Genomic DNA, 57,671 nt, shown 5'->3' on the forward strand with positions numbered 1-57,671 from the left:
CGGCATGTCGGCAGCGTCCGAACGTGCGCCGACCAAGAAGGCCGCCGCGCGCGACTTCAAGCTGAAGACCGATGCATCGCGCGACGCGTTGCTGACCGATTTCGGCAAGGAAACGCTCAACGACCGCTACCTGCTGCCGGGTGAGAGCTACCAGGACCTGTTCGCGCGCGTCGCCGCCGCTTATGCCGATGACGAGGCGCACGCGCAGCGTATTTACGACTACATCTCGCAACTTTGGTTCATGCCCGCGACGCCGGTGTTGTCGAACGGCGGCACCGGTCGCGGCCTGCCGATCTCCTGCTACCTGAACTCGGTGCCCGACAGCCTGAACGGCATCGTTGACACCTGGAACGAGAACGTCTGGCTCGCCAGCCGCGGCGGCGGCATCGGCACCTACTGGGGTAACGTACGCGGCATCGGTGAGCCGGTCGGGCTGAACGGCAAGACCAGCGGCATTATCCCGTTCGTGCGCGTGATGGATTCGCTGACGCTCGCGATCAGCCAGGGCTCGCTCCGCCGTGGGTCGGCCGCCTGCTACCTCGACGTCAGCCATCCCGAGATCGAGGAGTTCCTCGAGATCCGCAAGCCGTCGGGCGACTTCAACCGCAAGGCGCTCAACCTCCACCACGGCGTGCTGATCCCCGACGCCTTCATGGAAGCCGTCCGCGACGGCGCCGAGTGGGAGCTGAAGAGCCCCAAGGACGGCGCGGTGCGCGGCAAGGTCGACGCCCGTGCGCTGTTCCAGAAGCTGGTCGAGACTCGGCTCGCGACCGGTGAGCCGTACATCGTGTTCGCCGACCACGTGAACTCGAACATGCCCAAGCATCACCGCGAGCTTGGCCTCAAGGTATCGACCTCGAACCTGTGCAGCGAGATCACGCTGCCGACGGGTCGCGATCACCTGGGTAACGATCGCACCGCGGTGTGCTGCCTGTCCTCATTGAACCTCGAAACGTGGGATCAGTGGAAGGATAACAAGACCTTCGTCGAGGACGTGATGCGCTTCCTCGACAACGTTTTGCAGGATTACATCGACCGCCACGAACCCGGCATGGAACGCGCCGCCTATTCCGCCGCGCGCGAGCGGTCAGTGGGTCTGGGCGTCATGGGTTTCCACTCGTTCCTCCAGGCGCGTGGCCTTCCGTTCGAGGGCGCGATGGCGAAGTCGTGGAACCTCAAAATCTTCCGCCACATCCACACGCAGGTCAGTCAGGCGTCGATGCAGCTGGCGGTCGAGCGCGGCCCCTGCCCCGACGCCGCCGACGTGGGCGTGATGGAGCGGTTCAGCTGCAAGATGGCGATCGCGCCGACCGCGTCGATCTCGATCATCTGCGGCGGCACCAGCGCGTGCATCGAGCCGATCCCGGCGAACATCTACACGCATAAGACTCTGTCGGGCAGTTTCTCGGTCAAGAACCCGTATCTGAAAAAGCTGCTTGCGGAAAAGTCGAAGGATTCCGAGGCCGTGTGGAGCTCGATCCTCGAACACGGCGGGTCGGTCCAGCACCTCGACTTCCTGGGTCAGGACGAGAAGGACTGCTACAAGACCAGCTTCGAGATCGATCAGCGCTGGCTGCTCGAGCTCGCCGGCGACCGCACGCCGTACATCGATCAGGCGCAGTCGCTGAACCTGTTCATCCCGGCCGATGTTGAGAAGTGGGACCTGCTGATGCTGCACTTCCGCGCATGGGAGTTGGGCATCAAGTCGCTCTACTATCTGCGTTCCAAGTCGGTGCAGCGCGCGGGCTTCGCCGGGGGCGTCGAGAACGATAACACGATCGAGAAGCCGAAGTACGAATTCGGCGAGACGACCGATTACGACGAGTGCCTCGCCTGTCAGTAAGCACGCTGCTCGTTTGAGCGGTTCAAGTGAAGAACCCCGGTGCTCGAGCACCGGGGTTTTCCATGTCACGAAAGCCCAACGGACCGGGTCATCCGCCCTGGCGATGCCCGCTCATGTCCGCGCCCGCGTCCTCAGCGAAGCGGCGGTTCCACACCAGTGCGGCAAACGAGATGCCCGCCACGGTCAGGAAGGCGACGGAGAAGGTGTCGAGCGTCGGCCCGCCCCGACCGGCCGCTACGGTGCCGAGCTCGAGGATCGTCGCCGCGGTGCAGATGCCGAGCGACAGCGTCAGCTGTTGGAACGTCGCGTAGAAGCTCGTCGCCGCGCTCATCCGCGTGGCATCGACGTCCGCATAGGCGATCGCATTGTAGCCGGTGAACTGGAACGAGGTGAAGAAGCCCGACAGCCCCAGCATCGCGACGATCACGGCGATCGGCCAGTCGGGGCGGAAGAAGGCGCAGATCGCGTAGCCGAGACTGCTCGCGATCCCCGATACGATCAGACTGTCGCGAAAACCCCAGCGCCGAAGCACGCGCGGCGCCAGCGCCTTCATCGCCAGCGCACCGATTGCCCCCGCCATCGTGATCAACCCAGTCTTCGCCGCCGACAGGCCGAAGCCGAGCTGGAACATGAGCGGCAGCAGGAACGGCTGCGCGCCCTGCGTAATCCGCGTCAGCGAGCCCGCGATCACCGACAGGCGGAACGTCGGCACGCGCATCAGCGTCGGGTCGAGGATCGGGTCGGCGACACGCTTGGCGTGGCGGACGTAGCCCGCCCCAAGCAGAACGCCCGCAACCAGCAGCGCGACCGCGACCCTGCCCGTCCCCGGCCGGCTCGACAATTCGAACCCGAACAGCAGGCAGCCGAGCGCCACCCCCGACAGCACGAAGCCCAATCGGTCGAACCGAATGCGCGCGTCGCCGCGCACGTCAGGCACCAGCAGCCATGCCCCCACCACACCCAGAATGCCGATCGGCAGATTGAGGTAGAAGATCCAGCGCCAGTCGAGCGTGGTGACGATCAATCCGCCGAGTGGCGGACCCAGGATCGGTCCCGCGAGCGCGGGCATGACCAGCCACGACAGCGCCTGCACCATGTCTTCCTTGGCAACGCTGCGCAGCAGCACCAGCCGCCCGACCGGGACCATCATCGCGCCGCCGATCCCCTGCACGAACCGAGCGGCGACCAGCGTCGCGAGGCTGTCGGCCTGCGCGCACGCGATCGATCCGATCAAGAACACGCCAATTGCGCCGCAGAAGATCGTACGAGAGCCGAACCGGTCGGCGAGCGTACCGCTTGCCGGAATGAACAAGGCCAGCGCCAGCAGGTAACTGGTGAGCGCCAAGCTGAGGCTGGTGGCGGGGGTGCCGAGATCGCGCGCCATCGTCGGCAGCGCCACGGTCAGCACCGTGCCGTCGAGTTGCTGCATGAACAGTGCGGAGGCGACCACCAGCGCGGTGACGCGGTAACCTCGCGCCGGCGCTGGTGCGCTCGCCGATGTCTGCCCGGAGGACGCGGCTGGCATGGCTGAAGGCGCGGTGATCGCCTCGACGCCGGGCGCCAGACCGTCGCCCACGTCCGCGCTCATCGACGCCAGATTACGCCGTCGCCATCGCATACACCGTCTACCTACTCGATTTCACAGCCCCGACTGAACGCGGGCACGTCCATGCGAAACACTTCTCGCCACCGATCGATGCCATTAGCGCCGACAACCAGTCTGGCATGTGCAACGCCAGACACGATCGACACCGGCGGCTGCAACCCGCGCTGGTCGTACCCGACGGTAGGTTTCCGATGGCGCCTTCGCTCGTGCGATGCGGCGAACGCTGATACCCTCTTGGGCGGCGTCAGGTTTCGCCTGCAACCAAACGCGGACGCCCGACGCGCCTAGCCTTCTACCTCGCCCATCCGCTCGATCAGGACCAGCACGTCGTCGATCAGCGCCTGCATCGCGACCTTCGCGCGTGCCGGATCGCGGGCCAGGATCGCCTCGCACACCACGGCGTGGTCGTTGATGCTGGCGGTGCGACCCGCGATCCGATTGGTCACGCGGATCGATACCCTGAGCGCGGTTGCCACCATGTCGCGGAACTGGACAAAGAAGGGATTGTTCGTCGCGCGCAGGATGGCGACATGAAACGCCAGATCGGCATCGAGCGAATCGTCCTCGCCGCGATCGGCCGCCTTCATCCGCTCCAGTCCCTGAACGATCGCCGCGCGCTGCTCGTCATCGGCGCGCTGTGCCGCCAGCGCCGCTGCCTGCGGCTCTACCCCCATGCGCAACTCGTTGAAGCGGCGCAGCAGTTCGATCGACGGACGTCGTTCGAGCAGCCAGCGCAGCACGTCGGCGTCGAACAGGTTCCATGCTTCCGCCGGCATCACGAACGTGCCCTGCTTTGGCCGCGCGCCAAGCAGCCCCTTCGCGCCCAGCATCTTCACCGCCTCGCGCGTGACGGAGCGGCTGACGCCGTGCTGCCGCACCAGCTCATTCTCGGTTGGAAAGGGCTTGTCGCTATACTCGCCCACCACGATAGCGCGGCCGAGCAGTTCCTGCAGGCCGAAGGTCAGGTTGCGGCCGAGATTCTGCCGCACGGGCGATTCTGATTCGATGTCCACGTCCCCTCACTCTATCAACCTTGCTCGTCACGCCAGCAACTAAATCACAGTCGACATGTCGCATCTATCATATAAAAGGAGCGTGAACGCATAAGCGTGCACGAAGGGGAGAGCGCAGGTGCAGTTGGCGATGATCGACGTACTGGTAGTGGTCGCCTACGCGATCGGCATCTTCGCGCTGGCGCAATGGGTCAGCCGTGACAAGGCCGGCGCCGGGCCTAAGAACACCACCGATTACTTTCTCGCGTCCAAGAACCTGCCGTGGTGGGCGATAGGTGCCAGCCTGATCGCGGCCAACATCTCTGCCGAACAGATCGTCGGCATGTCCGGATCGGGCTACGCCATCGGTCTTGCGATCGCGTCGTACGAATGGATGGCGGCGCTGACGCTGCTGATCGTCGGCAAGTATTTCCTGCCGATCTTCCTCCGCAACGAGATCTACACGATGCCGCAGTTCCTGGAGCGGCGGTACGGTCCGTCGATCCGGACACTGATGGCCTTCTTCTGGCTGGCACTCTACGTCTTCGTCAACCTGACCAGCATCATCTGGCTCGGCTCGATCGCGGTCACCAAGGTCGCGGGCGTCAACCAGGACCTGGCGCTCGTTGTGCTGGGCGTGTTCGCGCTGCTTTACCAGTTGAAGGGCGGGTTGAAGGCGGTCGCGCTGACCGACATCGTGCAGGTGACGCTGCTGGTGCTCGGCGGCCTCATCATCGCCTATCTGACACTCGGCGAACTGGGACAGGGCAGCGGCGTCGTCGCAGGCTTCTCGCGCCTGACCCGCGAAATACCCGATCACTTCGACATGATCCTCGACAAGGGCAATCCGCACTACATGGACCTGCCCGGCCTGTCGGTGCTGATCGGCGGCATGTGGATCGCCAACTTGAGCTATTGGGGGTTCAACCAGTACATCATCCAGCGCGCGCTCGCCGCCAAGTCGATCGATGAGGCGCGCAAGGGTGTGCTGTTCGCCGCGTTCCTTAAACTGTTGATGCCGATCGTCATCGTGCTGCCGGGGATTGCGGCGGTGATCCTGGCGCCCGACCTGCCCAAGCCCGACGAAGCCTATCCGACGATGATGCGGCTGCTGCCCAGTGGTCTGCTCGGCCTCGTCTTCGCGGCGCTGGTGGCGGCGATCATCGCGTCGACCGCGTCCAAGATCAACTCGATCGCGACGATCTTCACGCTCGATGTCTGGGCGAAGTTCAAGCGCAAGCCATCGACGGTCGAGAATGATGTCGCCGATGATCGCCGCCTCGTGCTGGTCGGTCGCATCGCCGCGTCGGTGGCGATCGTGCTCGCGATCCTGACCGCGCGCCCGCTGGTCGGATCGTCGGAGCAGGCGTTCCAGTTCATCCAGGAGTTCACCGGCTTCTTCACGCCGGGCATCACCGTCATCTTCCTACTCGGTCTGTTCTGGAAACGCGCCAACGAGGCGGGCGCGATCACCGCCGCGATCGCCTCTGTGCTGCTGTCGTGGGGGATGAAGGTCTGGACGCCCGGCCTTCCGTTCATGGACCGCATGGGTGTCGTCTTCCTCGCGGCGCTCGCGCTCGCCGTCGTCGTCTCGCTGCTGACACCCAGTCGCGGCGACCGTGACACCATCGACACCCACGATGTCGGCTATCGCACCACGACGAGCTTCAACGTCGGCGCGCTTGCCGTCGTCCTGATCCTCATCGTCCTGTACGCGACCTTCTGGTGAGCGCGAACAGCTTCATCGCGATCGATTGGGGCACGACCAACCGGCGTGCCTATCTGATCGAGGACGGCGTCGTCACCCGCACCGAGCGCGACGGCCTCGGCATCCGCGCGGTCTCGGACGGCAATTTCGCTGCCGCTACCCGCGCGCTCAAGCAGCAGATGGGCGACCACCCGATGCTGCTCGCCGGGATGATCGGGTCGAACCGCGGCTGGGTCGATGCGGGCTATGTCGCCTGCCCTGCCACGCTCGACACGCTTGCCGCAGCAACGCGGCGGGTAGAAGACGATGTCTTCATCGTGCCCGGCGTCAGCATCGTCGATGGTGCCCGCGCGGACGTGATGCGCGGCGAGGAGGTTCAGCTGCTCGGCGCGGTTGAGGGCGGGCTCGTGCCCGGCGACGCGCTGCTGTGCCAGCCCGGAACGCATTGCAAATGGGCGCGCATGCGTGAGGGCGCGCTGGTCGATTTCGCCACCGCGATGACCGGCGAAGCCTTTGCGCTGCTGCGCGATCACGCGCTGATTGGCGCGGCGATGACGGACGCGGTCGGCGAAGGACAAGCATTCCGCGACGGTGTCGCGCGCGCGGGCGATCACGATCTGCTCGCGGCCTTGTTCGGTGTACGCCCGGCAAGCCTGCTCGGCCTGCGCGACGACGCCGATGCGGCGTCCTACGTCAGCGGGCTGCTGATCGGCAGCGATGTGCGCGCGCAGGTGTCCGCGGGCGACCGGGTCCACGTGCTTGCCGACCCCGTGCTCGGCGCGCTCTACGCCGCGGCGATCGAGCAGGTCGGCGCGCGCAGTGTCGCGGTCGACAGCCACTCGGCCTTCGTGTCGGGGATTACCCACATCTGGGAACTCATGTCATGATCGATTTCACGCAGGCGTTCGCCGCCTTGCCGCTCGTCGCCATCCTGCGCGGTGTCACCCCCGACACGGTTGAGGGCGTCGGCGAGGAACTGCTCGCCGCCGGCTTTACGCTGATCGAGGTGCCGCTCAACTCGCCCGATCCGTTCACCAGCATCGAGCGACTGGCGCGTCGCTTCGGCGACCATGCGCTGTTCGGCGCCGGCACGGTGCTGAGCGTCGCCGACGTGGCACGCGTGCAGGACGCCGGCGGACGCATGGTCATCTCGCCCAACACCAACCTGTCGGTGATCGCCGCCACCGCGGCGGGCGGCATGGCGTCGCTGCCGGGCTATTTCAGTCCGTCGGAGGCGTTCGCCGCGCTCGACGCGGGCGCGACCGCGCTGAAGCTGTTCCCGGCCGAGGCGGCGAGCCCGGCGGTGCTGAAGGCGCAGCGCGCGGTGCTGCCGAAACACGTGCCGGTGCTGACGGTCGGCGGAATCACGCCCGACAACATGACGCCGTGGCGCGAGGCGGGGGCGGACGGTTTCGGGCTCGGCTCCGCGCTCTACCGTGTCGGATCGACTTCGGCACAGGTACGTGCCGCCGCCGATGCCTTTGTGGCCGGCTGGAGCGCGTCGGCATGAAGAAGACCCTTGCCGCGCTGGCGTTTACTATTGCCGCACCGCTCGTCGCGACACCGTCGCCGATGCTGGTCAACCCGCTGCTGCCGTCCGGCCCCGATCCGTCGATCGTGCGGGTAGGCGGCACCTATTATTACATGGCGACGCTCAGGAACCGGCTCGCGATCCGCGCTACGACCGACATGGCCAAGCTCGCCGACGCACCAGAGCATATCGTGTGGACCCCGCCCGCGAGCGGGCCGAACGCGCAGTCGATCTGGGCGCCCGAGCTGCACCGCATCGATGGCAAATGGTTCATCTATTATACCGCGGCGGCGAGCGGTCACGACGATGACGACCACCGCGGCATCTTCGTACTGGAGAACGCCTCGCGCGATCCGTTGCAGGGCACCTGGATCGACCGCGGCCGCGTCAACACACGGTTGTCCGGGATCGACGGCACCACCTTCGCGACCGGCGGCAAGCGCTACTTCGCTTACTCGCCCTATGTCGGGCCAGACAGCGTGCTGGCGATCGCGCGCATGACCAATCCCTGGACGCTGGCGGGCGAAGAGACGGTGATCGCGCGCCCCGACCAGACATGGGAGCGGCAGGGCGGCCGGCAGATTCTGGAAGGTCCGGCGTTCCTCAAGGGACCGAAGGGCGACCTCTTCCTCAGCTATTCAGGCAGCGCATGCTGGTCGGACGATTACGCGATCGGCCTGCTCCATGCCGCTCCCGGCAGCGATCCGCTGAATGCAGCCAGCTGGCACAAGCAGCCGACACCCGTTGTGGCGAAGAACCCGGCCGGCGGCGTCTTCGCGCCCGGGCACAATGCCTTTTTTGCGGCCGGCGGTCAGACGTGGATCGTCTATCACGCCAACCCGCGCGCCGGCATGAAGTGCACGCCCGCGCGCGCGCCGCACGTGCAACGCGTCACCTGGTCGAAGGACGGGCAACCGGTCTTCGCACTGCCGGTCAGCGGCCCCCAACCGGCACCGCCCACCCGCTGACAAAATGGGAGCGAACGCAGCGCGCCCGCTCCCGATCAAACCTTGGCCATTACCGCCGGGCAGCGTCGTCGAACGCTGCCCGGCTTTTCGTATCAGCGTCGACGCTCGCGCGCGGGAACCGCCTGTGCTTGCCCCTGCACCATCGGAGGCACGACGCCCTTCGGTGCCGCGGCCAGGCTGCGGATCAGGTCGGTCTCGGCCTGGCGATAGGGCGTGCCGTCGTTGCGGAACACCTCGTGGAACCAGATCGTCGGCTCCTCATAGGTGTACGGCTTCTTCCAGCTGTCCCACGGCAGCCGCGTCTGCGTCTTGCCGTCGACGAAGCCCCAGTTCATCATTGCGATATTGTAGCGCTTGCCGATCGGCAGCGAGCCGTCGAAGGTCGAACCGTTACCGCGCGCCATATATTCGGTGCACAGGATCGGGCGGTTGTACGGCAGCAATTGCTTGACGCGCGCCTCGAACTTCTCCGGCCAGTTGTAATCGTGAAACGAGATCACGTCTGACTGGTTGAGCTGCAGCTTTTCCATCGGCGTCAGCTTGCCGCCGTTCTGCGACCAGTCGTCGTGCTGCCACACGCCCGAGGTGATCGGCTGCGACGGTTCGGCCGCGCGTGCCCAGTCGAACACCTGCGCCAGCAACGCGCGCACCAGCGGCTCCTTGCCCTCCTGCCCCTTGTACTGGTCGGCACCGTTGTCGGGCTCGTTCCACACGTCCCAGCCGAGCACGCGGTCGTCGTTCCTGAACGCGCCGATCACGCCCTGCACATAGGCGCGATAGGCGGGGTAGCGCGTCTTGTCGCGCAGACCCGGCAGACCCGGACCCTGCACCCAGCCTGAGTTGTGGACACCCGGAATTGGCGGATGTTGCGGCCCGAGCTTCGGATCAGGATCCCAGCAGCTGTCGAACAGCACGAACAGCGGCTTGATGCCGTGGCGCTGCGCGAGCATCAGGAACTCGTCGATGCGGCGGCGAAAGCCCTCGGGATCGCTCGTCCATAGCTGGTCGTGCAGGAACACGCGCATCGTGTTCATGCCGATGCCCTGCGCCAGACCAAGCTCGTAATCGATCCGCTTGGGATCCCACGTCTCGGCCTGCCACATCTCCATCTGGTTGATCGCGGTCGCGGGCGTATAGTTGCTGCCGACCAGCCACGGCTGCTTGCCGTACCAGGCGTTCGCCTGCGCCTCGGTCCAGCGCACGCGCGCCTCGGCACCGCCGCACACGAGCGTGCTGCCGAGCAGCAGCGACGCCAACAGATGCTTTTTCACGTGATCCTCCCGGTTACTTCTTCTGGACGAAAAGCTTGTAGGTCATGGTGTTGCGATAGGTCTGGCCGGGATCGAGCCGGATCGAGGGAAAGCCCGGCTGGTTCATTGCGTCGGGGAACACCTGCGGCTCCATCACGATAGCGTCGCCCATCCGATACAGCTGGCCGTTCTTGCCCTTGACCGTCCCGTCGAAGAAATTGCCGGAATAGAATTGCAGACCCGGCTGGTTCGACCACAATTCGAACCCGCGGCCCGACACCGGCTCGACCACCCGCGCCATCATGTGCTGGTCGGCAGTCACGCGGTCGCCGATCACCCAATTGTGGTCGTACCCGCGCCCGAACACGATCTGCTGGTCGCGCGCGTCGCGTACCCGGTCGCCGACCGCGGTGGGCTTGCGGAAATCGAACACTGTGCCCGCGACGCTGGCGTGACGGCCGAGCGGGATCGAGGACGCGTCGGTCGGCGTGTAGCGGTCCGCCGGGATCGTCACGACATGCCCCATCGCGCCGGTGCCCGGCCCGGCGAGGTTCCAATAGGCGTGGTTGGAGATGTTGACGTAGGTCGGCTTGTCAGTCGTCGCGACATAGGCGATCGTCAGCTGGTTCTGCTCGTCGAGCGAATAGGTCGCGGTCGTCGTCAGCGTACCGGGATAACCCATGTCGCCGTCCGGGCTGACGTAGCGCAGCGTCACCGACGCAGCGGGTCCGTTCTTCGTGTCGACGACCTGCCACAGCACCTTGTCGAACCCCTTGGTCCCGCCGTGCAGTGAATTGGGGCCGTTGTTGACCGGCGTCGAATATTGCCGGCCGTCGAGCGTGAAGCGGCCCTTCGCCACGCGGTTGGCGACGCGGCCGACGGTCGCGCCGAAGAATTCGGGCTTGGTCGCGTAACCCTCCAGCGTGTCGTATCCGACCTGCACGTCGGCGACCTTGCCGTTCCGATCGGGCATCTTGAGCGATTGCAGCGCCGCACCCAGCGCGATCACCGTGGCGCTAACGCCCTTGGCGTTGGTCAGCGTGACGGCGGGGACGTGCCGGCCGTCGGGCAAGGTGCCGAAGTCGCTCCGCCGCGCCTCGGCCGCGAGTGCCGGGCTGGCGGCGGTGCCGGCCAGCAGGGCGGCGGCGATCATCGTCTTGCGCATCATCATTCTCCCTCGTCGAGCGTCACGAACCGCGCTCGCTATCCCTTGAAGCGGTACGGCGCGACACCGCGACAGCCGGCATCGACCTCGAACAGCGCGCCGGCATGTTCCTCGTCGCAGCCCTCGGCGGCAGAGGTCACGAACATGCGGTCGAGCGCCTCGCCTGCGAACGCGACGTTGGTGATCTGCGACGCGGGCAATGCGATTACACGCTCGCGGCGACCCGCGGGATCGAAGCGTGCGACGCACGCACCGCCCCAGCACGCGACCCATAGATGCGCTTCGGCATCAAAGGTCATGCCATCGGGATTGCCCCAGCCGTCCTCGAACACGATGAACGGGGCTCGCGGACCCACCGATCCGTCATCGTGCACGGGGTAGCGGAAGATCGTGCGCAGCGCGGTGTCGGTGTGGAGCAGGAACCCGTCACCGATCGCGGGACCGTTCGCGATCGTATAGCCGTCACTCACGCGCGTCGCGCTGCCATTGGGGTCTAGTCGGTAAAATGCACCCGACGCGCGGTCGCAGCCAAAAGGCATCGATCCGGCCCAGATGCGACCCGCCCTGTCCGCCTTGGCATCGTTGAAGCGGTTGCCCTCGCGCTCGGGCTCGGGCGCCGCAATCGTTTCGACCTCCAGCGGATCGAGCGTCAGCGCAGCGAACGTCCGTCCGACGCCTGCAACGAAACCGCCCCGCTCGCGCTCGATCAGCCAGCCGACGACATCGGGCAGTTCCCACACGGTCACCGCATCGTTGGCGAGCGCCAGCCGCTGTACGCGCCGCTCAAGTATGTCGACCCAGAACACTGCCTGCTCGCGCGCGCTCCACAGCAGCCCCTCGCCCAGCCTATCGCGGCGGCCGCGGGGAATGATGCGCACTTCGACCATCAGTGGCTGTCCCGCGGCATGCCCTGTTGTGCGATCCGCTGGAACTTGACCGCAGGCTCCAGCACCGCGCCGGTCGAAAACTGCCCGACCATGCCGCGCTGGATCTCCTGCCACGGCGTCTGCGACGGCGGCGTGATCGCATCCTCCACCGTCGCGAGTTCCGACCGGCGCCGCGCAATCTCATTCTCGTCGACCAGCATGTCGGCACTGCGCGTGTTCAAATCGATACGCACCACGTCGCCGGTGCGCAGCAGCGCGAGCCCGCCACCGACCGCCGCCTCGGGCGAGGCATTGAGGATCGACGGGCTGCCGCTCGTCCCCGATTGCCGCCCGTCGCCGATGCACGGCAGCGCGTGGATGCCGGCACGGATCAGCGCGGCGGGCGGGCGCATGTTCACCACCTCGGCACCGCCGGGATAGCCGACCGGGCCCGCGCCGCGGATCACCAGCACGGTGTGCTCGTCGATGCCGAGCGCCGGGTCATCGATCCGTTCATGATAATCCTCCGGCCCGTCGAACACGACCGCGCGCGCCTCGAACATGTCGGGATGTGCCGGGTCGGCGAGATAGCGGGCGCGAAACTCGTCGGAGATGACCGACAGCTTCATCACCGCGGCGTCGAACAGATTGCCGCGCAGCACCACCAGCCCGGCATCGGACTTCAGCGGCTTGGCAAACGGGCGGATCACGTCGCTGTCCTGGATCTGCGCGTCGGCGATATTGTCGGCGACGCTCGCGCCATTGGCGGTCAGCACATTGCCGTCGAGCAAGCCTGCGCGGTACAGCTCGCCCATCACTGCGGGCACGCCGCCGGCGCGGTAGTAATCTTCGCCCAGATAGCTGCCCGCCGGTTGCAGGTTGACGAGCAGCGGCACGTCCGCGCCATGCTCTTCCCAGTCCGACAGCGTCAGCACGACACCCATGTGGCGCGCGATTGCGTTCAGGTGGATCGGCGCATTGGTCGACCCGCCGATCGCGGAATTGACGCGGATCGCATTCAGGAATGCCGCGCGCGTCATAATGTCCGATGGTTTGCGATCGGCGCGCACCATCTCGACGATCTGCCGTCCGGTCTCCCACGCGCATTCCTGCCGGTCGCGGTAGGGCGCCGGAATCGCTGCCGATCCGGGCAGCGACATGCCCAGCGCCTCGGCCAGGCTGTTCATTGTCGTGGCGGTGCCCATCGTGTTGCAGAACCCGGTCGACGGCGCGGACGATGCAACCAACTTGATGAAGCCCGCCTGGTCGATCTCGCCTGCCGCCAGCAGCTCGCGCGCTTTCCACACGATCGTGCCCGATCCAGTGCGCTGCCCCTTGTACCAGCCGTTCAGCATCGGGCCGACAGACAGTGCAATCGCCGGTATGTTGACGGTCGCCGCCGCCATCAGCGCCGAGGGCGTCGTCTTGTCGCACCCGATCGTCAGGACGACACCGTCGATCGGATAACCGTACAGCACCTCGACCAGCCCGAGATAGGCGAGATTGCGGTCGAGCCCGGCGGTCGGGCGCTTGCCCGTTTCCTGCAGCGGGTGCGTCGGGAACTCGATCGGAATGCCGCCGGCATCACGGATGCCCGCCTTGACCCGCTCCGCCAGCACCAAATGGTGGCGATTGCAGGGGACGAGATCGCTGCCTGATTGCGCGATACCGATGATCGGGCGATCGGACTGCAACTCCTCCAGGCTCAGCCCGTAATTCAAATAGCGCTCGATATAGAGCGCGGTCATGTCCGGATTGCTGGAATTGTTGAACCACTGCCGGCTACGCAGCCCGCCCGTCGCAGGTCCCGCCTGCCCCTGATCCGCTGCCATCAATCCTCCCCGGCCAACCCACTCCCGGCGGTCGGCATCTTCCGTATAGCCGAACATAGCAGCAGGATACAGCAACAAACAATACTTGTATGATGAATAAGACTGAAGTAGCGCGTTGCATGAAGGCCGCAGCGATCGGCCATGTCATGGGGAGGGGAATATGCGCGTATCTGCACTTCGTGGTACCATCAGTGCATCCGCACTCGTGCTGGCCTTGTGCGCGACTACTGTCGCAGCACAGACCGCCGACACCGCCGTACAGCAGCCCGGATCAACCAGTCAGGCAGGCTCAACCGCGCAGAGCGGCTCGACTGCCGAGATGCCGACCGCCGGTGCCGCAGCGACCAACGAGCAGAACGGTGACCAGACCGCGGCGCAGACCGTCGGCGGCGCGGCCGAACGCGGCCCCAGCACCGATGGCGAGGTGGGTGACGACATCGTCGTGACCGGACAGCGCGCCAGCCTGACCGCCTCGCGCAACATCAAGCGCAACGCCGATCAGGTCGTCGACTCGCTCGTCGCCGACGACATCGGCAAGTTCCCCGACAACTCGGTCGCCGCCGCGCTGCAGCGCGTTCCCGGCGTGCAGGTGTCGAACGGCTTCAACAACGAAATTCAGGCGCCGATCGTCCGCGGTCTGGGCGACATCCTGACGACGGTCGACGGGCGCGAGATCTTCACCGGTGTCGGCCGCGGCTTCGCGTTTCAGGATCTTCCCGCCGAAGCTCTCGCCGGCGTCGACGTCTACAAGTCGAACTCCGCCGACCTGATCGAGGGCGGGATCGCCGGCTCGATCAACATGAAGCTGCAGAAGCCGTTCAACTTCAAGAAGGGGCTGACCGTCGCCACCAACGTGCGCGGTTTCTACGGCGACATCTCCGACAAGACGAGCTTCACCGCCGGCATGCTGGTATCGGGCCGCTGGGACACCGGCATCGGCGAGATGGGCCTGCTCGCCGACGTATCGTACGCGCGCAACAATTTCAGCCGTCCGATTTCGTTCAACTGCGATCCGCGCTCGGCCAACAACGGCCCACCCGGTGCGCGTGACACCGTGCTGCCGACCTGCGTCGGCGGCGTGGTCGACAACGGTCGCAACACGCGTCCACAGGTCAATGCCGCGTTCCAGTGGCGCCCCTCGCCCGATCTGGAGATCTACGCCGACGGCCTATACGCCGGCTACCGCGCGCGCTTCGGCAGTTATTTCATCTCGTCCGACCTGTTCGGATCGCGCAGCATCAGCGACGTTCAGCGCACCGACGAATGCTTCACCGCGCCCGTCAACGGCGCGGGCTTCCCCGGCGGCGCGAACGATCCGCGGCAGAATCTGTGCGTCGGCGCCAGCGCGACCTTCAACGGCGTTCCCGGCCTGACCAGCACGCAGGCGAAGACCAGCTTCACCGACCAATATGTCGGCGGCGGCGGCTTCCGCTTCAATCGTGACGCGGTGCACGTCAACCTTGACCTCAGCTACATCAATTCGACGACGGGCAACCGCACCATCATCGTCGATATCGGCAAGCAGGTGCCGAGCGTCGGCATCGTCATCGACGACAACAAGCACGGCACGACCAACATGCCGGGCAATCCGCTGGGCAGCGCGACCGACTTCCGCTTCGCCAACTCGCTGTTCCAGGAGATCACGCGCGCGAACAGCAGCCAATACGCTGCCAAGTTCGATGCCGCGTTCGACATCGAAAGCAACTTCCTGCGCCAGTTCCAGATCGGCGTGCGCTACAACAAGCGCGACGCCACCTTCCGCGGCACCGCGCCGGGCGGACCGGGTGCGCCGGGCGGCAACCGCAACACGCTGATCAGTTCGGTCGGCCTGCCGGGCGACTTCCTGGTCGAGACACCCGCCACGATTCCGTTCATCAACGGCGGTGCGCCATGGGTGACGCCCGACCGCGACTTCCTGCTCGACCAGACCGATCGCCTGCGCGCGATCTTCGGCGGCGCGGCGGGCGATCCCGCGTACAGCCCGACGCGCAACTATGACGCGCGCGAGAACACCCTCGCCGCCTATGTGCAGGGCAAGTACGAGGTTGATCTGGGCGGCGCATCGCTGATCGACGGTCTGGCCGGCGTCCGCGTGGTGCGTTCGGCGCGCTCGCTGACCGGCACGTCGGTCACCTCGGTCGGCGGCGCCACGGTCTTCACGCCGACGACGCGCGACACGACCGATACCTACGTATTGCCGAACGCGAGCATCCGTTACCGCGCGACCTCGAACCTTCAGTTCCGCGGCACCTATGCCAAGACGCTGTCGCGCCCGACCTTCGGCGATCTGAATCCGGGTCTGTCTTTCGTCATTCCGGCGAACCTGAACGTCGTGCCGACCGCCAGCGGCGGCAATCCCGACCTGCGCGCGGTGCTGTCGGACAATTTCGACGCAACGGCGGAATTGTATTTTGGCCGATCGAGCTCGTTCACGATTGCGGGCTATTACCGCAACATCAAGGACCGCGTTGCCGCTGCCAACTCGACGCTGGTCGTCAACGGCATCAGCTACCGCCTGACGCAGCCGCGCAACGTCGGCTCCTCGACGCTGAAGGGGATCGAGGTCGGCACACAGACCTTCTTCGACTTCCTGCCCGAAGGTCTCGATGGGTTCGGCGTGCTCGCCAACTTCACCTACGCCGACAGCGTCATCAAGACGCCGGGCGATCCGCTAGAGGGGCAGCCGCTGCTGGGCGTATCGAAATACGCCTATACGGCCGGTGGTCTGTACGAGAAGTACGGCATCACCGCGCGCGCGGTCTACACCTGGCGTGACGGGTATAACGAGGTGCTGTTCAACGGCGGAACGTTGGTCGGCGCTAACTTCGACAGCCAGTTCAACCGGGTACGCGCAAACGGACGGCTCGACTTCTCCGTGTCCTACGACATCACGCCAAACGTGACGGTCAGCGTCGACGGGGTGAACGTGCTCGGCGGGCGGTATTACAGCTATTTCGACAAGACGCTGTTCCCGCACGACGTGCGCCTGGATGACAAGTTCTACGGCGCCAGCATCCGCGCCCGCTTCTGACGACCCACGCCGGTACCCCGTCGGGCACATGCCCACGCGGTGCCGGCCTTGCGGTGTCAGCCACCGCAGAAAGGACGAGCCGATGCTTCTCGACCGCCGCACTGCCGACAAAATCCGCTCTCGGCGATTGGCGCGCAGGTCGCGCCTTCTTCTCACGTTGGTGGCCGGGCTCGCCGCACCGATCGCGGTGGCGCAGCAGGCGGAGGTGCCGCCCGGCGCGCCCGAGACGCCCTATGTCGACCCCGACAAGGCTTATCTGTTCGCGCACATGACCAAGGAACGCTACGGCGTATTGTTCTACTCGGTCAGCCGCGACGGCCTCCACTGGCAGCAACTGAACGGCGGCAAGGCGGTGTCGGAGGATTACCACGGCCACCCATCGATCGCGCGCGGGCCCGACGGCCGCTACTATCTCGTCGGCAACAAGAGCGACGAGGATCCGCTGATCCGTTTCTGGGTGTCGGACGACCTCGTTCGCTGGACGCCGTTCGGCACCTACAAGCCCGATCTGATGCACGTCCCCGGCCTCGCCAACCCGTTGCAGCGGATCGGCGCGCCCAAGCTGTTCTTCGACGAAGCGTCCAAGCGCTTCATGCTGACCTGGCACACCGCGACGGTGCCGGGCGTCCCCGAGGATCCCGAGCGTTACTGGGCGAGCCAGCGGACGCTCTACGTCCTGTCACCCGACCTGAAACGCTTCACCGGCGCGCCACGCCGGCTGTTCGACTGGGACATGGCGACGATCGACACCTTCGTGGTCCCGAACGACTCTGCGCCCGGTTATTGCGCGATCATCAAGGATGAACGCTATCCGTCGTACAATTGGACGACAGGCAAGACCGTGCGGATGAGCTGCGGGCCAACGCTGACCGGTCCCTATCCCCTGCCCGGCCCGTCGCTCAGCCCCAACTTCCGCGAGGCGCCGACGCTGATCCGCGCACCGGGCGACAAGGACTGGTTCCTGTATTACGAGCAATATGCCGGAACCAGCTACGGCCTTTCGAAGGCGCCGCGCCTTTCCGGTCCGTGGTTTCAGGTGTCGGGTAACTCTGGCGTCGACAAATGGGATCGCTACACGATGCCCGCGGGGCTCCGCCACGGATCGATGATCCCGATCAGCCGCAAGCAATATGATGTGCTGGTCGCGGCCTATCCGGCTGCGGCGGCTCGGTAGAACTATCGTCCAAAGGTGATGCAATGAACCAAGTGCGTCTGGGACTGGTCGGCATCGGCAAGATCGCGCGCGACCAGCATTTGCCCGCGATCGCTTCAGTCGCGACGTTCGATCTCGCCGCCACCGCCAGTCGCGCAGCGCAGGTTGACGGCATCGACGCTTATCCGTCGATCGAGGCGATGCTGGCGGCGCGCGGTGACCTCGACGCCGTGTCACTGTGCACGCCGCCATCTGGGCGCGTCGATCAGGCGCTGGCGGCACTACGCGCGGGCAAGCACGTGATGCTGGAAAAGCCGCCTGCGGCCACCGTGTCCGAGGTTGCGCTGCTGGACGAGGTCGCGCGCGACGCTGGCATGACGCTGTTCACCACCTGGCACTCGCGCGAGGCCGCCGCGGTCGACACCGCGCGCGACTGGCTGGCGGACAAGCGCATCCGGGCCTTGCGGATCGACTGGAGGGAGGACATCCGCAAATGGCACCCCGGACAGGACTGGATCATGGCGGCGGGCGGCTTCGGCGTGTTCGATCCCGCCATCAACGCGCTTTCGATCGCGACCCGTATCCTGCCGCATCACCTGCTGGTCAGCGCAGCCACGCTATCAGTGCCCGCGAACCGCGTCAGCCCGGTCGCCGCGACCGTTCAGATGCGCTGCGGTGATGCACCGGTGGAAGTCAACCTCGACTTCCTGCAAACCGGTCCGCAACGATGGGATATGGAGGTCGACACCGACGCGGGCACGCTCGTCTTGCGCGACGGCGGACGCACGATCGCGCTGCCCGGCACGCCGGCGACGACCCAACCGAACGAGGAATATTCACGACTCTATCGTCGCTTCGCGGACCTGATCGCGAGCGGGCAATCGGATGTCGATGTCAGCCCGCTGCAACTAGTCGCCGACGCCTTTCTGGTAGCCGAGCGGAAAACGGTCGAGCCGTTCGACTTCTAACGCTCAGCGGTCGCGGACGATGCAGCGGAACCCGATGTGGCTGGTCGGGCTATCGATCGCCTGCGGATGCCGTGCCGCAGGGCTATAGCGACGGCAATAATCGGGCGCGCACAGATGCGAGCCGCCCTTGATGACGCGGCGTCCGATCCGCTGGCCGCTACCGGGATCGTAACTCTCGCGCAGCGTCGTGCCGCGCGGGTTGTCGATGGTGCAGCAGCTCTTGTGCGTTCGGCCCCCGGACACGCCGTACCAGTCGCGCGTCCATTCCCACACGTTGCCGATCATGTCGAACAGGCCGTAGCCATTGGGCGGATAGCTGCCGACCGGCGTTGTACGGCAGGCCGTGTCCGGCGGGCGCACGACCGGAAACGTGCCGCGCCAGTAGTTCGCCATCACCGCACCGCCCGGCTCCAGTTCGTCGCCCCAGGCATAGTCGCGCGCCTCCAGTCCGCCGCGCGCCGCATATTCCCACTCCGCCTCGCTCGGCAGCGCCTTGCCCAGCCAGCGCGCATAGGCTTCCGCATCGACCGGCGCGACATGCACGACCGGGTGATCGTCCGCTCCGGTCAGGCCGCTGTCGGGGCCGGTCGGATGCTGCCAATCGGCGCCCGGCACGAACGCCCACCAGCGCGACGGATCATTGAGCGGCACCGGCACGTCGCTCGGCTGGAACACCGCCGAGCCCGCGACGATCAGCGAAGGGTCGACGCCGGGATATGACGCGGGATCGGGTGCGCGCTCCGCGAAGGTCGTGTACCCCGTCGCCGCGACGAATGCGGCGAACTGCGCGTTGGTCACCGGCGTCGGATCGATCAGGAAGCCGCCGACCCGCACTTGCCGGCACGGCGCCTCCTCGGGATAGAAGTTCTCCGCCCCCATGCGGAACGTACCGCCGGGGATGCGGATCATGCCTTCGCGCGCTGCCTTCGCCACGCCTTCCCCTACCCGAACGCGCCGTCCCGGTCGATGCGGGTCGGAATCAAAGCCGGAAGCGGACGCCCACGCGGTACACGCTTTCCAGGAACCGCGTCTGGAAGATGTAGCTCTGCCCCAGCGTGTTGAACTGCCGCCGGTTCTGTGCCGCTGCACCCAGCAGGTTGTTGACGTTGAAGGTGAAGGTGATGTTCGGCGTCGGCGTCAATGTGGCGGCGAAATCCATCGTGCCGCGCCCGTTCTCGATGATCGGCAGCGTCGGCCCGATCACGCCCGCGCCCAGCGCAGGGTCGGCGACCTGCCCGTACCCGACGATGAAGTTCGAGCGGTAATTGTACGACAGTCGCGCCGACAGCTCGGGCGTGTCGTAGAATGCCGAGAGATTGTAGGTGTGCTTCGACGTGCCCGCGATCCGCTGCTGGCCTGCGAGCGTCGCGGCTAGGTTCGGCGCCAGCTCCGATGTGGCATCCAGATAGGTGTAGTTCACCAGACCGCCGACATTGCTCAGCCAGTTGGGCAACCACGGCGCGCGCAGGAAGGTGCGGAACCCAGCCTCGACGCCGTCGACGCGTCCCCTGCCGCCGTTGTCGGGCCGGTTGAGCCGCAGGCGACCGAACTGCGCGTCAGGCACGTCGGTGACGAAGGTGTTGATGAACCCGTTCAGGTCCTTACGGAATGCGCCGACCGTGAATGACCCGCTGCGCGAGAAATACCATTCGAGCGAGGCGTCGTAATTGTTCGACCGGATTGGTTGCAGGTCGGGGTTGCCGCTGCTCGCGCTGCGCACGCAGTCGGTGCTGTTCGGATCGGTCGTGCAGATCGTGGGTAGCGCGCCGATCGTGACGGTAGGGTTCAACTGACCAAAACCTGGCCGCGTCCGCGTCTGCGTAAAGGCCAGACGCAGCTGCAACTCGCGTGTCAGGTGCGCGCGAAGGCTGACGTTGGGCAGGTAATCGGTGTCACGCGAACTGCTCGAGATCGGCGTCACCGTCGTCACGCCGTTGGTGGTCGAACGCCTCAGCCCGCTGACCTCGGCATCGGCACGCGTCGCGCGGAGGCCAACCTGACCGTCGATCGGAATACCCAGATCGAACGCGTAACGCGCCTGCAGATAGGCCGAATAGATATCCTCGTTGCTCTCGAAAATCGGCGTGCCGAAATCGAGCCGCCCCGGCGCAATCCCCAGCCGCCCGCGCAGGCCGTCCAGGTTCGCGTCCAGACTATCCACCGTGGGCGTCAGCCACGACCGGAGCGAGGGCACGTCATCGTTGCGGAACCCGCGCGGCGCCGACTGATACTGGAGCGGCAGCAGTGAATACAGCTGGCCCCCCGGCGCGTTGACCGCCTGCACGTTGTTGTACGATTCCGCCGTGCGCCGCGAATAACGCACGCCCGCCTGCAGTTCCGACAGGCCGAACCGGTCGAGCTTGTACTCGGCGTCCAGACGCCCCTGCCAGCTGCGGCCATGCCCGCGCGCGGCGGTCTGCGTCAGCCCGGTCCAGCGATAATTGTTCGCGTTGAACAGATCGTAGTTGAGAAGCGTCACTGCGCCGCCGCCGACGCCCTGCGGCGCATCGAACTCGAAATGCCGCCCCGGCGCCGATGTCAGCGCATAATTGAACGCGACATTGTAGTTGGTGAAGGTCGAATCGGTGAACGCGACATCGCCCGTCAACCGCGCCGGCCCATCGGTCAGGATAAAGCCGCCGCCCGCCTGATAGGTGTCGGTCCACTGATCGTTGATGTTCTGCGCGCCGCTGGGTGCCGGACCGGTGCCCGCCGCCGCGTCGAAACTTGCTGCCTGATTGGTACCGGGGAACAGCGTCACGTTGCTGAGCGTCGCAGTGTCGCTTGCCACTACCTGCATGTTGCGGTTGCCGTTCTTGGCGCGATAGCCCTGAAACAGGCCATCGAGGTAGATTTCCAGCGCCGCGCTCGGCCGCCACTGAAACGCCGCCGCGGCGTTGGGACGGTAACGGATGCCGGTGCCGTAGTCAGTGTTGACGAAATTGGGATAACGCAGCTGCGCGATCCCTGGCACGTTGGTGCGGTTGCGGATGTCCTGCGCATTCACGCGCGAGGAATCGGTGAACTTCGTGTCGGCGTATGACCCTTCGATCAGGAAACCCATCTCGCCGATCCCGGTGTCCCAGCGCGTGCTGAACAGCCCGTTCGCCTCAATCCCCAAATTCTGCGATTGATACCAGTGGACGCCGTTGACCGCACCGATCAGCGTTGTCTTCTTGAAATCGAACGGCTGACGCGAGCGTACGTCGATCAATCCGGCAAGACCGGGCTCGAGCAGATTGGCGCTCGATGACTTGTACACGTCGATCCGCGCGATGCCGTTGGCGGGAAAATCCTGCAACTGGACGAAGCGTCCCTCGGCGGTAAAAACCTCGCGCCCCTTGTAGGTGGTGGCGAGGTCGACGAGGCCGCGCACGGTGACGCCCTGCGCGATGCCGGCGTTGCGCGTGACCTGTACGCCCGGAATACGCGCGAGCGATTCAGAGGCGGTCACGTCGGGCAGCTTGCCGATGTCCTCGGCCACGACCGAATCGACGATCTCGTTCGAGTTCTCCTTTTTCGCCTGCGCGCTTGCCAAGCTGGCGCGAATGCCGCTGACGACGATGTCAGGCTGGGGCGCGTCGGCGGGAGCATCCATGTTGGGCACGGTACCGGCCGCGCCGGTCTCCTGGGCCGATGCCGCCGCCGAAACCAGCGCCAGTGCCGCCGCCGACACGCCGGTCAGTAGCTTCATGCCTCCACGAGCCATCGTTTATTTTCCTCCCCCTATTTACTCCGCAATTATCATATCAATCTGCCTGCGCAAGAGCACATAGATGTGCCGGAGAATGTCGCGCCTTATGTTTGTTGCCGCCGGAAATAGATGACAAAGCCGGCGACATCGTGCGCAGTACCGAGCGTTGATCCCACGACAACCAGCCCGGCACGTGCCAGTTCGGGGTCCTGCATCATCGCTCTCAGCGTCACCCAGGTAGCTTGCACTTTGTCGTAATCATCGTTGTTGGCAGTCGCCCCGGACACTTCGCAGGTCGATGCGCCGCACGTGATCGTCAGCGGCCTTCCATGTCCGATCTCGGGAATTTGCCGCAGCGCCATGTCGAGCCTTCCCTCGGCCTGTGCTGCCCAGTTTTCGTCTTTCGCTTCACTACGGACCTTCATGAACAGTTGATCGGCATCGTTCTGGAGCGGATCGGCGCGGGTCTTCGCCGCTGACGACGCCGACGGCTGTGATAATGAACGCGCGGGCGCCGGTTCCTGCGCTGAACGCTGCACCACGACCACCCCGGAGGCTTGCGGTGCAGGCGATTGGTTCACCCACCAGCCGAGCGCGCCGCACACTGCGACGCCGGCAGCCGCCATCGCTGCCATGACGTACTTCTGCATATCACCTCCTGGCGACCGGCCGCGTGCTGCCGCCGGTCGCGCCCGATCAGATCAGTATCCGCTGCGCGCGTAATATTGGATGCAGGCGGAACCTTGCAGGCGCCCGGCGATCTCCAGCACCTGACCGCCCGCGACGGAAAGCAGCGGCGCCGAGTAATTCGGGCACGGATTATTGCCATCGGGGTTGGGCACGCTGACCGGGGCGGAGATCGCGACCCACGGTCCCGCCGGATTGCCGCTGGCACTCTTGAACAGCGTCGAGCCGCTGCCCGCCGCGATCGTGTTGTCGGCATTGCGCAGCTCCTGCCCGACGACCAGGATCGCGCCGTTCGCCATCACCGCATTATAGGGCGCATGCGCGAAATAGCGGCCGTCGGACAGCCTGAGCGCGGTGCCGACGTTGCTTGCATTGCCCCAGTTCCATCCATCCGTGGACGTCCGATAGAAGGTCGTGCACGCGGCCGGGCCGCACATTTCGTAGGTCATGAAGCGCGTGCCGCTCGCCAGCCGGCCGACGACCGCCATGCCGGGCCGGTCATTGTTGACCGTGCTGACGACTACGTCGGTCTGGTCGACCCAATTGGTGCCATTGTAGCTGCGCTTCATCAGCAATCGCTGACTGTGCACGCCGTCGGTTTCGTCCGAATAGAACATCACCAGCGCGCCGTCGTTCGCGACGATGAATTCCGGCTCCCACAAACCGCCGCCGCTGCTTGGCGAGGCGACCGGCGTCGCCACGTAGCGCCACGTCCGCCCGTTGTCGGTGCTGTGATAAAGCTTGATCTTCATGACTTTGCGGTCCGTGCTTTGCCCAACCGACCCAGCCCAGATCATCGTGCCCGCCGCCATTGAACCGATCGCGCGCGGCAGCACGAAGATGTTGCCGCAGCACAGCCCGGTCGAGAATTCAGCGTCGTTGATCTGCCCGACTTTCGCGAACGACGCGCCTGCGTTGCTGCCGGCGTAAACATCGACATGTGCGCCGCTGTCGAACGAGGTAACGGTGGACACCAATTCGCCGTTCGGCATCGTACGCACGCGTGCATACATCGCGCTTGTCGTGCTCAGCTGCGATTGTGCCACCGCCGGTTGCGCAACGATCGGCAGGGCGATCAGCGCCGTCGCCGCGAGCGCACCAGCCATGGGCCAGGCGATCGACCGACGCGAATGCTGCCTCTTCATCAATCCTCTCCTCGTTCGACCTCGTCCCGCAACAGTTTGCGACCGAGTCGATAGGAATAATATGATGAATGATTATCATTGTCGCTTCTATTATGTTTTAAGCAGCGAGAGGTAGCGAGGGCATCATCAACACGTGCCGCCCGTGAGATGCTGGAGGGAGCCGGGGCTTGTCGGGTGAGGTCTCAACGAAACAGGTCAACACCCGCGAACGACGCCTTTCCGTGCATTGGCCGTTCCGAGTGCTGGCTCACTCAACGGCGATTAGCACCATCGCCGCGGCGCGCCGGATCGCCGCTCTTCCCCGCACGCTTTCCCTCTCGATGCGCGGACCGGCCCCTGCCGCACAATCGTCCCACAGATCCATTAAGGAGATACGATGCCGCGTTTGAACCGTGTGAGCCGTTGCCTCGCCACCCTGGCGCTGATCGCCGCCACCACGACGCCAGCTGCTGTAGCGCAGCACGCAGGTGGGTGGGTGCGTGCGTGGACCGCAAGTCCGCTTCCTCCACCGCCCGACAAAGTCGTGACGATCGAAAACGCCACTTTGCGCGCGACCGTGCGCACTGGTGCCGCAGGCCCGGCGCTTCGCCTGCGACTGTCGAACGAGCACGGCAGCGATGTCGTCCGCGTCAACGCTGCCACGATCCGCGGCCCCGGCGGTACGTTCGTCCCCGTCACCTTCGGCGGCAAGCGCGAGGCGCGGATCGAGATCGGCGCACCGCTGGTCAGCGATCCCGTTCGCCTTCCGGTCAAGGCGTTCGATCTGGTCGACGTGTCGCTGTTCGTGAAGGACAAGACCCCGCTCAGCACCGCGCATCAGGCCGGCGGCGCCCCCACGATCATCTCGGCTCCCGGCGACTTCACCAATGCCGCGCAGTTTACCGAGGCACAGCGCAGCACCTTTCGTCCGCTGATCGCGGGACTGGACGTTCAGTCACCCGCACAACGCCCGATCATCGTCGCGTTCGGCGATTCAATCACCGACAACACCGGCTGCGCCAATGACGCACCCGTGATCTGCCGCTGGGGCGACGCGCTCGCGCGGCGCTTCGCCGCCGCTGGCCGACCCGAGGTAGTGATCACTCAGGCGATCGGCGGCAACCGCCTGCTCGCGCCCGGTGCCGGACCCAGCGCGCTGATGCGGTTCGACCGCGACGTGCTCAGCGTGCCGGGCGTCACGCACGTGGCGATCCTGGAGGGGATCAACGACATCGGCACGATCGCGCTGGCGAAACCCGGCGAGCCGCTCGTCACCGCGGATCAGCTGATCGGCGCCTTTAAACAGCTGATTGCGCGCGCGCACGAACACGCCATTAAGGTCGTCGGCTTCACCATCCTGCCTTACCAAGGCTCGGGCCGCTACACCGACGCGGGCGAGGCGGTGCGCGTGGCGGTCAATCGCTGGATCATGACCGGCGGCGGCTTCGATGCGGTGTTCGATCTCGAAAAGACCGTCGCCGATCCCGCGAACCCGAAGCGGCTGGCCACGCCGCTGCAGTTCGGCGACGACCTGCACCCCAACGACGCGGGTGAGACGAAGATGGCGGAGGCGATCCCGCTGTCGCTGTTCCGCTGAGGATAGCGCGCGGGCGCTGCCGCTCCGGCGGTCGCGCCCGCGCTTACTCGCCGATCCGCAGTACTCCGATAGAGGCCGGATCACCGATATCGATCGGCACCAGTCCGAAATGCATCCGCCACGGCGCGGTCGGGTCGTTGCCGAACATCGTGTACCAATAGCGCCCCTGCTTGTCCCTGAACGCGGTGCCGTGCCCGCCGTGCGGCGCACCCATGCGGCGCTCGCTGTACGGACCTAGCAGCGAACGGGAGGTGCCGTACATCATATCGTACGTGCCGTGCGTGCGCAGCGGTCCGTTCCATTCGGCACCGGTCAGGAAATACACGCCGTCGACCTTGATCAGGCCATTGCCTTCGTATCCGACCGGATCACCTTTGCGGTCGACCAGCTTGTGCACCGGTCTCTCAAAGCCGTCGCGCCGCGCGTTCAACTTGGCGATGCTGCCGCCGCCCCACAGGAAGTACAGCCCGTCGTCGTCCTCGAAGGGAAAACCGTCGATGCCGGTGACCAGATAGCTCTTGGTTACATTAACGTACGGCCCCGTCGCCTTGCCGCTGGTCGAGCGATACAGCCACGTCTTGCCGCCCACACCGCGCTCCATCACCGAGAAGGCGAGGTAATAGGTCTTGTCGTGCGCGACCCACTTGATCTCGGGCGCCCACAGTTCGGCGATGTTGCCGCCGAAGTCGTATCCCATCCCCTCCCAGCGCCAGATGAAGCCCACGTCGTCCCATTTCACGAGATCACGCGAGCGCCACAGCTTCACGCCGCCATCGGGCCGGTGATAACCGTAACCGTCGAGCGTGCCGACCAGGTAATAATAGCCGTCGTCGCCCAGCGTGACCGATGGATCACGCATCGTCTCCGACGTGATCAGTGGCCTCCGCGCCGCAACCGCGCTGTCCTCGGTGATGACCGATCCCGCTTGCCGCAGCCGTCCATCGGGCGCGCGCTCCAGCGGCACCAGCCCGACCTGTTCGCAGAACAACGCGAAACTATCGTCGCACTTGGGATTGTACACCGCCGTCAGCACGCCGCCCTCGCCGCGCAGCAGCGACCCGCGCCCCGCATGCGGCACTGCCAGTGCGCGTTTGGTGAATTGGCCATACGGGCTAGGTGCCTCGGCGACGAACAAGTCCTCGGTCGCGGTACGCAGCCGCCCAGTCACCTCGCTCGCCGCCAGCACATAGCGGTCGCCGTCTCGGATCATCGTCGCGCCGCGCGTGCCGATGCGCGTACGCACCGGCCAATCCTTGCCCACCGGCGGCGTCTTCGCGAACAGCGCCTGATCGGGCTTGAGGTGTCGCGGCGCTTCCGCCAGCTTCTGCATGTCAGCGGCAAGCCGGGCGATCATGCCGCCGCCCCAGATCAGATAAGCCGCGCCATCGATGTCGACGAACAGCGAGACATCGCTCGCATCCTCCACCAGGCACGGCGAGGCCGCGAAGGCACCACCGAGCGTCGCAGCGCTCCCCACCGCCACGCGCGCGCACCCGGTCTTGTCGGAGAAGGCCAAGTACAGCCGGTCGCCCGCCACCGCCACCGACGGCGCCAGATAACGCTCCGACACGTCGTCGGGTGCGATCCCGTTGCCGCCGATCTTCGCCAGCCCGACACGCGTCCAGGCACGCGCGTCGGGAGAGGTCCATAGCTCAACGCCGTGGCGCGGCGGGTTGCGCAAGCTCGTACCGGTCAGGATCCAGCCGCCGCCGGGCAGCCGCGCCATCGACGCGTCGCCGATCGGCCGTTCGGCGAAGATCGCCGCGACCGGCTTCGCGCCCGCGTTTGGTTGGACGGTTGCATTTGCATCCATCGACGGATGATCGGCGAAGATGTCGTCGGCGACCGCCTTCTGCCGCCCGCCTTGCGCAGTTGCGGGCGCGATCGAGGGCGCGGTTGCAACGGCGGCAATTGCGAAAGCCGATGCGAGGAAGATGCGACGGCTCGTCATCGCTGCATCGCCCTGAAATCGTCGATCCACGCGTAGTTAAAGGCCGCGCTGCCGTCCGGATTCGGCTGCACCGTCCGCCCGGCATAGACGCTATTGATCAGCCACGGCGTCTTCTTCGGCCCCCACCCGTCCGACATCGACGCACCCTGACGAAAGCCATAGGTCGCGACGGCCAGACGGCCGGTCGCGCGAAACATCGCCATTTGCCGCGCAAGGTAATGCTTGCGTGTCTCAAACCACGGGCTCATCCGCAGGAAGTCGTCCCACTTCGTTTTGGAGAAAGGCGTGGCGAGCGCTGCCTTCACGACCTGCCAGTTCTGCGTCGTGCGCGGCAGCTCATATCGATCGGCGAAGGCGGGCGCGACCGCCTGCGGCATCTGCGCCTGCCACCACCAGATCAGCGAGAATTCGGTGACTAGGAACGTCTGCTCGGGCCGCATCCGCGGCAGGATGTAATCGAGAAATGCCTTAGACGCCTCGATCCGGCTGACGTGCGGATGGATGTTGACGCCGTCCAGTTCCGGTGTCGCCTTCACGAACGCCATCCACCGCTCGGTTGTCGCGTCGCGCCATGCCGGCTTCTCGAGCTGGTTGAGCGCGCCCATGTACAACCGCGTCCTGCACGTCGGCGCGCAATGCGTGGTGCGGTAATCGATCACACGCCGCGCGAGCCGCTCGTAGAAGCGGTTGAAGTTCGGGTTCCAGTCCTGCTGCCGGCTCTCGATGAACGGCTCGTTGCCGATCACCAGCACGTCGACCTTCCCCATCACCAGCGGCAGTACCGCGTCGGTACGCGCGACCTGTCGGCGGAACTCCACACCGTCGGCACTGGGAAACGGCACGCGATTGTACGGGTATTTAAGCGTCAGGATCGTCCGGTACCCGCGCCGGCCGAGATCGAGGATCGTCCTGACCGCGCCGTGGTCCGCCGCCGGGGCGCGATCGAGCTGCGGCATCGGCAGGAACAACCGCACCCATTTCGCGTCGGCCTTGTCGAGATCGCGCGTGTCCACGTCCTCGAAATGCTCGTTGTAATTGGCGCCCAATGCTCCGGCTGCCTTCGCCGGGACCGCCTGCGCGACGCCCGAGCCGATCAGCACCGCGACGCTCAGCGCAGCAATCAAACAACGAAAGACCGATCCCGCTTTCGTCATCCTGCCTTCACTCACGGCTTTGCCGGCACGCTGGGCCGCGTCGGTCGCGTGTTCGCCAGCTCGAGCGAGACGGGCCTGGGCTGCGCGTCGAGGTAGCGCTCGAGCCTTGCCTTCACCTGCGGCATGACCGCCACCATGTTTCGCGTCTCGCCCGGATCGCGCGTCAGATCGTAGAGCTCGTAATCGCGCGCGCCGCTGCCCTCCAGCGTCCAGCGCACCAGCCGGTAGTCGGCCGTGCGCACCGCCTGCCCGATCCGCCCCGGGCGGTTATAGGCGTGATAGGCATAGGGTTTCACCACCCGCGCAGGGTTGCGCAGCGCGGGCGACAGATCGATGCCGTCGACCGGCTGCATCGTTTTCGGGTAGGCGAGCCCGGCAAGCTTCACCAGCGTCGGGTAGACATCGACCGTCTCGGCGATCTGGCGTGGCGCCTGCCCTGCCTTGCCGGTGCCGGGCCCGGCAATGATCAGCGGCTGGCGCACCGCCTGCTCGAAATTGGTGTGCTTGGTCCAGATGCCGTGGTCGCCCAGGTGCCAACCGTGATCGCCCCACAGCACCACGATCGTGTTCTTCGCCAGGCCCTGCCGGTCGAGCGTGTCGAGCACCTTGCCGATCTGCGCGTCGACGTAGCTGACACCGGCGTAATAGCCGTGGATCAGCTTGCGCTTCAATTCGGGCGAATAGTCCGCACCCGACTTCGACCCCTCTGGGACGGGTTTATAGGCGGCAATCTCCCCGCCCAATTTGCCGGCGAACGCAGGCGCGCCATCGGGTAGGCGTTCGAAGTCGGGCATCGGCAACTTGGCGGGGTCGTACATGTCCCAATAGCGCTTGGGTACCGAGAAGGGCAGGTGCGGCCGCGCGAAACCCACCGCCAGGAAGAACGGCGTGCCCGACGCCTTCAACTCCGCCAGCCGCTTCGACGCCCGCGCCGCGATACGCCCATCGGCATAAGCATCGTCGGGCACGTCCGGGCTCTCCCACGCCACCCCGCGGCCGAGCGAGCGGGCGTAGGTCCACACGTTGCCGGTAATCGGCACCTCGTTGAATAGCGCCTCTTCCTGCGTCGGCTGCCCGCCGGTGCTGGCGCGCTCAACATATTCGATCACATGGTCCTTGACCGGCGGACGCGACCAGCTCTGCGGGTCGTCGTGCGAACCGTGGCCGACGTGGAACACCTTGCCATAGCTCTCGGCAGTATAGCCTTGCTGCTTGAACAGCTGCGGCAGCGTGACTGCGTTCGGAATATAATCGCGCACGTCCATGCCGAATTCGTAGATGCCGGTGGAGGTCGAGCGGCGGCTAGTCATCAGGTTGATCCGGCTCGGCGCACACACCGCCTGATTGGCATAGGCATGTTCGAAACGACTGCCGCGCGCTGCCAGCCGGTCGATGTTCGGGCTGATCGCGGTCCGGTCACCGAACGAACGCAGCGTCGGCTTCAGATCATCGATCATGATGAGCAGCACGTTAGGGCGCTGCGCCGCGGTTTCTTCCGGCGGTCGCGGTTTCGACCGGCGCGCGGACGCGACACTCGCCGGCGTGCCCGCCAGCATGACCGTCATCGCCAGCAATCCGGCGATCCGGCGGGGTGCTGCAAACCCTCGCATCATGCTTCCCTCTTTCTCGATTGCCGCGTCAGGGGTGGACGGCTGCGCCCGTCGCGTTCGATCCGGTCGAGCTGCGCCGCCATCGCCCGCACACGCGCAGGCTGCTGCGCGGCCAGATCGTGGTGCTCTCCCGGGTCACGCGCGAGGTTGAACAATTGATCGTGCGGCTGCGTCCCGATCGGATTGCCGTGGAATGCGCTCGGCTGCGCGCCTCCGCGCACGAACTTCCAGTCGCCGACGCGCAGCGCGAGCACGCGCGCCCCGCTACCCGATACGCTTGCGCCGTTGGTCACCATCAGCTTGGTGTCCTCGACCACATGGTCGCGCCCGCGGTCGCTATGCCCGAACAAGGCCGGGCGCAGGTCGAAACTGTCGACCGCCTGATCGTCGGGCAGCGGTTGTCCCACCATCGCGGCGAGTGAGGCGAGCAGGTCGACGTGGCTGACGATCGCGCGCGACACATGCCCGGCGCGCGCGCCGCCGGGCCAGTGGACGATCATCGGCACGCGCGTTCCGCCCTCGTAGATGCTGTACTTGCCGCTGCTGTACGGTCCCGAGATGCGGTGCGCGCCCGCCAGTTCGGCCGCGTGGTCGGCATAGCCGTCGAACAGGATCGGGCCGTTGTCGCTGCTGAAGATCACCAGTGTATCGTTGGCCAGGCCCTGCTGCTCCAGCTCGCGCATGAATGCGCCGACCGTCCAGTCGAGCTGGAGAATCGCGTCGCCGCGCGGCCCCATGCCCGATTTGCCAACGAAGCGCGGATGCGGGGCGCGCGGCACGTGCGGTTCGTTGACTGCATAATACAGGAAAAAGGGCTGCGATTTGCGCGCACGCACGAAATCGATCGCCTTTCCCAGCAACACGTCGGACAAGGCCTCGTCGCTCCAGCGCGCCTTCTCGCCGCCGCTCATGTAACCGATCCGGCTTATACCGTTGACGATCGTGCCCGAATGCTCCGGGTCGGCACCGAACTTCAACTGCTGCGGCTGCTCGGCCCCGGTGGGTTCGTCTCCAACCTTGCGCTTGTAGTCGACGCGAATCGGATCGTTCCTGTCGAGGTTCACGACCCGCCGGTTCTCGATCAGCACTGTCGGCACGCGGTCCAGCGTCGCGGGCATGTAGAAACCGTAGTCAAACCCGATGTCGAGCGGCCCTGGGCCGATCTCGCCATTCCAGTCGACCGTGCCGTTGCCCAGCCCCAGATGCCATTTGCCGACGACACCGGTGGCATAGCCTGCGCGCTTCAGCATCGCGGGCAAGGTGAAGCGGCCGGGCTGGATGATCGCGGGCGCGTCGCCCGGCAGGATCTGCGTGCCCGATGCGCGCCAGGCATAATCCCCGGTCAAGAGCGCGTAACGAGACGGCGTGCACGTCGCAGACGGCGAATGCGCGTTGGCGAAGCGCGTACCCCCCGCGGCGAGCCGATCGATGTTCGGTGTCGCGATCGTCCGGGCGCCGTAACAGCTGAGATCGCCGTAACCCAGATCGTCGGCATAGATGACGATGATGTTGGGGCGAGCGCGACGCGAGCTACTTGCCTTCGCGTGGGCTACCGTAGAGCAGACCAGCGCAGTACCTGCGAGCAGTACCGTCCGGCGCGTGACTGCCTCGCTCATCAATCCCCTCCTTTGTTGTGATATTTATCATACAGGTGAATTGAAGGCGTACAAGCCGGTGGGTGAGTACAGAGAGGTAGCGCGTTTCCGCCTCTCGTCATTCCGAGGAGAGGGCGCTCCCACTTGGCAGCGGCGGTGGCTCGGCACTGGGCTGAACCCGTGCAACTCAGGCCACCGCACCATGAAAGACCCCGCCGGTCCATTGGCGTATCTCGGCAGATAGTTACCGCTGTGACTTGCAGGCGCGCGCCGGGGTGTTAAGCCGCTAACACGCTTTCCTCGCGTTGCTTGCGGAGTTCCGATGCGCCTGATCCCCCTCGCCGCCCTCCTGCTCGCGACCGCTGCTCCGGCGCTCGCGCAGACGATCCATCAATATGGCGCGCTCGCAATCGCGCCGGCCGGAGACCGGGTCGCGGCGGTGGAGAATGGCGCGGCGCGCGGCGTCATCACGCTGCGCAGCGCCGCCGACGGCCGCATCCTCAGAACGATCGATCCGTGCGCGACCTGCACATACTCGGGACTGACCTTCGCGCCCAACGGCGACCTCATCTTCCTCGCGCGCGATGCGAAGGCGGGCAATGTGCGCCTGATGGACGCGGACGCGAAGACCACGCGCACCATCGCAACCGTAGCGGGTATCGCGCAGACACCCCGCGTGTCGCCCGACGGAAAGCGCGTCGCGCTGCTCGTCACGCTGGGTGCGGCCAAGGAGTCGGGGGCGACGCAGGCGGGCGTTCGCATGGTCGGCGAAATCGGCGAGAAGAACGACGAACAGCGCCTGGCCGTGTTCGACCTGTCGCGCGAGGCCGCGACGGTGACCCCGCTGTCGCCCGCGGGCCGCTACATCTACGAATATGACTGGACGCCCGATGGGCGCAGCTTCGTCGCGACCACCGCGCTCGGCAACGGCGACAACAATTGGTGGGTCGCCAGCCTCGATGCAATCGACGCGACCACCGGCGCGGTGCGGTCGATCGCGAAGCCCGCGATGCAGCTCAACCAGCCGCGCGTCTCGCCCGATGGGCGCACGGTCGCGTTCATCGGCGGGTTGATGAGCGATTTCGGCTCGATCGGCGGCGACGTGTTCACGGTGCCGCTGACGGGGGGCACGCCGCGCAACATCACCGAGGGTGCCAAGTCGACCGTGACGACGATCGACTGGACGACGGGTGGCTTGCGCGCAGTGACGCTGGCGGGCGACCAGCTGCAGTTCGGCACGCTGACCCCCGGTCAGGCGGTCAAGCCCGCCTTCTCCAGGCCGGCGAGTTCGGCCGCGGGTGACGGTCGCGCGGTCTTCTCTGCCGACGGGCGTGTCGCAGCGGCCGTGGTGCAGGATTACGAGCATGCGCCGGCGATCTACGCCGGGCCGCTGGCGAGCGTGCGGCAGGTCACGCACGACAATGACGCGCTGACCGCGCCCGGCACCGCGCGCAGCGTGTCGTGGAAGAATGAGGGCTTCGACGTTCAGGGCTGGCTTCTCGCGCCCAAGACGGCCGCGGCGGCGGGCAAGGCGCCGATGATCACGATGGTCCACGGTGGGCCCTCGGCCGCGAACATGCCGGGCTATCTCGCGCCGACGACGATGAACGCCGCACTGCTGAATGCGGGCTATTACGTGTTCCTGCCCAATCCGCGCGGCAGCTACGGCCAGGGCGAGGCGTTCACGGCCGCCAACAAGCGCGACTTCGGCGGCGGGGACCTGCGCGACATTCTGGCGGGCATCGACGCGGTCGAGCGGGTCGCACCGGTCGACAACAACCGGCTCGGGCTCGGCGGGTGCAGCTATGGCGGGTTCATGGCGATGTGGGCGAACACGCAGACCAACCGGTTCAAGGCGATCGTCGCGGGTGCGGGACTGTCGAACTGGGTCAGCTATTACGGCACCAACGGCATCGACCAGTGGATGCTGCCGTTCTTCGGCAAGTCGATGTACGACGACATGAAGGCGTACGAGGACGTGTCGGCGATCTACCAAGCGAAGAAGGCAAAGACGCCGACCTTCATCTACGTCGGCGAACGCGACATCGAGGTGCCGCCGACCCAGTCGATCGAATGGTGGCACGCGCTGAAGAACCAGAACGTGCCGGTCAGCCTGGTGATCTATCCCGATGCGGGCCACTGCGTCAGCGGCGCGGAACAGTCGAAGGACGTGCGCGCGCGCTCGATCGCGTGGTTCGACCGCTACGTAAAGGCGGCGCGCTGATCGCCATTGCGAGCGCTAACTCGTCGGACGAGGCTCTTGCGGTTGGCTTTTCCTTGACTTTGCGCGGCTAATCATCAAGCGGGCAGGCTCAGGAAGAACGGTTGCGAGCACCGCGCCGGGCACCAATCGGACAATTGCATGAGCTTCGCCGACCTCGGCCTCTCCGACGAACTACTCCGCGCGGTGGGCGACACCGGCTATACCGAGCCGACGCCGATCCAGGCGTCCGCGATTCCTTCCGTGCTGATGATGCGCGACATGGTCGCGATCGCGCAGACGGGCACGGGCAAGACCGCGTCGTTCGTGCTGCCGATGATCGACATTCTGGCGCACGGGCGCAGCCGCGCGCGGATGCCGCGCAGCCTGATCCTAGAGCCGACGCGCGAACTCGCCGCGCAGGTCGCCGAGAATTTCGAGCAATACGGCAAGTATCACAAGCTATCGATGGCGCTGCTGATCGGCGGCGTGCAGATGGGCGATCAGGTCAAGGCGCTGGAAAAAGGCGTCGACGTGCTGATCGCCACGCCGGGCCGGCTGATGGACCTGTTCCAGCGCGGCAAGATCCTGCTGACCGGCTGCTCGATGCTGGTGATCGACGAGGCGGACCGGATGCTCGACATGGGGTTCATCCCCGATATCGAGGAGATCTGCACCAAGCTGCCGGCGCAGCGCCAGACTCTGCTGTTCTCCGCCACCATGCCCGCGCCGATCAAGAAGCTGGCCGATCGCTTCCTGACCAACCCGAAGACGATCGAGGTCGCGCGCCCCGCCACCACCAACACCAACATCACTCAGTGGGTGGTGCCGGTGAAGGGACAGGCGTTCGAGAAGCGCAAGGTCGTGCGCCAGCTGCTGCGCGGCGAGGACGTGCGCACTGCCATCATCTTCTGCAACCGCAAGACGACGGTGCGCGAGCTCAACAAGAGCCTGCAAGGTCATGGCTTCAGAAGCGGCGAGATCCACGGCGACATGGACCAGTCGGCGCGCATCGCCGAGCTGGAGCGGTTCAAGAACGGCGACATCAACATCCTCGTCGCCTCCGACGTCGCCGCGCGCGGTCTCGATGTGAAGGGGGTTAGCCACGTCGTCAATTTCGACGCGCCGTGGCACCCGGACGATTACGTCCACCGCATCGGCCGCACCGGCCGCGCGGGCGCGACTGGCGTCGCCTACACATTGGTCGGCCCGGATGATTCCGAGAACATCCAGAACATCGAGAAGCTGACCGGCGAGAAGATCAAGACGCTCGATGCGCTGCCCGGCGAGCCCGAGGAGGAACGTCCCGCCCGCGCGCCACGCCGTGAACGCGCGGGGCGTGAGGAGCCGGTTGCCGCGCCAGCTGACAAGGCAGCAACGCCGAGTCGCCGCACACGCGACGAGCAACGTGACCCTGCCCCACGTGGCGAGGCGCCGACGCGTCAGTCACGCGAGCGTTCGGATCACGAGCGCGGTCAATATGACGAGCCGCGTCGCGGTCGCCGCGACCGCGACGACGGTTCTGATGATGGCTGGAACGGCCCGATCCCCGACTTCCTACAGGTGACGCTCACCCGCTGAACGCGACTGGAATGCCCGGAACCGTTGCGGCAACGTGACGGTTGAACGCCCGACCCGATCGCAGTCGAAACAGTCACGCGACGGGTGACAATCGGGGGCAATTTCCACATGGCATTGAGTGCGCGTCGGATCGAGAACGGCGGTTTGGTGCTGTTCGCTGGCTTTGTGACGCTGTTCCTCAGTGCGATCGTCTCAAGCTACGCGGTGGCGCTGTTGTGGAGCGTACTGGCCGCGATCCTGTTCCAGCCATTGTACCACCGGTTACGTGCGCGCTTTCCCGCTCGCCCCAACACGGCGGCGTTGCTCACGCTGCTGATCATCACGGTTGCGGTGGTGCTTCCGACGCTGATCATCGGGACGATGGTGATCGACCAGGCGAGCGGCGTCTACGCCAAGGTGCGTAGCGGGCAGATCAACTTCGCCGCTTATTTTCAGCAGGTCCACGACGCACTGCCGTTGAAGCTGCAACAACTCGCCGACAAGGCCGGCCTCGACAGTTTCGAGCGGACGCAGGCGCAGATTTCGAATGCGATCGGCAGCCGGGTCAGCATGATCGCAAGCCGCGCGCTCTCGATCGGTGCCGACGCGCTCGCCGCCGTGGTCGCGTTCGGCGTCGGGCTTTACGCCACCTTCTTCCTGTTGCGCGACGGCGACCGGCTCGGACCGGCGGTATGCCGCGCGCTGCCGTTGGAACGCAGTGTTACCACACGGCTGGTCGATCGGTTCGTCTCGGTGATGCGCGCGACGATCAAGGGGTCTGTGATCGTCGGCCTCGTCCAGGGCGCGCTGGGGGCGATCACCTTCTGGCTCGTCGGCCTGCCCGCCGCGATGCTGTGGGGATTGTTGATGGCGATCGCGTCGCTGCTGCCCGCGATCGGCCCCGCAATCATCTGGATTCCCGTCGCGATCTACCTGCTGGCGACGAGCGCATTGTGGCAGGGCGTCGTCGTGATTGTCTCGGGCGCGCTGGTGATTGGCAGCGCGGACAACATCCTGCGCCCGATTCTGGTGGGCCGCGACACCGGCATCCCCGATTGGGTCGTGCTGGTGACGACGCTGGGCGGGATCGAGCTGTTGGGATTGAGCGGCATCGTTGTCGGCCCGGTCGTCGCGGCGCTGTTCATCACCGCGTGGCAGATCCTGACCGAGCAGCGCGAGCGCGGCACGCGCGCGCGAGACGACGACGAACAGGGAACCGACAACATGGTCGCCGATCACCGTTGAGCGACGACCCGCCGTCACCGTGCATCCTGGTCTGCGCGATGGATCGTTTGAGCGGGCTATGCCTCGGCTGTCATCGCACGATCGCCGAGATCACCGGCTGGTCGCGCGCTGACGGCGACGAGAAGCGCGCGATCCTGGCGTGTGTCGAGAAGCGCCGTGCAGCGCCTTAGCGCTGCGCCGCCGCGATGAGGGCGTCGTCGATCTCGCGCGCACGGACCCAGGCCGGCCGCTCGCGCAGGCGATCGACGTAGCGCGCGAATGCTTCGCGCTTCTCCAGCATGCCAAACTGCATGAAGAAGTCGATCGAGCTGCCGACGTAGACATCGGCGGCGGTGAAGCGCGGACCCGCGACATAGTCGTGCGCCGATACCGCACCCTCGAGCACGTCGACGGCGCGCGCGAGATTGCCGTAACCGATCATCGCCTCCTTCTCGGGCGGCAGCGTGACCCCCAGATGACTGTCCATCATCGCGGCCTCGACCGGGCCGGCGGTGAAGAACATCCAGCGGTAGTAAGCGGCACGCTCCTCCGCACGGGGGGCAAGCCCTGCTTCCGGAAACGCCTCGGCCAGATAGGCGCAGATCGCCGCCGTCTCGCTCACCACCGCACCGTCGTGGATGATCGTCGGCACCTTGCCGAGCGGATTGGCGGCAAGCAGTTCGGCTGGCGCTGCGCCCCACTGGGTCACCACCGTCTCGTACGGCGCGCCGACCTCCTCCAGCATCCAGCGAACGATCCGCCCACGCGACATCGGGTTGGTGAAGAAGGTCAGCATGATCGGCTCCGCTAAAGGAACATCAAGAGAACACGGGCGGGATCAGGCGTCAAGGTGGCGATGAAGGAACGCGAGCGTGCGCGACCATGCGAGGTCGGCGGCGGCCTTGTCGTAGCGCTGCGCCGAGGTGTCGTTGTTGAACGCGTGGTCGACGTTCGGGTAGGTATAAGCCTCGACCGGCTTTCGCGCCGCCTTCAACGCCGCGACCCACGGCTCGCCGGTCTGTGCAACGCGCGCATCCTTGCCGGCATAGTGAAGCAGTAACGGTGCCGAGACCTTGACCGCCTCCGCCGGATCGGGCGCGGGGCCGTAGTAGGCGACACCGGCGCTCAACCGGTCGCCCGCCGCAATCGCGACGCGGTTGACGAGCGCGCCGCCCCAGCAGAAGCCGATCACCCCGACCCGCGTCGGTGGCGTGCCCGTGCCCGCGAAATGACGCACCACGCCCGCGGCCTCGCCGACGATCGTGTCGAGGTTCGCTGCACCGATTATCTCGCGCGCGCGGTCCTCGTCCGTCGGCGTGCCACCCGCGTCGGAAAGGAAATCGGGCGCCACCGCGAAGAACCCGGCGAGCGCGACGCGCCGCGCGACATCCTGAATGTGCGGGGTCAGCCCGCGGTTCTCGTGGAACACCAGCACGGTCACAGTCGGACGCTTGCCGCGTGGGGTCGCGATATAGCCCTTGATCGGCTTGCCACCGGCGATGGGTATGCCCGCGTCGGGGAAGGTCTTCAGCCTTTTGTCATCGGGCGCGACGATCGCGGCGGCCGCGGGCGAGGCAGCGATGCCGCCGATCAATACCTCGGCGGCGAGCGCGCTGCCGGTCAGCAGCGTCATCTCGCGCAGCAGCGTGCGCCGGTCGTGATGGTCGTGGGTGAAGCGGTCGTAGATCGCGACCGCGCGGTCGCGGATGTAGTCGGTCATGCTCGTCTCCTGCGCGTCAGGCGAGAGACGAGCCGCGCTTAGCCAGTTGCCAAGCCGCTAAACCGGACGGATCAGGCCTTCTCCAGCGTGCATTGCAGCGGATGCTGATGCTGGCGTGCGAAGTCCATCACCTGACCGACCTTGGTCTCCGCGACCTCGTAGGAGAAGACGCCGCACACTCCGACGCCCTTCTGGTGGACGTGGAGCATGACGCGCGTCGCTTCCTCCGCGTTCATGCGGAAGAAGCGTTGCAGGCACAGCACGACGAACTCCATCGGCGTATAATCGTCGTTGAGCATCAGCACGCGGTACGGCGTCGGCTTCTTCGTCTTGGCGCGCGTGCGCGTGGCGATGCCGACGCCGGTGCCTTCGCCGTCGGAGTCGTCACCGCGCCGCTCGGCCATGAGCAGCGGTGTCAGGGATCGTTGATCGGTTATCACGCGCACGCCGCAAAATATGGCAACACCGCGCCCGAGGGCAAGGCCCGCGGACACGAAAAGGGCGGCCGGGCATCTCGCCCAGCCGCCCCTTCCTGCATTCGATCGATCAATCAGGCGGCGGTGCGCACCTTCTCGGCGGCGATCGCGACGCGGTTCTGGATAGGCTGCGCGATCTCGCCGACGAGCTTCAGTGTCGCCTCGGTCGAGCGCGAGGTCTCGGCAACCAGCGCGTCCATCGAGCTGCGCAGATACTCGCCCTGCAGCTTGAACAGGTCGGCGGGCGAGCGAACCTCGGCCATCGACTTCAGCGTCTGCACGGTCGCGTCGAACGACTGCTTGGCGAAGGCAGCGCGCGCCTGCGCCATGGCTTCCATGCCCTTGAACGCGACGCGGGTCGACTCGACCATCGCCTCGACGTTGCCCTGACCGAAGGCGGTCATGTCGGCGAACGCCTGCTTGCCCTTGCCCATCGCGTCCTCGGCCTTCGCCTGCATCGTCTCGGCGGTGTTCTGCATCGTGTCGGTCATGGTGTGATCCTCCTGGCTGGCGGGTGCCGTCGCTGCGGCAGTCGGTTGGTCGTCACTGGAATTGGAAGCGTCTGTCGTCGAAGCGGCTTCTTCGATCGGCAAGTGCGCGATGGCTTCGATGACTTCGTCGATCGGCTTGTCGGCAAAGGGCGTTGCCGCAACCGCCTCAACCCCGGCGGCGAACGGCACCGCAACAGTCGCGTTCTTGGACGCACGCGATGTCCGCTTCGGCTTGATGGTCGACTCGGCCAAGACGCTTCCTCACCTTTCCTTGCTGCACTGCACAATAATGCACGCGAGCGGCCGGTTCAAGCCTATTGTGCGTTGCAGCAAAAACGTCAGCGCTGGCGCACGTAGCTCCCGGGGGCGGGCTCGATCGCCTCCAACGCGCCCTCGCCCGGCTGGCGCGCGTCGACCGCTTCCACCGTCTCTGCGCCGTGACAGCGCAGCCAGGCGATCCAATCGGGCCACCAGCTTCCTTTCGTCTCGCACGCCCGCGCGACAAAGTCGGCAAGCGTTTCGGGTGGGGCCGCATCGTCGTCGAGCGTCCAGTGCTGGTATTTGTTGGCGGCGGGCGGGTTGACCACGCCCGCGATATGCCCCGATCCGGCGAGCACGAAGCGCGTCGGGCCGCGAAACTGCCGCGTCAGCTCCCACACGCTCTCCGCCGGCGCGATATGATCCTCGCGCCCCGCCTGAATGTAGGTCGGGGTCTCGACACGGTTGAGGTCGAGCGGCGTGCCGTTCACCGACAACCGGCCGGGCTCGACCAGCAGGTTGTCGCGGTACAGGTCGGTCAGGTAGCTGTGGTGCCAGCCTGCGGGCAGGTTGGTCACGTCGCCGTTCCAGTGCAGCAGGTCGAAGGCGGCGTAATCCTTCCCCAGCAGGTAGTTGTTGGTGACGTAATTCCAGATCAGGTCGCGTCCGCGCAGCAGGTTGAACGTCGCGGCCATGTAGCGACCGTCGAGGAAGCCCTCGGGCGACAGCGAGCGGATCAGCGCCAGTTGCTCGTCGTTGACGAAATGCTTGAGCTCGCCCGCGTTGGCGAAATCGACCTGGGCGGTGAAGAAGGTCGCGCTCCTGACCTTCTCTGCCTCGCCACGCGCGGCGAGAAAGGCGAGCGTGGCGGCGAGCGTCGTGCCCGCGACGCAGTAACCGATCGCGTGAACGTCCGCGACACCCAGCAGGTCGCGGATCGTGTCGACCGCATCGACCTGCGCGGCGACGTAATCGTCCCAGGTTACGTCGGCCATCGTCGCATCGGCCGACTTCCACGACACCATGAACACGCTGACGCCCTGCTCGACCGCCCAGCGGATGAAGCTCTTCTCGGGTGAAAGATCGAGGATGTAGAAGCGGTTGATCCACGGCGGGAAGATAACCAGCGGCGTTTCCAGCACGCGCTCGGTCGTCGGCGCATAGTGGATCAGCTCGTACAGGCGCGTCCGCTTCACCACCTGTCCGGGCGTGGTCGCGATGTTGCGGCCGAGCTCGAACGCGGTCGCATCAGTGTGGGTCAACTGCCCGCGGCCGAGGTCGGCGGCGAGGTTCTGCATCCCCTTGACCAGGTTCTGACCGTTGGTGGCAAGCGCTTCCTGCATCACCTGCGGATTGGTGAAGGGGAAGTTCGACGGACTCATCGCCTCGACGAAGCCGCGCGCGGCGAAGCGTATTTGCGCGCGCTGCGCCTCGTCGACACCGTCGAGCGCGTCGACGCCGCGCATCAGGTGATCGGACAGGAGGGCGTAGCTCTGGCGAATCCAGTCGAACGCCGGGCTGCGCCATGCCTCGTCGGCGAACCGCTTGTCCTTCTCCGGCGCGCGCTCCTCCGCGGGCGGCGCCATGAAGCGCTCCCACAGGCCCAGCTGGTCGCGCCAGAAATCGGCCACCTGCCTTGCTGCCTGTTTCTGCGCGACGCCGGGCAGCGCACTGCTCGCCTCGACCATCGCTGCCTGCGCCTGCGTCATCAGCGCGGTCCACTGCTCGACCGCCAGCGCGGCAGGCGACCTGCTTACGCCGTCTCCGGTTCCGGCGTTGCTCGATCGATCGGCCACCCGCGTCTCTCCCGTCTGTTGCCCGCCGACGTTGCTTATCTTTGCCGCCGCGAAGCAGAACCGCATTTGGTATCTAGCGTCGTTCACCTTTATAGAAAACGCGCGAAAGGGAGCATGATGTCCGACGAATTCTACCGCATGAAGCGTCTGCCGCCGTACGTGATCGCGGAAGTGAACGCGATGCGGGCCGCGGCGCGCGCGGGCGGGGAGGACATCATCGACCTCGGCATGGGCAACCCCGATCTGCCCCCGCCCGACCACGTGATCGACAAGCTGGTTGAGGTCGCGAAGAAACCCGACGCGCATGGTTATTCGGCATCGAAGGGCATACCGGGCCTGCGTCGCGCTCAGGCGAATTATTACGGTCGCCGCTTCGGGGTAGACGTCGATCCCGAGACCGAGGTCGTGGTGACGATGGGGTCGAAGGAAGGGCTCGCCAGCCTCGCCACCGCGATCACCGCGCCCGGCGACGTGGTGCTGGCCCCCAACCCCTCCTACCCGATCCACACCTTCGGCTTCATCATCGCGGGCGCGACGATCCGCGCGGTGCCGACGACCCCTGACGAGCGCTATTTCGAGAGCCTCGAGCGCGCGATGAACTTCACCGTGCCGCGCCCGAGCGTGCTGGTGGTCAATTACCCGTCGAACCCGACCGCGGAGGCAGTCGACCTCGCCTTTTACGAGCGGCTGGTCGCCTGGGCGCGCGAGAACGGGGTGTGGATCATCTCCGACCTCGCTTATTCCGAGCTGTATTTCGACGGCCGCCCAACGCCGTCGATCCTGCAGGTCAAGGGCGCGAAGGATGTCGCGATCGAGTTCACCTCGCTCAGCAAAACCTATTCGATGGCGGGCTGGCGGATTGGGTTCGCGGTCGGCAACAAGACGCTGATCGCGGCGATGACGCGGGTGAAATCCTATCTCGATTACGGCGCGTTCACCCCGATCCAGGCAGCCGCCTGCGCGGCGTTGAACGGTCCGCAGGACATCGTCGAGAAGAACCGGCAGCTTTATCACAAGCGCCGCGACGTGATGGTCGAAAGCTTCGCTCGCGCCGGCTGGGACATTCCCGCGCCGCCCGCCAGCATGTTCGCCTGGGCGCCGCTGCCACCCGCGCTCGCGCATCTGGGAAGTCTCGAATTCTCCAAGCAGTTGCTCACCCACGCCAAGGTCGCGGTCGCGCCGGGGGTCGGCTACGGCGAGAATGGCGAAGGCTTCGTGCGCATCGCGATGGTCGAGAACGAGCAGCGGCTGCGCCAGGCGGCGCGCAACGTGAAACGCTACCTGCAATCGATGGGCGTCAACACGCCCGGCCGCGCGAGCGTTTGACGCGCTTGGCCTACGATGAAACGAGCGACCGCGCGGTGAGCGGATCGTCCACGCCGACGGCGGATCGGCTCAAGCGATGACGGTCACCCCGCTCTACTCGCTCGCCGGGGTGCTCGTCGGCATGCTGGTCGGGCTGACCGGCGTCGGTGGCGGATCGCTGATGACGCCGCTCTTGGTGCTGCTGTTCGGCTTTCACCCGACGACCGCAGTCGGCACCGACCTGCTCTACGCCTCGGCGACCAAGGCAGTCGGCACCGGCGTCCACGGCTCGCGCGGAACGGTCGACTGGCATGTCGTGCGCCGGCTGGCGTTCGGCAGCATCCCGGCGACGCTCGCGACGCTGCTGGTGCTCAGCCGCGTGCCCAAGAGCGATACTACAAGCAGCGTGATCGCGCTGATCCTCGGCGTCGCACTGGTGGCGACCGCGGTGGCGCTGTTCTTCCGCCAGCGGATTGTCGCGCGACTGGCGCCCCGGTTCGAGCGATTGCCCGCGCACCGGCTGGCACAGCTGACCACCTTGCTGGGCGTGGCGTTGGGGGTGATGGTGTCGCTCACCTCGGTCGGCGCGGGTGCGCTCGGCATGACGGCGCTGCTGATCCTGTACCCGCATCTACCGGTCAAGCGGCTGGTGGGATCGGACATCGCGCACGCGGTACCGCTGACGCTGATCGCGGGGCTGGGGCATTGGTGGATCGGATCGGTCGATGTGGGACTGCTCGTCTCGCTGCTGCTCGGATCGGTGCCCGGCATTATCGTCGGCAGCCTGATCGCGACGCGCGTGTCCGACCGCGTCCTCACGCCCGTACTCGCGGTCACGCTGGCGATCGTCGGCGTCAGGTTGCTGTTCTGATGCCCGCCACTACCCTATCGACCCGCCCCGGCTTCGCCTTCTCGACCCGCTTCAAGGTCCGCTACGCCGAGATTGACGGGCAAAAGATCGTCTTCAATTCGCGCTATCTCGAATATGCCGATGTCGCGGTGACCGAATTTTGGGACTGGAGCGGAATCGCGGCGGCGCTCGGCGACGAGTGGCGCCACGCCGAGTTCAACGTCCGCCGCACCGAGATCGATTACCTGGCGCCGTTCCGTCTGGGCGACGAGGTCGAGGCGTTCGTGCGGATCGAGAAGCTCGGCACCACCAGCATCACGAAGCGGTTCGAACTGGCGAACCCTGCGACCGGCACCTTGTGCTGCGCGATCACGATGGTGAGCGTTCACGTCGATCTGTCGACCGGCCGCCCCGTGCCGCTGCCGCCGGCGATCCGCGCGCATTTGGAGCATCTGCCGACCGGGTGATCCCGCGATCAATCGGCGCTCGCCGCCTGCTCCTCGACGTCGCCGGGCAGCGCCCAGTGCAGGTCGCCCTTGCCAAGCGCGCGGCCGTCGTGGCTCAGCACCGCGACCTGCTGGATCGGACGCCCGTCACGCACGTCGACCAGGATCGGGAACGCCGGGCTGCCCGTCTCCCAGCGCTCGCCCCATTGCCTGAGCGCCACCATCGCGGGCAGCAGCGCGAACCCCTTGTCGGTCAAATTGTAGACGATCTTGCGCCGGTCCTCCGGCACGCTGGCGCGCGCCATGATGCCGTGTTCGACGAAGCGTGCGAGCCGGTTGGCGAGGATGTTTCGCGCGATACCGAGTTCCTGCTGCAGTTCCTCGAAGTGGTGCAATCCGTTGAAGCTAGCGCGCAGGATCAGGAACGCCCAGCGGTCACCCATCAGCTCCAACGCCGCGGGCAGCGAGCATTCCGCCAGATTTTCACGCACTTGACCCATCACGCATCCTCTTCGCAGCCCAGCCTAGCTCAACGTCAGGGCAGGCTGAACCGCTTTTCAACCGCTCCCATATAGGTTTCCGATCGCAACTCGCATGTGCGAGTTTCTTCTTGAAACCGTTCTTTGAAGACAATAGGTAGCGATTCGCAACTTCTTTCAACGGAGCCTCCCCATGATCCGTCGCATCGCTTCCGCCCTCATCGCGACCGCCGCCATCATCGGCGCAACCGGCGTGCAGGCACAGGTACCGGGCTATTATGTCGCCACCCCAGTGGCGAAGGTCGCGAAGACCCGCCTGATCACGCGATCGACCCTGTGGTCGCAGCAGAACGGCGCGTTCGTCGCGTTGCGCGCACCCGAGCGCGACACGGTACTGTGCCAACTGGTCGCCCGCGATGTCGGCGGATTGTCGTCGTTCGTCGTCGGCGGCAAGGCCTATGATGCCGCGCAGCTCGACAAGTGCAACGGCAAGGCGGGCCTGGCCGCGCAGAGCGTCGCCGCCAACTGATCGACACCCTTTAAGCCATCGCGGCGCCCTCTCCAGCCGCGAGATCGTGAGCCCTGGTCGCAACTCCCGCGACCGGGGCTCTTTTTTGCGCGCTCGATCAGCCAGAGCGAAGCAATTGTGTTGCAAAGCAGCAGCCAATCACCCCATCGTAGCATTGTGCTCAGACAGTACGAACTGGTCGACCGGGTGCTCGACTACGACCCCGACGCCAACGAGGCGATGCTCAACCGCGCCTATGTCTTCTCGGTCAACGCGCACGGAACGCAGAAGCGCGCCAACGGCGACCCGTATTTCAGCCACCCGATCGAGGTGGCGGGCATCCTGACCGAGCTGCACCTCGACGATGAGACGATCGCGACCGCGATCCTCCACGACACGGTCGAGGACACGGTCGCGACGCCGGAAGAGATCGAGCGCATCTTCGGCGGCAACGTCGCGCGGCTGGTCGATGGCGTGACCAAGCTGTCGAAGATCGAGGCGCAGACCGAGAGTGAGCGCGCGGCGGAGAACCTGCGCAAGTTTCTGCTCGCCATGTCCGGCGACATCCGCGTGCTGCTGGTGAAGCTCGCCGACCGGCTCCACAACATGCGCACGCTGCACTTCATTGCCAAGCCCGAGAAGCGCCGCCGCATCGCCAAGGAGACGATGGACATCTACGCCCCGCTCGCCGAGCGGATCGGGATGTACGAGTTCATGAAGGAGATGCAGACGCTCGCCTTCCAGCAACTCGAACCGGAAGCCTACGAGTCGATCACCAAGCGGCTCGCGCTCCTCAACGAGGGCGGCGGCGACCGGATCGCCAAGATTGGCTCGGGCCTCCACCTGCTGCTCGCGCGCAAGGGGATCGAGGGCGAGGTGTCGGGGCGACAGAAGCACCCGTACAGCATCTGGCGCAAGATGCAGGAGCGCCACATCAGCTTCGAGCAATTGTCGGACATCATGGCGTTCCGCGTCATCGTGCCGACGGTCGAGGATTGCTACAAGGCGCTGGGCATCATCCACGGGCGCTGGCCAATGGTGCCGGGACGCTTCAAGGACTTCATCTCGACCCCCAAGCGCAATGGCTACCGCTCGCTCCACACCAGTGTGATCCACGCCGAGAACCGTCGCATCGAGATCCAGATTCGCACCGAAGAGATGCATGCCGAGGCCGAATACGGCCTCGCCGCGCATTGGGCATACAAACAGGCGGGCGACCATGCCGCCCCCGCCGGACCCGACAATCGCCCGAGCTGGATCGCCGATCTGGTCGAGATTTTGGACAATGCGGAGACGCCCGAGGAACTGCTCGAGCACACGCGGATGGCGATGTATCAGGATCGCATCTTCGCTTTCACGCCCAAGGGCGAACTGATCCAGCTGCCCAAGGGCGCCACCCCGATCGACTTCGCCTATGCCGTCCACACCGATCTGGGCGATCAGGCGGTCGGTGCGAAGATCAACGGCCGCGTTGTCCCGTTGCGCACTCCGATCGAGAACGGCGATCAGGTCCAGGTGCTGCGATCAAAGGCGCAGGAGCCGCAGGCGAACTGGCTGTCGTTCGCGATCACCGGAAAGGCGCTGGCCGCGATCCGCCGCCACCTGCGCATCACCGAGCGCGAGCAGTCGATCGCGCTCGGGCGCAAGCTGTTCGACGACATCGTCCACCGCTTGCCGGCAACCCTCGCCGCCGACGCGATGACCCACGCGCTCGCCCGGTTGAAGCTGCCCGACGAGGGCGCGCTGATGCAGGCGATCGCGCGCAAGACGCTGACCGACCAGCAGGTGATGGAGGCGCTGATGCCGGGTTCGGCGGGCGCCGATGTCGCGCACGCGCCGCAGTCGAGCGCGATTTCGATCGAAGGCCTGGCGCCCGGCGTGGCCTATGAGCTGGGCACCTGCTGTCACCCGGTGCCCGGCGACCGCATCGTCGGGTTGCGCCGCCCCGACGCGTCGATCGAGGTACACGCGATCGATTGCGCGACGCTCGCCGATCTGGCCGAGCGGTCGGAGGAGGAGACCGACTGGATCGACGTCAAATGGGGCAACAAGACCGAGGGTGCGACCGCGCGCATCTCGGTCGAGGTCAAGAACGAGCCCGGCACGCTCGGCAGCCTCGCCACCATCATCGGCCAGCACAAGGCAAACATCATCAACATCCGCCTCGACAGCCGCGACACGCAGTTCCACACCAACACGATCGACGTCGAGGTGCATGACGCGCATCAGCTAATGCGCCTGCTCGCAGCACTTCGCGCCGCCGACATGGTGAACGCCGCCGAACGGGTATGAGACGCGCATCAGGCAACGTGTCTTAGCCTCTTGCAACACCGGTGCGGACGATTAGGCTCACTCCCCTGACCTTTTCTCGCGCACAGGATGCACGCCATGGATCGCCGTTCTTTTCTCGCCGCCGGAACCGCGACCGCGGCGCTATCCGCGCTGCCCTTCTCGCGCGCGATCGCGCAGACCGCCGGCGCGCCTGCGGCCGCCGCAGCCGCGCCGGGTGACGCGAGACTGACTGCCGCGTTCGACCGGGTGCTGGCGCAAACGGTTGCCAACTCGCCCGAGTTCGCGACCTCGCTCGGGTTCGACAAGGGTGCGAACGCGCACCTGCGGCATGAACTGAGCGACAATGGTCCCGGCGCGCTCGCCAAGGACCTGGCGCTTGCCAAGCAGATGCGCGCCGAGGTCGCCGCGGTCGATCCGAACACACTGTCGCCGCAGGCGAAGATCGACCGTGAGGTCGTGCTCTACAACATCGATTCGCAGATCGTCGGCCCGGAACGGTTCGGGCTCGGCTCGCCGCAGGGCCCCTATCCGATCACGCAGCAGGACGGCGTCTATTTCTCGCTGCCCGACTTCCTCGCCTCGACCCACCCGGTGCAGACCGGCGACGATGCGGAGGCGTATCTCGATCGCCTGTCGCTGATGGATCGCCAGCTCGACGGCGAGAGCGCGGTGCAGCGCGAGCAGGCGGCCAAGGGCCGCATCGCGCCCGATTTCTCGATCGACCTGACGCTCGGGCAGATGGCGAAGCTGCGCGGAATGCCGGCCGGCGAGAATGGGCTGGTGCAATCGCTCGTCACGCGTGCGAAAGCGGCGAACCTGCCCGGCGACTGGCAGGCGCGCGCGACCAAGATCGTCGAGGCGCAGGTCTATCCCGCGCTCGACCGGCAGATCACGCTGATGAAGCAGCTGCGCACCGGCGCGCGCTCGGCCGCGGGCGTGTGGGCGATCCCCGGCGGCGACGCGATCTACGCCGCCGCGCTGGCGCAGGCGACCACCACCACGCTGACGCCGGACGAGGTGCACCGCATGGGGCTGGAACAGGTCGCCGATCTGTCGGCGCAGCTGGATGCGATCCTGAAGGGTCAGGGCATGACGCAGGGCAGCGTCGGCGCGCGGCTGGATCAACTCAACAAATCGTCGGCGCAGCTCTTCCCGAACACCGACGCCGGGCGCACCGCGCTGCTCGCCAGTTTGAACGAGGGCGTGAAGTCGATGCAGGCGCGGCTGCCGCGCGTGTTCAGCAACCCGCCCAATGCGCCGCTCGAGATCAAGCGCGTCGATCCCTCGATCCAGGATGGTGCGCCGAACGGTTACTACTTCCGCGCGCCGCTCGATGGCTCGCGCCCGGCGATCTACTGGATCAACCTGAAGAGCGTCGGCGACTGGCCCAAGTATACGCTGCCGAGCCTGACCTATCACGAAGGCGTGCCGGGGCATCACCTGCAAATCTCGACCGCGCAGCGTGCCCCCACGCACCCGTTGCGCAAGATCGCGTTCTTCAACGCCTATCTGGAGGGCTGGGCGCTCTACGCCGAACAACTGGCGGACGAGATCAGCGGCTACGCGACGCCGGTCGAGCGCGCGGGCTATCTGCAGAGCTTCCTGTTCCGCGCCGCGCGACTGGTCGCCGATACGGGCATCCATACCAAGCGCTGGACCCACGCGCAGGCGACCGATTACTTCGTCAACACGGTCGGCTTCGCGCGCGGGCGCTCGCAGCGCGAGGTCGAGCGTTACTGCGTCTCGCCCGGACAGGCATGCTCGTACAAGATCGGCCACGCCGCGTGGCTGCGTGCGCGCGACAATGCCAAGCGGATCGCGGGCGCGAAGTTCGACATCAAGCATTTCCACGACGTGCTAGAATCAGGCGCGATGCCGCTGTCGATGCTGGAGCGGATCGTCGAGGAGCGCGCGCGCTCGGTCGCCTGATCGGTCATGGCGGGGCCGGGCTCACCCGTGCCCCGCTTGCAACCCTCACCCCTCCTCCCGCATTGTGACCGGATCGGGAGGACCATCATGCGTTATCTGTTCGCCGCCACCGCGCTCGCCGCGGGCACCATCGCCACGACCGCGACACCCGTCGTCGCCCAGTCCAGCGCTGTTCGGGCCATCTCCGCCAGCGACAAGGCGCAGGGGGCGCAAGCCAACCCGCAGCTGCTCGCCGAGTTCGGCGGCGCCTATGACGGTCCGCAGGCCGCCTATGTCGAGCAGGTCGGCAAGCGTGTCGCGGTGCAGTCGGGGCTGTCGAACGCGCAAGGCGACTTCACCGTCACCCTGCTCAACTCGCCGGTCGAGAATGCCTTCGCGATCCCCGGCGGCTATGTCTACGTCACGCGGCAGCTGATGGCGCTGATGAATTCGGAGGCCGAACTCGCCTCTGTGATGGGCCACGAAGTCGGCCACGTTGCCGCGCGCCACTCGGCGGGGCGGAACCGTACCGCATCGATCGGCGGGCTGCTCGCGGGCGTCGTCGGCGCGGTCGCGGGCAACGGCGCGCTCGGGCAATTGGTCGGCCGCGGCGCGCAGCAGGCGGCGTCGCTGTACACGCTCAAATACGGCCGTGACCAGGAATATGCCGCCGACGGGCTGGGGGTGAAGTACATCACCGCCGCAGGTTACGACCCCTACGCCGCCGCCGACATGCTCGCGCAGTTGAACGACGAGACGACCTTGCAGGCGCGCGTCGCCGGGCGCGACGCGAACGCGGTGCCGACCTGGGCATCGACGCACCCGAATGGCGTCGACCGCATCCGCCGCGCCCGCGCGCTGGCGCAGGCGACTGGGCGCACCGAGCCGCCGGCGCAGCAGGACACCGCCTTCCTACGCCGGCTCGACGGGCTGCGCTACGACGACGACCCCGCGCAGGGCGTGATCGACGGGCAGACGTTCCGCCACCCGGCCCTGCGCATCCGCTTCACGGCGCCCGCGGGCTATCAGATCAACAACGGCACCGATGCGGTGACCGTATCGGGCAGCAGCGGTCAGGCGCAGTTCCGTACCGCCGCGGCGACCAACGACTTGCCCGGCTTCATCGCGCAGCGCTTTTCCAGCCTCGGCGCTTCCGCCAGTGGCGAGGTTCGCACCGGACGCACCAACGGCATCAACTACGCCTGGTCGACCGTCGGCGCGTCGGCGAACGGCCGCGCCGTCGACGCGACGATCGTAGCCTATGCCTTCCCGAGTGCCACCTACGATTTCACGCTCGTTACCCTGCGCGGGTCTGGTATCGGCGCCTTTGCACCGCTCGTCGAAAGTCTCGCGCCATTGAGCGCGACCGAGGCCGCGGCCATCAAGGGCAAGCGCATCCGCATCGCGACCGTCAAGGCCGGCGACACGGTCGATAGCCTCGCACGGCAAATGGCGTACCCGAACTACCAGCGCGAGCGATTTCTGACGCTCAACGGCCTTGGCGACGACGCGCGCCTCACGCCCGGCATGCTGGTGAAGCTGGTGGTCGCTGGCTGATCCGCGGCGTTAGCTGCTGTCCGGCGAACGGCGCGCGGGGCGGGGCAAGCCGCACGCGCGCCTTTGCGTTCGTAGCAACGGTGCTTTACCCGAGCGACCATGTCCCGCCCCCTCGCAAACCACGCCGTCGCCCGCCGCCCCGCCATCTCGGTCGTCATCCCGTGCTACAACGAAGAGGCGACGCTGCCGCTGCTCCACGCGCGCGTGTCTGCGGCGGTGCGCGGCGTCGTCGGCGATGACCACGAGATTGTGCTAATCAACGACGGATCGCGCGACGGCAGCTGGGCGGCGATGCAGCGGCTGGCGACTGAGGATTCGCACGTCGTCGCGGTCAATTTGTCGCGCAATCACGGGCACCAACTGGCACTGACCGCGGGGCTCGACCTATGTTCGGGCCAGTATATCCTCATCATTGATGCTGACCTGCAGGACCCACCCGAGCTGCTCGGCGACATGTGCGAGGCGATGGCGCGCGAGGGCGCGGACGTGGTCTACGCGGTACGCCGCAAGCGGCAGGGCGAGACGTTGTTCAAGAAGGCGACCGCCGCCGCCTTCTACCGCGTGCTCGACCGCGTTACCGACACGCCGATCCCGCTCGACACCGGTGACTTCCGCCTGATGACCAGACGTGCGCTCGACGCGCTGCTGTCGCTGCCCGAACAGGCGCGCTTCATCCGCGGCATGGTCGCGTGGGTCGGCTTCCGCCAGGTGCCCTTCCCCTACGACCGGGCCGAGCGACACGCGGGCGAGACCAATTACCCGCTCGGCAAGATGGTACGGCTCGCGCTCGACGCGGTGACCGGCTTCTCGACCGCGCCGCTTCGCTGGGCGAGCCATTTGTCGGTGGTGCTGGCGGGTGTGTCGCTGCTGCTCTTGTTCTACATCGCCTGGGGATATTTCGCGGGCGACCGGGTGCAGGGCTGGACCTCGACCATGCTCGTCGTCGTCGTGCTGAGCTCAATCCAGATGTTCGTGCTCGGCATGATCGGCGAGTATTTGGGGCGGCTCTACATCGAGGCGAAGCGGCGCCCGCTCTACCTCGTCGCCGACATCGCCGGACCGGTACACGGCCGCGCGACCCTGGGGTTCCAGGCGGAGGCGACGATCGTCCCGGCGGAGCAGGTCGCAGGCGAATGCGTCGCATAAGTGAAACCGCGTCCGGCGCACCGACACGCTTTCCCTTTGTGTTGCCGTCAACCTTGACCTAGATCACCCGGCGCACCGCTTGGGGACTGGATTGGCGACACAACCCGCCTTGTTCGACGCCGGCACCCACGCGCGCCGCTGGGTCGGCGATTATTGCGCGAATACGGGCGGCGCCGACGTGCTGTGCGGCTCGGGCGATCTCGCCTGGACCGCGATGCTGGAGGAGCTCGCCGCGGTTGCGGGCGACAATCTCGGCCACGCGCGCGAGCGGGTGCAGCGCCATTCGGTCGACATCGGCACCGGTTTCCGCGTCATCGGCGAGGCGAACGAGCGGCCGTGGCCCTTGTCTCCGGTGCCAATGCTGATCGACAGCGACGAATGGCAGCATATCGAGCGCGGCGTCGTCCAGCGCGCCGAACTGCTGGAGCAGATCTTGAGCGACCTCTACGGTCCCGGCAATCTCGTATCGCGCGGGCACCTGCCCGCCGCGCTGGTGACGGGCAGCCCGCACTTCACGCGGCCGCTGGTGGGGCTCGCGCCACCCGGCGGTCATCACCTGCATTTCATTGCGGTCGAGCTGGGGCGCGGTCCATCGGGCGAGTGGCGCGTGCTCGCCGACCATCTGCGTATGCCGACGGGGGCGGGCTATGCGCTGGAGAACCGGCTGGCGGTCAGCCGCACGCTAGGCGGGTTGCAGGCGCGGCTGAACGTGCGCCGTCATGCCCCCTTCTTTGCGGCATTTCGCGACGGCCTCGCCGCCGCCTGCCGGCGCAGCGATCCGCGCATTGGGCTGCTGACCCCCGGACGCTACAACACCAGCTATCCCGAGCAGGCACATCTCGCGCGCTATCTGGGGCTGCTGCTGGTCGAGGGCGACGACCTCGCCGCGCTGGAGGACAAGGTCTATGTCCGGACGATTGCGGGGCTGAAGCGGATCGATGCGCTGTGGCGACGGGTTGACCCGCGGTTGTTAGACCCGCTCGCGTTCGACAGCCACTCTCGGATCGGCGTGCCCGGACTGATCGACGCTTACGCGGCCGGGAACGTCGTGCTCGCCAACGCGCCCGGCGCGGGCGTGCTGGAGAGTGCGGCGATCGGCGCGTTCCTGCCGCAGCTGTGCACCCGCCTGACCGGGGACGAGCTTCACCTGCCGCAGATCGCGACCTGGTGGTGCGGCCAGCCGTCCGAGTGCGCGCACGTCGCGGAGGAGCATCGCTCGATGCTGCTGTCCTCCGCCTTCGGCAGCGCGACGCTCGGCCTGCCGGGCGAGCGCGCGGTGGCGGGCAGCGACATGGACGATGCGGCACGCACGCGCTTCCTCGTCGACCTCGACCGTCGTCCGCAGGATTATGTCGGCCAGGAGGTCGTGCGGCTGTCGACCATGCCCGTCGTCATCGGCGACGCGCTGATGCCGCGGCCGTTCACGTTGCGCGTTTTCGCCGCGCGCGATGGCGAAGGTCGCTGGCAGGTGCTGCCCGGCGGCTTCGCGCGGATCGGCGAACACGCCGACAACCGCGCCGCAGTGATGGGCGAAGGCATGTGGTCGGCCGACGTCTGCGTCCACGGTGAGGAGCCGGTGCCATCGCTATCGCTGCTGCCAGCGATCGATGCGCAGCAGATCCGGCGCAATCCCGGCACGCTGCCCAGCCGCGTCGCCGATAATTTCTTCTGGCTCGGCCGCTATCTGGAACGCGGCGAAGCGCTGTTGACCGCGATCCGCGTCATGCTGGGTAATTCGATCGACGCCGATGCCGGCGCGGCGCTTGGCCTCGACTCGGTAGCGCGGCTGGTATCCGAGATCGTGTCGAGCGGAGCCGCCCCTGCCCCGCCGTCGCTGCGCCGCGCCGACCTGACGCAGTTTGCGCGCACCGCGATGGAGGCGCCCGAGTGGCAATCGGTGCGCACGATCAACGGCCACACCAACCGGATCGCCGGCGGCTGCCGCGACCGGCTGTCGGCCGACATGGTGCGGCTGCTCGACGCACCGTTTCCGACCCATCGTGGAATGCTCGACCGCGCGGGCTCGCTCCAGCGCCGCTACGCCGCGATCGCGGGGCTGTCGGCCGAGCATATGGGGCGCACCGGGTCATGGCGGTTCCACGATCTGGGCCGCCGGATCGAACGCGCCGGCGCGATCGTGCGCGCGGCACGCGCGTTCGGCATGGTCGGCGGCAGCCAGGATGACGTGTCGACGCTGCTCGACCTCGCAAACAGCCAGATCAGCTATCGTCAGCGCTACCTGACCGGAGTCGCGCGCGTGCCCGCGATTGACCTCGTGCTCCTCGACCCGAGCAATCCGCGCGCACTGGCGTTCCAGGTCGAGGCGATCGGGGAGCATCTGTCGGCGCTGCCCGTGCTGGGCGACGACGGCATGGCCGAGCCGCAGCAGGTCGAAGCGACCGAATTGAAGGCGCTGGTCGCGACCGCGCGTGCCGCGACGATCGACGCCGATCTGCTGAGCGAGGTCGAGCGGCGGCTGGCGCGCATCTCGGACGCGGTCGCGCGGCGATATTTCCTGCAAGGTGCGGAGCCGCTACGCGCCAGCGGGCTGACGCTGGCGTGACTTACGAAATCGTCCACGTCACGCGCTTCGACTACGGCAGCGCGGTCAAGTTCGCGCGCTGCAATCTGCGGCTGCGCCCGATCGACTGGCCGGGCCAGACGGTCGAGCAGTACGAATTGCGCGTCAGTCCGTTTGGTCGCACCTATGCCGCGGTCGCTGAAGCCGGCCTCGCCAACGTGACGCGGCTGGTTGTCGAGCAACCGGTGCGACGGCTGACGATCGAGTCGATGGCGCGCGTACGGGTCGACCGGCTGGTACCAATGCCCGACGCCAGCGATCCGACGCTCGAACAGGTCGCCGCGCTCGCGCGTGCGTCGAGCGACCTGTCGGCGGCGAGCCCGGCGAACTATCTCTTCCCCTCTCCGCTGATCCCGCTCGACCAGGCGATCGCCGATTACTGCGCGCCCGACCTGTCGCCGACGCGCGGGTGCCTTGAGGCGGGGATCGCGCTTGCACGGCGGATTCAGCGCGATTTCGCATTCGACGCCGCCGCGACGCTGGTCGACACGCCCCCGCACGAGGCGTTCGCGAAACGCCGCGGCGTGTGTCAGGATTTCGCGCAGATCATGATCAACGGGCTGCGCGCTGCGGGACTGCCGGCTGCCTACGCCTCGGGTTATATCCGCACCATCCCGCCGCCCGGACAGGAGCGGCTGGTCGGCGCTGATGCGACGCACGCCTGGGTGCTTTTGTGGTGCGGCCCCGATCACGGCTGGGTGGGGCTCGATCCCACCAACGGCATCTGGATGGCGGGCGACCACATCGTCGTCGCGGTCGGGCGCGACTATGCCGAGATCGCGCCGGTGGATGGCGTCGTGCTCGGGTCAGGCGCGCAGTCGATGGAGGTCAGCGTCGACGTCGCCCCCCAAGAGGCGCCGGCGTGATTGCACTCAACATCAACCTGCCCCACATAGTCGGGTAACACACTCAACGGGGAATAGATGGCCGATCCGTATCAGACCTTGGGCGTCGCGCGGGGCGCGTCCGAGGCCGACATCAAGAAAGCGTATCGCAAGCTCGCCAAGGAGCTTCATCCGGACCGCAACAAGGACAATCCCAAGGCGTCCGAGCGGTTCAGCCAGGTGACGAGCGCGTACGATTTGCTGACCGACAAGGACAAGCGCGCGCGCTTCGACCGCGGCGAGATCGACGGCGACGGCAACCCCGCTGCACCGTTCGGCTTCGGCGGCGGCATGGGCGGTGGGCAGCGGCCGGGCGGAATGGGCGGCGGCTTTCAGGGGCAGCAGTTCGACTTCGGCGGCGAAGGCGCGGACATGTCCGACATCTTTGAAGGACTGTTCGGCGGGCGGCAGGGGGGTGGTGGCGGCTTTGCGAGCGGCTTCGGCCGACGCCAGCAGGCGCCGCGCGCGAAAGGGGCAAACGTGCAATATCGCCTGCGCGTTCCCTTCGTCGATGCGGCGGCTCTCGCAGCCCAGCGAATTACGCTGGGCGATGGCAAGACGATCGACCTGAAGCTGCCTGCGGGTGTCGAGGACGGCACGCAGATGCGGCTGACGGGCAAGGGTGAGCCGGGGCCGGGCGGCGCAGGCGACGCGATCGTGACGATCGAGGTCGTGCCGCACCGCTTCTTCACCCGCCACGGCGACGACGTGCGGCTCGATCTGCCGATCACCCTCTCGGAGGCGGTACTGGGCGGCGCAGTGAAGGCGCCGACGGTCGAGAAGCCGGTCATGCTGACGATCGCGCCCGGCGCGACCAGCGGCAAGACGCTGCGGCTGAAGGGCAAGGGGTTCCACAAGAAAGGCGGCGGTCGCGGCGACCAGCTCGTCACGCTGATGGTTGACGTGCCCGCGGACGATGCCGCGTTGAAGGCGTTCATCGCCGACTGGTCGCCCGCGAACCGGAACCCGCGCGAGGCGATGGGAGTCTGAATGGAGGTGACCGACACTGACGCACCGCCCTCGCTGACGCCGGAGGATCGCGCCCGGCATCACGCCCGTGCACGCGCGATGGTGTCGAAGGAATATGCCCGCGTGAAGCCGGGCAGCACCTTCTTCGAGGTGATGAAACGCGCTGCGATCGGCGTCTACAACGACGGGTTCATCCACGCGGGCAACCTTGCCTATCTCGCACTAATGACGCTGTTTCCGTTCTTCATCGTGGCGGCGGCGGTGCTGTCGCTCGTTGGGCAGAGCACGGAAACGCAGCGCGCGGTGGCGAGCTTCCTCTCGGTCCTACCACCGGAGTCGGCCGAGCTGCTGCGCAAGCCGATCGCTGACGTGCTGCAGGCGCGCACGGGATCGCTGTTGTGGCTAGGTGCGCTCGTCGGACTGTGGACCGTCGGCAGCTTCGTGGAGACGATCCGCGACATCTTCCGCCGCGCCTATGGCACGCACGCGACGCAGTCGCTGTGGCGTGCGCGGCTGGGTTTGACGCTAGCGATCGTCGCCTCGGTGCTGGTCGCGCTCGTCTCATTCTTCGTGCAAGGGCTGCTAACCGCGGCCGAGCAGTTCATCTACCGCCTGCTGCCGTTCGCGCAGAACATCGCGGGGTGGCTGGGGCTCGCGCGCTTCGTGCCCGCGGCGATCATGTTTGGCGCCCTGTAC

Annotated in this window: 45 protein-coding genes (1 of these 45 running past the window's edge); 25 read left to right on the forward strand and 20 right to left on the reverse strand. The window is 66.5% G+C overall.

Translation table 11 applies throughout. The features are described 5' to 3' along the window. Window positions 1-4: 4 nt before the first annotated feature. Complete coding sequence (locus tag QZ847_RS15440) at window positions 5-1,843, forward strand: ribonucleoside-diphosphate reductase subunit alpha (protein ID WP_294358294.1); 1,839 nt, start codon at window positions 5-7, stop codon at window positions 1,841-1,843. An 88-nt stretch (window positions 1,844-1,931) separates the two neighbouring features. Here QZ847_RS15440 and QZ847_RS15445 read toward each other — a convergent pair whose 3' ends face one another. After that, the gene (locus QZ847_RS15445) at window positions 1,932-3,431 is read right to left on the reverse strand and encodes an MFS transporter (protein ID WP_294358168.1); all 1,500 of its coding nucleotides are present in this window, start codon (window positions 3,429-3,431) and stop codon (window positions 1,932-1,934) included. Between the two features lie 302 nt (window positions 3,432-3,733). After that, window positions 3,734-4,462 (reverse strand): FadR/GntR family transcriptional regulator, encoded by a 729-nt coding sequence (locus QZ847_RS15450; RefSeq protein ID WP_294358171.1) that lies wholly within the window; start codon window positions 4,460-4,462, stop codon window positions 3,734-3,736. Between the two features lie 118 nt (window positions 4,463-4,580). Between QZ847_RS15450 and QZ847_RS15455 the strand changes: the two genes are divergently transcribed. The 4 genes from QZ847_RS15455 to QZ847_RS15470 are packed head-to-tail and all read left to right on the forward strand — an operon-like array spanning window position 4,581 to window position 8,648. Further along, window positions 4,581-6,170 carry a sodium/sugar symporter gene (locus tag QZ847_RS15455; RefSeq protein WP_294358173.1) on the forward strand — a complete coding sequence of 530 codons (1,590 nt, stop codon included), beginning with the start codon at window positions 4,581-4,583 and terminating at the stop codon, window positions 6,168-6,170. After that, a complete protein-coding gene (locus QZ847_RS15460; protein ID WP_294358175.1) occupies window positions 6,167-7,036 on the forward strand; it encodes a 2-dehydro-3-deoxygalactonokinase in 870 nt (289 codons plus the stop codon). The genes QZ847_RS15455 and QZ847_RS15460 overlap by 4 nt, the downstream gene beginning before the upstream one ends. After that, entirely contained in the window at window positions 7,033-7,659 is a 627-nt protein-coding gene (locus QZ847_RS15465; RefSeq protein WP_294358178.1) for a 2-dehydro-3-deoxy-6-phosphogalactonate aldolase, read from the forward strand. The genes QZ847_RS15460 and QZ847_RS15465 overlap by 4 nt, the downstream gene beginning before the upstream one ends. Then, window positions 7,656-8,648 carry a glycoside hydrolase family 43 protein gene (locus tag QZ847_RS15470; protein WP_294358180.1) on the forward strand — a complete coding sequence of 331 codons (993 nt, stop codon included), beginning with the start codon at window positions 7,656-7,658 and terminating at the stop codon, window positions 8,646-8,648. The genes QZ847_RS15465 and QZ847_RS15470 overlap by 4 nt, the downstream gene beginning before the upstream one ends. A 92-nt stretch (window positions 8,649-8,740) precedes the next feature. Here the strand turns inward: QZ847_RS15470 and QZ847_RS15475 are convergent, their stop codons facing one another. Genes QZ847_RS15475 through QZ847_RS15490 form a run of 4 tightly spaced genes read right to left on the reverse strand, consistent with a single transcriptional unit; the run spans window position 8,741 to window position 13,761 of the window. After that, a complete protein-coding gene (locus tag QZ847_RS15475) occupies window positions 8,741-9,919 on the reverse strand; it encodes a cellulase family glycosylhydrolase (protein WP_294358182.1) in 1,179 nt (392 codons plus the stop codon). 13 nt (window positions 9,920-9,932) lie between these two features. Beyond that, entirely contained in the window at window positions 9,933-11,066 is a 1,134-nt protein-coding gene (locus QZ847_RS15480) for an aldose epimerase family protein (protein WP_294358297.1), read from the reverse strand. A 35-nt stretch (window positions 11,067-11,101) separates the two neighbouring features. Next, the gene (locus QZ847_RS15485) at window positions 11,102-11,950 is read right to left on the reverse strand and encodes an SMP-30/gluconolactonase/LRE family protein (protein WP_294358184.1); all 849 of its coding nucleotides are present in this window, start codon (window positions 11,948-11,950) and stop codon (window positions 11,102-11,104) included. Beyond that, on the reverse strand, window positions 11,950-13,761 hold the full coding sequence (locus QZ847_RS15490) for an IlvD/Edd family dehydratase (RefSeq protein WP_294358189.1): 1,812 nt from the start codon (window positions 13,759-13,761) through the stop codon (window positions 11,950-11,952). Before QZ847_RS15490 ends, QZ847_RS15485 begins: the two co-directional genes overlap by 1 nt. A gap of 160 nt (window positions 13,762-13,921) precedes the next feature. Between QZ847_RS15490 and QZ847_RS15495 the strand changes: the two genes are divergently transcribed. The 3 genes from QZ847_RS15495 (at window position 13,922) to QZ847_RS15505 (ending at window position 18,913) form a co-directional block, all read left to right on the forward strand. Further along, complete coding sequence (locus QZ847_RS15495) at window positions 13,922-16,792, forward strand: TonB-dependent receptor (protein WP_294358192.1); 2,871 nt, start codon at window positions 13,922-13,924, stop codon at window positions 16,790-16,792. Between the two features lie 82 nt (window positions 16,793-16,874). Continuing rightward, a complete protein-coding gene (locus tag QZ847_RS15500) occupies window positions 16,875-17,966 on the forward strand; it encodes a glycosyl hydrolase family 43 (protein ID WP_294358194.1) in 1,092 nt (363 codons plus the stop codon). 23 nt (window positions 17,967-17,989) lie between these two features. Beyond that, window positions 17,990-18,913, forward strand: coding sequence for a Gfo/Idh/MocA family oxidoreductase (locus QZ847_RS15505; RefSeq protein ID WP_294358197.1), 924 nt, complete (start codon window positions 17,990-17,992; stop codon window positions 18,911-18,913). Window positions 18,914-18,916: 3 nt separating this feature from the next. Here the strand turns inward: QZ847_RS15505 and QZ847_RS15510 are convergent, their stop codons facing one another. The 4 genes from QZ847_RS15510 to QZ847_RS15525 form a co-directional block, all read right to left on the reverse strand. Next, a complete protein-coding gene (locus tag QZ847_RS15510; protein WP_294358300.1) occupies window positions 18,917-19,822 on the reverse strand; it encodes a formylglycine-generating enzyme family protein in 906 nt (301 codons plus the stop codon). Window positions 19,823-19,892: 70 nt separating this feature from the next. Next, the gene (locus QZ847_RS15515; protein WP_294358202.1) at window positions 19,893-22,607 is read right to left on the reverse strand and encodes a TonB-dependent receptor; all 2,715 of its coding nucleotides are present in this window, start codon (window positions 22,605-22,607) and stop codon (window positions 19,893-19,895) included. 104 nt (window positions 22,608-22,711) lie between these two features. Further along, window positions 22,712-23,257 carry a hypothetical protein gene (locus tag QZ847_RS15520; protein ID WP_294358205.1) on the reverse strand — a complete coding sequence of 182 codons (546 nt, stop codon included), beginning with the start codon at window positions 23,255-23,257 and terminating at the stop codon, window positions 22,712-22,714. 51 nt (window positions 23,258-23,308) lie between these two features. Then, a complete protein-coding gene (locus QZ847_RS15525) occupies window positions 23,309-24,439 on the reverse strand; it encodes an exo-alpha-sialidase (protein ID WP_294358207.1) in 1,131 nt (376 codons plus the stop codon). A gap of 376 nt (window positions 24,440-24,815) precedes the next feature. On the opposite strand from QZ847_RS15525, the gene QZ847_RS15530 reads away from it, so the two are divergent. Beyond that, window positions 24,816-26,015, forward strand: a complete 1,200-nt coding sequence (locus QZ847_RS15530; protein WP_294358210.1) for an SGNH/GDSL hydrolase family protein — start codon at window positions 24,816-24,818, stop codon at window positions 26,013-26,015. Window positions 26,016-26,058: 43 nt separating this feature from the next. Here the strand turns inward: QZ847_RS15530 and QZ847_RS15535 are convergent, their stop codons facing one another. Genes QZ847_RS15535 through QZ847_RS15550 form a run of 4 tightly spaced genes read right to left on the reverse strand, consistent with a single transcriptional unit; the run spans window position 26,059 to window position 32,346 of the window. Next, window positions 26,059-27,966 (reverse strand): family 43 glycosylhydrolase, encoded by a 1,908-nt coding sequence (locus tag QZ847_RS15535; RefSeq protein ID WP_294358213.1) that lies wholly within the window; start codon window positions 27,964-27,966, stop codon window positions 26,059-26,061. After that, window positions 27,963-29,120, reverse strand: coding sequence for a hypothetical protein (locus QZ847_RS15540; RefSeq protein ID WP_294358215.1), 1,158 nt, complete (start codon window positions 29,118-29,120; stop codon window positions 27,963-27,965). The genes QZ847_RS15535 and QZ847_RS15540 overlap by 4 nt, the downstream gene beginning before the upstream one ends. Before the next feature lie 11 nt (window positions 29,121-29,131). Continuing rightward, window positions 29,132-30,733: a sulfatase gene (locus QZ847_RS15545; protein WP_294358217.1), complete on the reverse strand. Its 1,602-nt coding sequence runs from the start codon at window positions 30,731-30,733 to the stop codon at window positions 29,132-29,134. After that, window positions 30,730-32,346: an arylsulfatase gene (locus tag QZ847_RS15550; protein WP_294358222.1), complete on the reverse strand. Its 1,617-nt coding sequence runs from the start codon at window positions 32,344-32,346 to the stop codon at window positions 30,730-30,732. The genes QZ847_RS15545 and QZ847_RS15550 overlap by 4 nt, the downstream gene beginning before the upstream one ends. A 301-nt stretch (window positions 32,347-32,647) precedes the next feature. Between QZ847_RS15550 and QZ847_RS15555 the strand changes: the two genes are divergently transcribed. The 4 genes from QZ847_RS15555 (at window position 32,648) to QZ847_RS15570 (ending at window position 37,500) form a co-directional block, all read left to right on the forward strand. Further along, window positions 32,648-34,549 (forward strand): S9 family peptidase, encoded by a 1,902-nt coding sequence (locus QZ847_RS15555; protein ID WP_294358225.1) that lies wholly within the window; start codon window positions 32,648-32,650, stop codon window positions 34,547-34,549. Between the two features lie 138 nt (window positions 34,550-34,687). Then, window positions 34,688-36,106, forward strand: a complete 1,419-nt coding sequence (locus QZ847_RS15560) for a DEAD/DEAH box helicase (RefSeq protein ID WP_294358228.1) — start codon at window positions 34,688-34,690, stop codon at window positions 36,104-36,106. Window positions 36,107-36,214: 108 nt separating this feature from the next. Next, window positions 36,215-37,330: an AI-2E family transporter gene (locus QZ847_RS15565; RefSeq protein WP_294358230.1), complete on the forward strand. Its 1,116-nt coding sequence runs from the start codon at window positions 36,215-36,217 to the stop codon at window positions 37,328-37,330. Further along, the gene (locus QZ847_RS15570; RefSeq protein ID WP_294358232.1) at window positions 37,237-37,500 is read left to right on the forward strand and encodes a DUF1289 domain-containing protein; all 264 of its coding nucleotides are present in this window, start codon (window positions 37,237-37,239) and stop codon (window positions 37,498-37,500) included. Before QZ847_RS15565 ends, QZ847_RS15570 begins: the two co-directional genes overlap by 94 nt. Here the strand turns inward: QZ847_RS15570 and QZ847_RS15575 are convergent. From QZ847_RS15575 to phaC, 5 genes are all read right to left on the reverse strand, one after another. Then, entirely contained in the window at window positions 37,497-38,105 is a 609-nt protein-coding gene (locus tag QZ847_RS15575; RefSeq protein WP_294358235.1) for a glutathione S-transferase family protein, read from the reverse strand. The two genes, QZ847_RS15570 and QZ847_RS15575, sit on opposite strands and share 4 nt — an antisense overlap. A gap of 42 nt (window positions 38,106-38,147) precedes the next feature. Beyond that, complete coding sequence (locus tag QZ847_RS15580) at window positions 38,148-39,029, reverse strand: dienelactone hydrolase family protein (RefSeq protein WP_294358238.1); 882 nt, start codon at window positions 39,027-39,029, stop codon at window positions 38,148-38,150. A 71-nt stretch (window positions 39,030-39,100) separates the two neighbouring features. Beyond that, on the reverse strand, window positions 39,101-39,433 hold the full coding sequence (gene clpS / locus QZ847_RS15585) for an ATP-dependent Clp protease adapter ClpS (protein WP_093005111.1): 333 nt from the start codon (window positions 39,431-39,433) through the stop codon (window positions 39,101-39,103). A 146-nt stretch (window positions 39,434-39,579) separates the two neighbouring features. Beyond that, a complete protein-coding gene (locus QZ847_RS15590) occupies window positions 39,580-40,248 on the reverse strand; it encodes a phasin family protein (protein ID WP_294358239.1) in 669 nt (222 codons plus the stop codon). Between the two features lie 86 nt (window positions 40,249-40,334). Continuing rightward, the gene (gene phaC / locus QZ847_RS15595) at window positions 40,335-41,963 is read right to left on the reverse strand and encodes a class I poly(R)-hydroxyalkanoic acid synthase (protein ID WP_294358302.1); all 1,629 of its coding nucleotides are present in this window, start codon (window positions 41,961-41,963) and stop codon (window positions 40,335-40,337) included. A 204-nt stretch (window positions 41,964-42,167) separates the two neighbouring features. On the opposite strand from phaC, the gene QZ847_RS15600 reads away from it, so the two are divergent. The 3 genes from QZ847_RS15600 (at window position 42,168) to QZ847_RS15610 (ending at window position 44,672) form a co-directional block, all read left to right on the forward strand. Continuing rightward, entirely contained in the window at window positions 42,168-43,376 is a 1,209-nt protein-coding gene (locus QZ847_RS15600; protein WP_294358242.1) for an LL-diaminopimelate aminotransferase, read from the forward strand. Window positions 43,377-43,452: 76 nt separating this feature from the next. Continuing rightward, on the forward strand, window positions 43,453-44,226 hold the full coding sequence (locus tag QZ847_RS15605; protein ID WP_294358244.1) for a sulfite exporter TauE/SafE family protein: 774 nt from the start codon (window positions 43,453-43,455) through the stop codon (window positions 44,224-44,226). After that, a complete protein-coding gene (locus tag QZ847_RS15610) occupies window positions 44,226-44,672 on the forward strand; it encodes a thioesterase family protein (RefSeq protein ID WP_294358247.1) in 447 nt (148 codons plus the stop codon). The genes QZ847_RS15605 and QZ847_RS15610 overlap by 1 nt, the downstream gene beginning before the upstream one ends. Before the next feature lie 8 nt (window positions 44,673-44,680). Here QZ847_RS15610 and QZ847_RS15615 read toward each other — a convergent pair whose 3' ends face one another. Beyond that, a complete protein-coding gene (locus tag QZ847_RS15615) occupies window positions 44,681-45,151 on the reverse strand; it encodes a helix-turn-helix domain-containing protein (RefSeq protein ID WP_294192173.1) in 471 nt (156 codons plus the stop codon). A 172-nt stretch (window positions 45,152-45,323) separates the two neighbouring features. Here QZ847_RS15615 and QZ847_RS15620 point away from each other — a divergent pair, with 172 nt between their 5' ends. The 9 genes from QZ847_RS15620 to QZ847_RS15660 all read left to right on the forward strand — a co-directional run. Beyond that, window positions 45,324-45,659 (forward strand): hypothetical protein, encoded by a 336-nt coding sequence (locus tag QZ847_RS15620; protein WP_294358250.1) that lies wholly within the window; start codon window positions 45,324-45,326, stop codon window positions 45,657-45,659. Between the two features lie 156 nt (window positions 45,660-45,815). Then, complete coding sequence (locus QZ847_RS15625; RefSeq protein WP_294358251.1) at window positions 45,816-47,930, forward strand: bifunctional (p)ppGpp synthetase/guanosine-3',5'-bis(diphosphate) 3'-pyrophosphohydrolase; 2,115 nt, start codon at window positions 45,816-45,818, stop codon at window positions 47,928-47,930. A gap of 96 nt (window positions 47,931-48,026) precedes the next feature. Next, complete coding sequence (locus QZ847_RS15630; protein WP_294358254.1) at window positions 48,027-49,859, forward strand: DUF885 family protein; 1,833 nt, start codon at window positions 48,027-48,029, stop codon at window positions 49,857-49,859. A gap of 87 nt (window positions 49,860-49,946) precedes the next feature. Next, complete coding sequence (locus QZ847_RS15635; protein WP_294358256.1) at window positions 49,947-51,395, forward strand: M48 family metalloprotease; 1,449 nt, start codon at window positions 49,947-49,949, stop codon at window positions 51,393-51,395. A 99-nt stretch (window positions 51,396-51,494) separates the two neighbouring features. Then, the gene (locus QZ847_RS15640; RefSeq protein WP_294358258.1) at window positions 51,495-52,541 is read left to right on the forward strand and encodes a glycosyltransferase family 2 protein; all 1,047 of its coding nucleotides are present in this window, start codon (window positions 51,495-51,497) and stop codon (window positions 52,539-52,541) included. Between the two features lie 91 nt (window positions 52,542-52,632). Further along, window positions 52,633-55,104, forward strand: coding sequence for a circularly permuted type 2 ATP-grasp protein (locus tag QZ847_RS15645; RefSeq protein WP_294358261.1), 2,472 nt, complete (start codon window positions 52,633-52,635; stop codon window positions 55,102-55,104). Then, window positions 55,101-55,988 carry a transglutaminase family protein gene (locus QZ847_RS15650; protein ID WP_294358262.1) on the forward strand — a complete coding sequence of 296 codons (888 nt, stop codon included), beginning with the start codon at window positions 55,101-55,103 and terminating at the stop codon, window positions 55,986-55,988. The genes QZ847_RS15645 and QZ847_RS15650 overlap by 4 nt, the downstream gene beginning before the upstream one ends. Before the next feature lie 57 nt (window positions 55,989-56,045). Further along, on the forward strand, window positions 56,046-56,996 hold the full coding sequence (locus tag QZ847_RS15655; RefSeq protein ID WP_294358264.1) for a DnaJ C-terminal domain-containing protein: 951 nt from the start codon (window positions 56,046-56,048) through the stop codon (window positions 56,994-56,996). Next, on the forward strand, window positions 56,997-57,671 hold the 5' portion of the coding sequence (locus QZ847_RS15660) for a YihY/virulence factor BrkB family protein (protein WP_294358266.1). The gene runs 309 nt beyond the window's last position; only the first 675 of its 984 coding nucleotides appear in the window; its start codon is at window positions 56,997-56,999; its stop codon lies beyond the right edge, outside the window.

The sequence above is a fragment of the uncultured Sphingomonas sp. genome, from assembly GCF_913778135.1.
In the GTDB taxonomy this organism is placed as follows: domain Bacteria; phylum Pseudomonadota; class Alphaproteobacteria; order Sphingomonadales; family Sphingomonadaceae; genus Sphingomonas.

Coding starts and splice junctions, on each gene's coding strand:
- QZ847_RS15440 (WP_294358294.1), top strand. CDS start 5: ATGTCGGCAGCGTCCGAACGTGCGCCGACCAAGAAGGCCGCCGCGCGC.
- QZ847_RS15445 (WP_294358168.1), bottom strand. CDS start 3,431: ATGAGCGCGGACGTGGGCGACGGTCTGGCGCCCGGCGTCGAGGCGATC.
- QZ847_RS15465 (WP_294358178.1), top strand. CDS start 7,033: ATGATCGATTTCACGCAGGCGTTCGCCGCCTTGCCGCTCGTCGCCATC.
- QZ847_RS15470 (WP_294358180.1), top strand. CDS start 7,656: ATGAAGAAGACCCTTGCCGCGCTGGCGTTTACTATTGCCGCACCGCTC.
- QZ847_RS15480 (WP_294358297.1), bottom strand. CDS start 11,066: ATGATGCGCAAGACGATGATCGCCGCCGCCCTGCTGGCCGGCACCGCC.
- QZ847_RS15485 (WP_294358184.1), bottom strand. CDS start 11,950: ATGGTCGAAGTGCGCATCATTCCCCGCGGCCGCCGCGATAGGCTGGGC.
- QZ847_RS15490 (WP_294358189.1), bottom strand. CDS start 13,761: ATGGCAGCGGATCAGGGGCAGGCGGGACCTGCGACGGGCGGGCTGCGT.
- QZ847_RS15495 (WP_294358192.1), top strand. CDS start 13,922: ATGCGCGTATCTGCACTTCGTGGTACCATCAGTGCATCCGCACTCGTG.
- QZ847_RS15500 (WP_294358194.1), top strand. CDS start 16,875: ATGCTTCTCGACCGCCGCACTGCCGACAAAATCCGCTCTCGGCGATTG.
- QZ847_RS15505 (WP_294358197.1), top strand. CDS start 17,990: ATGAACCAAGTGCGTCTGGGACTGGTCGGCATCGGCAAGATCGCGCGC.
- QZ847_RS15510 (WP_294358300.1), bottom strand. CDS start 19,822: ATGATCCGCATCCCCGGCGGTACGTTCCGCATGGGGGCGGAGAACTTC.
- QZ847_RS15515 (WP_294358202.1), bottom strand. CDS start 22,607: ATGAAGCTACTGACCGGCGTGTCGGCGGCGGCACTGGCGCTGGTTTCG.
- QZ847_RS15520 (WP_294358205.1), bottom strand. CDS start 23,257: ATGCAGAAGTACGTCATGGCAGCGATGGCGGCTGCCGGCGTCGCAGTG.
- QZ847_RS15525 (WP_294358207.1), bottom strand. CDS start 24,439: ATGAAGAGGCAGCATTCGCGTCGGTCGATCGCCTGGCCCATGGCTGGT.
- QZ847_RS15530 (WP_294358210.1), top strand. CDS start 24,816: ATGCCGCGTTTGAACCGTGTGAGCCGTTGCCTCGCCACCCTGGCGCTG.
- QZ847_RS15535 (WP_294358213.1), bottom strand. CDS start 27,966: ATGACGAGCCGTCGCATCTTCCTCGCATCGGCTTTCGCAATTGCCGCC.
- QZ847_RS15540 (WP_294358215.1), bottom strand. CDS start 29,120: ATGACGAAAGCGGGATCGGTCTTTCGTTGTTTGATTGCTGCGCTGAGC.
- QZ847_RS15545 (WP_294358217.1), bottom strand. CDS start 30,733: ATGATGCGAGGGTTTGCAGCACCCCGCCGGATCGCCGGATTGCTGGCG.
- QZ847_RS15550 (WP_294358222.1), bottom strand. CDS start 32,346: ATGAGCGAGGCAGTCACGCGCCGGACGGTACTGCTCGCAGGTACTGCG.
- QZ847_RS15555 (WP_294358225.1), top strand. CDS start 32,648: ATGCGCCTGATCCCCCTCGCCGCCCTCCTGCTCGCGACCGCTGCTCCG.
- QZ847_RS15560 (WP_294358228.1), top strand. CDS start 34,688: ATGAGCTTCGCCGACCTCGGCCTCTCCGACGAACTACTCCGCGCGGTG.
- QZ847_RS15565 (WP_294358230.1), top strand. CDS start 36,215: ATGGCATTGAGTGCGCGTCGGATCGAGAACGGCGGTTTGGTGCTGTTC.
- QZ847_RS15575 (WP_294358235.1), bottom strand. CDS start 38,105: ATGCTGACCTTCTTCACCAACCCGATGTCGCGTGGGCGGATCGTTCGC.
- QZ847_RS15580 (WP_294358238.1), bottom strand. CDS start 39,029: ATGACCGACTACATCCGCGACCGCGCGGTCGCGATCTACGACCGCTTC.
- clpS (WP_093005111.1), bottom strand. CDS start 39,433: ATGGCCGAGCGGCGCGGTGACGACTCCGACGGCGAAGGCACCGGCGTC.
- phaC (WP_294358302.1), bottom strand. CDS start 41,963: ATGACGCAGGCGCAGGCAGCGATGGTCGAGGCGAGCAGTGCGCTGCCC.
- QZ847_RS15600 (WP_294358242.1), top strand. CDS start 42,168: ATGTCCGACGAATTCTACCGCATGAAGCGTCTGCCGCCGTACGTGATC.
- QZ847_RS15605 (WP_294358244.1), top strand. CDS start 43,453: ATGACGGTCACCCCGCTCTACTCGCTCGCCGGGGTGCTCGTCGGCATG.
- QZ847_RS15610 (WP_294358247.1), top strand. CDS start 44,226: ATGCCCGCCACTACCCTATCGACCCGCCCCGGCTTCGCCTTCTCGACC.
- QZ847_RS15615 (WP_294192173.1), bottom strand. CDS start 45,151: ATGGGTCAAGTGCGTGAAAATCTGGCGGAATGCTCGCTGCCCGCGGCG.
- QZ847_RS15620 (WP_294358250.1), top strand. CDS start 45,324: ATGATCCGTCGCATCGCTTCCGCCCTCATCGCGACCGCCGCCATCATC.
- QZ847_RS15630 (WP_294358254.1), top strand. CDS start 48,027: ATGGATCGCCGTTCTTTTCTCGCCGCCGGAACCGCGACCGCGGCGCTA.
- QZ847_RS15635 (WP_294358256.1), top strand. CDS start 49,947: ATGCGTTATCTGTTCGCCGCCACCGCGCTCGCCGCGGGCACCATCGCC.
- QZ847_RS15640 (WP_294358258.1), top strand. CDS start 51,495: ATGTCCCGCCCCCTCGCAAACCACGCCGTCGCCCGCCGCCCCGCCATC.
- QZ847_RS15655 (WP_294358264.1), top strand. CDS start 56,046: ATGGCCGATCCGTATCAGACCTTGGGCGTCGCGCGGGGCGCGTCCGAG.